The sequence below is a fragment of the Danxiaibacter flavus genome (assembly GCF_041060425.1).
In the GTDB taxonomy this organism is placed as follows: Bacteria; Bacteroidota; Bacteroidia; order Chitinophagales; family Chitinophagaceae; genus Danxiaibacter; species Danxiaibacter flavus.
The window spans coordinates 57,672-115,342 of record NZ_JAULBC010000012.1 but is presented as its reverse complement, the minus strand read 5'-3'; the positions used below and the strand labels follow the sequence as shown (position 1 = coordinate 115,342).

38 protein-coding genes (2 of these 38 cut by a window edge) are annotated in these 57,671 nt (G+C 42.0%); 8 read left to right on the top strand and 30 right to left on the bottom strand.

The genetic code is table 11. The features are described 5' to 3' along the window. The 9 genes from QTN47_RS26415 to QTN47_RS26375 all read right to left on the bottom strand — a co-directional run. Positions 1–720, bottom strand: partial view of a SusC/RagA family TonB-linked outer membrane protein gene (locus tag QTN47_RS26415; RefSeq protein WP_369332462.1) — the 5' end (the start) only. Its footprint begins 2,469 nt before the window's first position; the window shows 720 of its 3,189 coding nt (coding positions 1–720); the start codon lies at positions 718–720; its stop codon lies off the left edge, out of view. A gap of 1,192 nt (positions 721–1,912) precedes the next feature. Next, a complete protein-coding gene (locus tag QTN47_RS26410; RefSeq protein ID WP_369332461.1) occupies positions 1,913–4,993 on the bottom strand; it encodes a SusC/RagA family TonB-linked outer membrane protein in 3,081 nt (1,026 codons plus the stop codon). Between the two features lie 47 nt (positions 4,994–5,040). Further along, positions 5,041–6,702, bottom strand: coding sequence for a RagB/SusD family nutrient uptake outer membrane protein (locus tag QTN47_RS26405; RefSeq protein WP_369332460.1), 1,662 nt, complete (start codon positions 6,700–6,702; stop codon positions 5,041–5,043). 9 nt (positions 6,703–6,711) lie between these two features. Further along, a complete protein-coding gene (locus QTN47_RS26400) occupies positions 6,712–9,738 on the bottom strand; it encodes a SusC/RagA family TonB-linked outer membrane protein (protein WP_369332459.1) in 3,027 nt (1,008 codons plus the stop codon). A gap of 54 nt (positions 9,739–9,792) precedes the next feature. After that, complete coding sequence (locus QTN47_RS26395; protein ID WP_369332458.1) at positions 9,793–10,791, bottom strand: DUF4961 domain-containing protein; 999 nt, start codon at positions 10,789–10,791, stop codon at positions 9,793–9,795. Positions 10,792–10,795: 4 nt separating this feature from the next. Further along, on the bottom strand, positions 10,796–11,230 hold the full coding sequence (locus QTN47_RS26390) for a DUF5004 domain-containing protein (protein WP_369332457.1): 435 nt from the start codon (positions 11,228–11,230) through the stop codon (positions 10,796–10,798). 23 nt (positions 11,231–11,253) lie between these two features. Then, positions 11,254–12,960: a RagB/SusD family nutrient uptake outer membrane protein gene (locus QTN47_RS26385; RefSeq protein WP_369332456.1), complete on the bottom strand. Its 1,707-nt coding sequence runs from the start codon at positions 12,958–12,960 to the stop codon at positions 11,254–11,256. A gap of 351 nt (positions 12,961–13,311) precedes the next feature. After that, positions 13,312–15,588: a GH92 family glycosyl hydrolase gene (locus QTN47_RS26380; RefSeq protein WP_369332455.1), complete on the bottom strand. Its 2,277-nt coding sequence runs from the start codon at positions 15,586–15,588 to the stop codon at positions 13,312–13,314. Between the two features lie 47 nt (positions 15,589–15,635). Further along, the gene (locus QTN47_RS26375; RefSeq protein WP_369332454.1) at positions 15,636–16,202 is read right to left on the bottom strand and encodes an RNA polymerase sigma factor; all 567 of its coding nucleotides are present in this window, start codon (positions 16,200–16,202) and stop codon (positions 15,636–15,638) included. A 431-nt stretch (positions 16,203–16,633) separates the two neighbouring features. Here QTN47_RS26375 and QTN47_RS26370 point away from each other — a divergent pair, with 431 nt between their 5' ends. Continuing rightward, positions 16,634–19,765: a ligand-binding sensor domain-containing protein gene (locus QTN47_RS26370; protein ID WP_369332453.1), complete on the top strand. Its 3,132-nt coding sequence runs from the start codon at positions 16,634–16,636 to the stop codon at positions 19,763–19,765. Positions 19,766–19,771: 6 nt separating this feature from the next. Then, entirely contained in the window at positions 19,772–20,521 is a 750-nt protein-coding gene (locus QTN47_RS26365; RefSeq protein ID WP_369332452.1) for a response regulator transcription factor, read from the top strand. Between the two features lie 231 nt (positions 20,522–20,752). Here QTN47_RS26365 and QTN47_RS26360 read toward each other — a convergent pair whose 3' ends face one another. Further along, entirely contained in the window at positions 20,753–23,677 is a 2,925-nt protein-coding gene (locus tag QTN47_RS26360; protein WP_369332451.1) for a discoidin domain-containing protein, read from the bottom strand. Between the two features lie 263 nt (positions 23,678–23,940). Here QTN47_RS26360 and QTN47_RS26355 point away from each other — a divergent pair, with 263 nt between their 5' ends. Next, entirely contained in the window at positions 23,941–26,478 is a 2,538-nt protein-coding gene (locus QTN47_RS26355) for a glycoside hydrolase family 38 N-terminal domain-containing protein (protein WP_369332450.1), read from the top strand. Between the two features lie 279 nt (positions 26,479–26,757). Here the strand turns inward: QTN47_RS26355 and QTN47_RS26350 are convergent, their stop codons facing one another. Beyond that, positions 26,758–26,883 (bottom strand): hypothetical protein, encoded by a 126-nt coding sequence (locus tag QTN47_RS26350; protein WP_369332449.1) that lies wholly within the window; start codon positions 26,881–26,883, stop codon positions 26,758–26,760. A gap of 569 nt (positions 26,884–27,452) precedes the next feature. Here QTN47_RS26350 and QTN47_RS26345 point away from each other — a divergent pair. From QTN47_RS26345 to cax, 3 genes are all read left to right on the top strand, one after another. Next, positions 27,453–28,562 carry an SGNH/GDSL hydrolase family protein gene (locus QTN47_RS26345; RefSeq protein ID WP_369332448.1) on the top strand — a complete coding sequence of 370 codons (1,110 nt, stop codon included), beginning with the start codon at positions 27,453–27,455 and terminating at the stop codon, positions 28,560–28,562. A 689-nt stretch (positions 28,563–29,251) separates the two neighbouring features. Then, the gene (locus QTN47_RS26340; protein ID WP_369332447.1) at positions 29,252–29,923 is read left to right on the top strand and encodes a potassium channel family protein; all 672 of its coding nucleotides are present in this window, start codon (positions 29,252–29,254) and stop codon (positions 29,921–29,923) included. Positions 29,924–29,975: 52 nt separating this feature from the next. Beyond that, a complete protein-coding gene (gene cax / locus QTN47_RS26335) occupies positions 29,976–31,061 on the top strand; it encodes a calcium/proton exchanger (RefSeq protein WP_369332446.1) in 1,086 nt (361 codons plus the stop codon). 838 nt (positions 31,062–31,899) lie between these two features. Here cax and QTN47_RS26330 read toward each other — a convergent pair. The 12 genes from QTN47_RS26330 to QTN47_RS26275 all read right to left on the bottom strand — a co-directional run bounded on the left by QTN47_RS26330 (position 31,900) and on the right by QTN47_RS26275 (position 45,685). Continuing rightward, positions 31,900–32,829 (bottom strand): hypothetical protein, encoded by a 930-nt coding sequence (locus QTN47_RS26330; protein ID WP_369332445.1) that lies wholly within the window; start codon positions 32,827–32,829, stop codon positions 31,900–31,902. 121 nt (positions 32,830–32,950) lie between these two features. Beyond that, positions 32,951–33,874, bottom strand: coding sequence for a FimB/Mfa2 family fimbrial subunit (locus QTN47_RS26325; RefSeq protein WP_369332444.1), 924 nt, complete (start codon positions 33,872–33,874; stop codon positions 32,951–32,953). An 87-nt stretch (positions 33,875–33,961) separates the two neighbouring features. Then, on the bottom strand, positions 33,962–34,879 hold the full coding sequence (locus QTN47_RS26320; protein ID WP_369332443.1) for a hypothetical protein: 918 nt from the start codon (positions 34,877–34,879) through the stop codon (positions 33,962–33,964). Between the two features lie 12 nt (positions 34,880–34,891). Beyond that, entirely contained in the window at positions 34,892–35,812 is a 921-nt protein-coding gene (locus QTN47_RS26315) for a hypothetical protein (protein ID WP_369332442.1), read from the bottom strand. A 330-nt stretch (positions 35,813–36,142) separates the two neighbouring features. Beyond that, positions 36,143–36,790 (bottom strand): hypothetical protein, encoded by a 648-nt coding sequence (locus QTN47_RS26310; protein WP_369332441.1) that lies wholly within the window; start codon positions 36,788–36,790, stop codon positions 36,143–36,145. 105 nt (positions 36,791–36,895) lie between these two features. Further along, complete coding sequence (locus tag QTN47_RS26305; protein ID WP_369332440.1) at positions 36,896–37,030, bottom strand: hypothetical protein; 135 nt, start codon at positions 37,028–37,030, stop codon at positions 36,896–36,898. A gap of 209 nt (positions 37,031–37,239) precedes the next feature. Beyond that, the gene (locus QTN47_RS26300) at positions 37,240–37,833 is read right to left on the bottom strand and encodes a Crp/Fnr family transcriptional regulator (RefSeq protein WP_369332439.1); all 594 of its coding nucleotides are present in this window, start codon (positions 37,831–37,833) and stop codon (positions 37,240–37,242) included. A gap of 395 nt (positions 37,834–38,228) precedes the next feature. Then, positions 38,229–38,720: a nucleotidyltransferase gene (locus QTN47_RS26295; RefSeq protein WP_369332438.1), complete on the bottom strand. Its 492-nt coding sequence runs from the start codon at positions 38,718–38,720 to the stop codon at positions 38,229–38,231. Next, the gene (locus QTN47_RS26290; RefSeq protein WP_369332437.1) at positions 38,717–39,559 is read right to left on the bottom strand and encodes a hypothetical protein; all 843 of its coding nucleotides are present in this window, start codon (positions 39,557–39,559) and stop codon (positions 38,717–38,719) included. Before QTN47_RS26290 ends, QTN47_RS26295 begins: the two co-directional genes overlap by 4 nt. Beyond that, positions 39,553–41,226, bottom strand: coding sequence for a RagB/SusD family nutrient uptake outer membrane protein (locus QTN47_RS26285; protein WP_369332436.1), 1,674 nt, complete (start codon positions 41,224–41,226; stop codon positions 39,553–39,555). The genes QTN47_RS26290 and QTN47_RS26285 overlap by 7 nt, the downstream gene beginning before the upstream one ends. A gap of 28 nt (positions 41,227–41,254) precedes the next feature. Then, positions 41,255–44,413, bottom strand: coding sequence for a SusC/RagA family TonB-linked outer membrane protein (locus QTN47_RS26280; RefSeq protein WP_369332435.1), 3,159 nt, complete (start codon positions 44,411–44,413; stop codon positions 41,255–41,257). 975 nt (positions 44,414–45,388) lie between these two features. Next, a complete protein-coding gene (locus QTN47_RS26275; RefSeq protein ID WP_369332434.1) occupies positions 45,389–45,685 on the bottom strand; it encodes a hypothetical protein in 297 nt (98 codons plus the stop codon). A 158-nt stretch (positions 45,686–45,843) separates the two neighbouring features. Here QTN47_RS26275 and QTN47_RS26270 point away from each other — a divergent pair, with 158 nt between their 5' ends. Further along, positions 45,844–46,257, top strand: a complete 414-nt coding sequence (locus QTN47_RS26270) for a helix-turn-helix domain-containing protein (protein ID WP_369332433.1) — start codon at positions 45,844–45,846, stop codon at positions 46,255–46,257. A 215-nt stretch (positions 46,258–46,472) separates the two neighbouring features. Further along, positions 46,473–46,892, top strand: a complete 420-nt coding sequence (locus QTN47_RS26265; protein WP_369332432.1) for a very short patch repair endonuclease — start codon at positions 46,473–46,475, stop codon at positions 46,890–46,892. Here the strand turns inward: QTN47_RS26265 and QTN47_RS26260 are convergent. The 7 genes from QTN47_RS26260 to QTN47_RS26230 form a co-directional block, all read right to left on the bottom strand. Beyond that, positions 46,889–47,695 carry an HNH endonuclease gene (locus QTN47_RS26260; protein ID WP_369332431.1) on the bottom strand — a complete coding sequence of 269 codons (807 nt, stop codon included), beginning with the start codon at positions 47,693–47,695 and terminating at the stop codon, positions 46,889–46,891. The genes QTN47_RS26265 and QTN47_RS26260 overlap by 4 nt on opposite strands. 185 nt (positions 47,696–47,880) lie before the next feature. Then, positions 47,881–48,285, bottom strand: coding sequence for a hypothetical protein (locus tag QTN47_RS26255; RefSeq protein ID WP_369332430.1), 405 nt, complete (start codon positions 48,283–48,285; stop codon positions 47,881–47,883). A gap of 10 nt (positions 48,286–48,295) precedes the next feature. Next, positions 48,296–49,933 (bottom strand): response regulator receiver domain, encoded by a 1,638-nt coding sequence (locus tag QTN47_RS26250; protein ID WP_369332429.1) that lies wholly within the window; start codon positions 49,931–49,933, stop codon positions 48,296–48,298. Beyond that, on the bottom strand, positions 49,930–52,848 hold the full coding sequence (locus tag QTN47_RS26245) for an ATP-binding protein (RefSeq protein WP_369332428.1): 2,919 nt from the start codon (positions 52,846–52,848) through the stop codon (positions 49,930–49,932). The genes QTN47_RS26250 and QTN47_RS26245 overlap by 4 nt, the downstream gene beginning before the upstream one ends. Further along, entirely contained in the window at positions 52,814–53,911 is a 1,098-nt protein-coding gene (locus QTN47_RS26240; protein WP_369332427.1) for a DNA cytosine methyltransferase, read from the bottom strand. Before QTN47_RS26240 ends, QTN47_RS26245 begins: the two co-directional genes overlap by 35 nt. Positions 53,912–54,523: 612 nt before the next feature. Further along, entirely contained in the window at positions 54,524–56,845 is a 2,322-nt protein-coding gene (locus QTN47_RS26235; RefSeq protein WP_369332426.1) for a beta-galactosidase, read from the bottom strand. Positions 56,846–57,045: 200 nt separating this feature from the next. Beyond that, a protein-coding gene (locus QTN47_RS26230) for an alpha-N-acetylglucosaminidase (protein ID WP_369332425.1) crosses the window boundary here: on the bottom strand, positions 57,046–57,671 show its 3' end. Its footprint extends 1,534 nt past the window's final position; 626 of the gene's 2,160 nt are visible here — the last part of the coding sequence; its start codon lies beyond the right edge, outside the window; it ends in the stop codon at positions 57,046–57,048.

Here is a 57,671-nt window from a genome sequence, read left to right as displayed (position 1 = left end):
GAGGATAACGCCATAAGGCGCGCTTGAACCATAGATTGCAGAAGCCGCTGCGTCTTTTAAAACGGAAATACTTTCGATATCATCCGGGTTAATAGAATTAATATCTCCGCCCTGTATGCCATCCACTACTACCAGTGGCCCGGCGGCAGTACCGAGGCCGGTATACCCCCTGATATTGATTCCCTGCATGGCATTTGGCGCACCTCCTGCAGAACCTACACTGATGTTCAGATTGGCGACCATGCCCTGAAGTGCCTGCGCCACATTTACCACGGGCCTGTTCTCCAGCGCAGCGCCATCCACGTGCGCAATGGCCGCTGTAAGATCTGTTTTCTTTTGTTTGCCATAGCCCACTACCACAACTTCTTCCAGCTCCTTGTGTTCGTTAAGAAGTGTGAGTTGCAGTGACTTTGTGGACGTTGTAACCTGCACAGTTTGATCGGCAAATCCAACTGCGGAAATAAGCAGTTGCTGACCAGGTTGTACGTTCAATTCAAAGAAGCCATTTTCGTCTGTTGCAGTTCCACGTTGCGTTCCTTTGATGGTAATGCTGACCCCGGCAACTGCTTTTCCTGCGGAGTCGGTTACTGTTCCTGTTAGCTTATGCTCTTGTGAAAAGGCTTTGCTGATCGTTAGACTTAGTGTTATCAGAACAATGAAGGATTTAATTATAACACTTCGTATACAGAATGACGGGAACCATTTGTATTTTTTGTTCATACATTTAGGTGATTTTGCATTAAATAAATTGTTTAGGCAAATCTGCTTTCCGGTACTAGAAGGCGGAAAGCGAATCAGGCGGCGGTGCGGGAACACCGCTGTCTTTTTTTGGGTGTGTTGAGTTTATGTCATGGGCATTCATTTTAGGGTTACAAAATAGGTGTCGGTGGTTTGTATGATTAAGAGAAATGATCTTCACGCTCACCCGGCACAACTTACTTTCGCAAGCTCTCACACACATTGGGCAAAGAGCGTCTAAGGGTTCGGGAAGCCAGGTGTGATATCCGTTTGCTATGTGATTGTATTTTTTTCATATGACAGTTACATGTTTGGTTAAGGGTTGTCAAATGCAATCAATGAGCGTCAAGGTAAGTATTCTGAACATATGAAAACGTGATAATACTCACTCAAACGTTTGCGGAAAATTTAAAGTAAAGTGTTGGTAAACAGAGAGTAATGGAAGAGTAAAGTGAGCCAATATTGGTCAAAAAAGGCAAGATGTGCCGTGGTGTTTCACGTGATTTTTTCCCTGCTGATTTACGAATAATTGGGGTGCATACACGCAACAATTTTTGCAGGAAAAAGGGATGCCGTTCTTTGCTTTCGCCCCTTACAGGGCTTATCCGCCTTTTGCATTTTGTTCATAGGGCGTTGCCCCATGCTAGTGCTTCGAGGCCTTCAGCCTCGGTTGAAAGTGCAGTTGTCTCACTATTTCTGAAGCCGGTCGAACAAGTAAATTATTCTATACATCTAGTGAATAGTGAATGGTCAATGGTGAAGGGCACAAACTGGCTGGGTAAATGTATGCAGCTCTAGCCATAATGGACCTCCGGCGTAACTTCTTGTGCGCTCTTATATACCTTGTACGGTTCAAAAAACTTCGCTTCGGTTAGCTTTGGGTTTTAGGCTTTGGGCTTTAAGCTTTATCAGTTGCTTACAAAGAAATGTTGGTGCGGCCAACACGTTACTTATATGGTTTAAACCCTTCGCTCCGTTCAGTCTGCAACTAAATTATTCTGTTTAATTGCTTGTCTCTATTTATGCTTTATACCAATCGCCACAGGCGATAAAACAAGGCTGCGGAGCCTGGAGGCTCAGCAGAGCGCAAAAAGCAGAGCGCAAACAAAAAAACATTTCTCTGCCCGGTTATACCGTATTCGAGAAATGTTTTCAATAATGTGATAGCCGTCAGTTACAGCCCCAGTTGCAAACCCACATTCAGCACTCGCTGATTCAAATATGCATCACCCACTGTATTAGACGCAACCTCCGGATCTTGTTGATACAGCTTAAAGTTTGTCCATGTTAACAGGTTATATCCACTGAAATAAAACCTCGCGTTGTTTATTCTGAATGGTAATAATTTCTTTGGCAACTGATAACCCAGCTCAACTGTCTTCATACGCACATACATGGCGTTAACTAACCAAAAGCTGGATGGATATGCCGTAGGGCTACTTTCATACGATGCGTCTGTACTCAATCTTGGAAACTTTGCATTTGCCGCATTCGCTTCTGTCCATCTTAATTCGTGGATCGGTTGCCATTGACTTTGGAAAGGCTGGATACCAATTCCCGTTACCTGGAAGCTATAGTCAAATGCACCCTGGAAGAGAATGCTCAAATCAAGTCCTTTGTAATGTACCCCAAGCGTGATACCTGCATTCAGGTTCGGAATATTTGGTTTGCCAATCGGGCCCTGGTCACGCTCATCTATTACACCATCACCATTTAAGTCTGCATATTTAAGATCACCCGGTCTGATGGTTGATGGATCAATATTTGGCTTCGGACTTTTGGTGATATCATCCTGGCTGGTATAAAAACCAACTGCTGTATAACCAAACGGCTGACCGATAGGATGCCCCGTTCTCGCCAACCATGGATAAGCCTGGTTGGGTTCATCCTGGTAAACAATTTTGTTCTTGGCGTAAGAGAATACACCGGTGATATCATATGCCACTTTTCCAACTGTACTTTGGAAACGGACAGAACCTTCGTAACCGTGGTTACGCACCTGCGCAAGATTTTGTCTTGCCAGGCCCACACCAATAATATTCGGTACAGAACCCGGATAAAACAACTGATCATACCTGAACTCGTCAAAATAATCAAAAGAAATTGACAGTTTATCTTTCAACATGTTTATATCTAAACCCACATCTTTCTTTCTTGATTTTTCCCAGGTAATAAAAGGGTTTCCAAGTCCACCTTCATAAATGCCCTGGCTTGAATTGGCGTTCGTGCCGAAGTAATAATAGTTGCCTCTTGCATAAACCTGCTGGTACAGGTAGCGGTTATCAACAACGGCATCAGATCCTACCAATCCGTAAGAAGCGCGGAGCTTAAACAACTGGAAAACAGGAAATGTATTTTTGAAGAAGTCTTCACGCGCCAGGTTCCAACCAACACTTCCCGCAGGGAAGAACCCATAACGGTGACCGCTGCTGAAACGGTCAGACCCATTGTAGGCTGCGTTAAAGTTGACCAGGTATTTCTGTTTGTAATCGTAATCAAGTTTCATGGTAAAACCACGCAATTTCTGCGGCACATCCAGTGACTTGCCATTCTTTGCCACATATGATTCCTGGTTCACCAAAGCCATTGCTGATAAATGATGAACACCAAAGCTTCGGTCGTAGTTAACAAAGCCCTGCAGATTCAGGCGCTTGTCAAAAAGATTGTTGCTGCCTGACAGGGAGAATGGGGCCAGCTGGTACAAATTGTTCTTATCAAGTGTATAGCCACCGGTTGAATCATAGTGATAAGCAGGCGGTGTACTTGTGCGTGACTGTGTTCTGGTGATATCATTCGTTCCTGCATAAGCAACACGGATCTGGGCAGACAACCCTTTGGTGATAAAATCAAAACGCTGGTTTACGTCAAACAATGCATTAAAATCCGTTCTGCTGTTTCTTGTATATCCCAATGTCGCCAGCCTTGCATTAAGCGTGGGTACGTTAGTAAGGTTAGGACCATAGGCATATGCGTAACTTCCATCAGGATTAAGGACAGGTGCAGCATATGGCGTTATGATCTGGTAGTTATAGATTTCAGACATAATGCTGTTGGCAGTAGTATTTGGATAGAACAATGGCTCATTGATCTGTCCAAACCTGCCGGATACATCCAGTCTTAATTTAGTTGTACGGGTAGCCTGTATATCAAGGTTACTTCGGAAATTATAACGGTGATAAAAATAGTTGTTGTACACACCCTGGTTTCTTGGATCTGAAAAATCTTTCAAATTACCATTCTGTGTAAACGCCCCTGCGGAGATAAAATAACGTACGCTTTCTGTTCCTCCGGAAATATCCACGTTCGTATTCGCCTGCAATGAATTTTTCTTGAACACTTCGTTATACCAGTCTACATCAGGATAGATATATGGGTTTGAATGTGATTTGTATTGCTGCAACTGATAGTCCGTAAACATGGGATTCAATCCGTCATTCTTGTAGGCTTCGTTCACAAGTGAAGCAGACTGATAAGCATTTAAAAACTTAGGCACACGCGTTGGTGAGTTGGCACCGCCTTCAACACGCACATTTACCTGCGGAGCACCGGAAGAGCCTCTCCTGGTTTTTACGATAAGCACACCATTCGCACCTTTAATACCATACACTGCAGTAGTTGATGCATCTTTCAAGACCGAAATGCTTTCAATTTCATTCACGTTGATCTGGGCCAATTGCTCATAAGTATATTCAATATCATCCACAATGATCAGTGGTTTATTACCATCAGGATTCAATGAACTTACACCACGGATGAAGAAGTCTGACGCATCTTTACCCGGCTGACCACCACGCTGAACAGAAAATACGCCCGGCACCTTACCCTGCAATGTATTCTGCACGGCGGAAGTAGGTACGCGCCTGATCGCATCACCCGAAATGGAACTAACGGCACCAGTATTGGTTACACGCTTCTTCGTTCCGTAACCAACTACCACGACCTGGTCAAGACCTTGTTCGTTCGCCTGCAAAATGATCTCTACAGATCTTTGCGAGGCAGACAGCTTCACCTCCTGCGCTGCAAAACCAACACTTGTAACCAGTAGCGTTCTGCTATTGCCTTTTAATGTTAAAGAAAAATTGCCTTCTTCGTCAGTGGCTGTTCCGTTTGTCTTCACGCCTTTTTCTATAACGGAAGCACCTGCGAGCGGCCCTGCTGCGTCCTTCACAGTGCCTTTAACGGTCTGCGCATTTGCGAAGGAAGCAAACACCAGGCAAAGAAGTAATATTGATATGTATGAAAAAATTTTTTTCATGTTTATTCTTTTATATGCATTGCAGATATTGATCTGTTTGAAATTTTCTACCATCCCGGATTTTGTCTCATTTTAGCATTGCTCACCACTTCATTATATGGAATTGGGTAGAAATACATTTTAGATTCATCAAATGCTGAGTTTAAGGCCGGAGCAACTTTGTACATTAATCCGGTGGTTGTTTGTGTGATGCTTATGCCATGCAGTCCGCTGTTATAGATCTTTCCGGCAATTTTCCAGCGACGGATATCCCAGTAACGTTGTTCTTCAAAAGCAAACTCTTTATGTCTTTCATTGCGGATAATCGTGCGCAGCGAATCTTTTGAAATGCTATGATCCAATGCATAAGGATTTAAACCGGCACGTTGCCTGATGCTCTCCACTGCGGTAAATACATCAGCCGTTGGTCCCGCGAATTCATTCATTGCTTCTGCGTAGTTCAGCAACACTTCTGCATAGCGGAAATAGATCCAGTCGTGGTAATGATCTTCATAATTGGTGGTGTTCTCAAAACGGCCCATGAATTTGCGCATGTAATAACCGGTTTGCGTTTGAACTGTTGCTCCACCCGGCCTGTTAACACCGCCATTAAAGGTTTGCAGCGCAGTGCTTAACCATTGTGCACCATTGTACAGCACAGTATAACCCAAACGCGGATCCCTGTTTAGATAGGGATTTGTACTGTCGTATCCCGAACCCGGATCGTTGATCTCAAGGCCATTGTTCATACCGAATGCATTCACCAGCTCTTGCGTAGGACTTGTATTCCCGGACGCAGGTGCTGTAGAATAGTTGATAGGTCCGTTCAGCGTTTCAACTGGTTTGCCAAGCGTATTGGTTTTGCCATAGATCACTTCCTGGCTGCGTTGAATAATAAAGATGTCGAGAAACTCTTGCTGCAAACTATATACACCCTGGTCCATGATGGCTTTAGCTGCATCACCAGCCAGCTTCCATCTGTTGGCATCATAGCTTGCATATCCATTCAGTGAATCGCCCACATTGCCGCCGTTGTACAACTGACTTGCAGCATACAACAAAACGTGCGCTTTCAAAGCCATGGCGCCGGCTTTTGTAAAGCGGCCGTAATTACCATCATCAACGGGATCATCGCGCAGACTGTCCTTAGCTCTATCGCATTCTTTTACGATGTAGTTAACGCATGTCTCAAAAGAACTACGCGGAATTTCAATGTTATCATCAAGCGTTTTTAATGAATCGCCAATGATCGGAACGCCGCCATATCTTTTCACCAGCTCCCAATAAAAGAAAGCACGCAACACTCTTGCTTCACCAAACCAGGAGCGTTTCTCATTCGCATTCTTCAGCGGCACTACGCTAAAATTGTTTAGAAAATTAGTTGCCTGCCTGATGCCTGCGTAGCTTCTGGCCCATGCATCATCGGGATTATTAAAAATGGTGATCCCGTTTGTTGCAAGCAATGTAACAGGCGCTGTTGATGTTTGTGAGGTTACTGCATCATCGGAACCTGCATCCAAAAAGTCCCTGCCAATGCGGTTTGCACCATCAGGCAGCGAAGAATAAATAGAAAACAGGTACTGACTGGCATACACGCCATTGGAATCTTTTGTATCCCATATATAATCTTTGGTTACCGTTTCAACCGGAACTGTTTCATATTTTCTGCAGGAGCTAACCACCACAAGGCAACCCGCAAGGAAAAACAATATCGTTAGGTACTTTTTCATATTTGTCTCTTAAAACTTGACGTTAACACCAAAATTTATGATACGCTGATTGGGATAAACCTGTCCGTATACTTCAGGATCAACACGCGAAAAATCTGCGTGCGTCAACAAGTTGAGTCCGTTAGCAAAGAATCGCACTGCATTCAACTTAAGCCTGTTAACCACGCGGTAAGGCAATGAGTAGCCAATCTCAGCATTCTTTAACCTGAAGTAATTACCCGAACGTTGCCACCAGGTGCTGGTTACATCATTGTTGGTATTAATACCCGGCGTAAGTCTTGGGAATGTGGAAGCGGTTCCTGTTTCAGGCGTCCATCTGCCAACAATGTAGCTATAGCCTTGCTGTGTGCCTGAGCCGAACGAATAATCATTTAATATATACCTGCGATTTCCCACGCCTTGCAGCAATACGCTTATATCAAAACCTTTGTAACTGATATTGCCGGTTACACCGTAAAAGATCAATGGTTTTTTCTCTCCGATGGCGGCCTGATCATACTGGTTGATCAAACCATCACCATTCAGGTCGGCATATTTTATATCACCGGGCTGCATAGTATAGCCTGCGGGGTGTGGGCTTGATTCTGCTTCTTTCTGCGTTTGGATCAATCCCTGCGAAATATATCCGAATGTCATTCCCACTGGCTGACCTGTACGCACGTTCCATGGATATTTCTGTTCTATTTCATTGCTGTAGACAACCCTTGATTGCTGGAAGGATACATTACCGGAAATGGCGTAATTGAAATCTTTTACGTGATCCTGGTAAGTAGCAGTCAACTCCACACCTGAATAATTATTGATGCCCAGGTTCTCAAGCGGATAACCGATACCAATCAGCGCTGTTTGTTTTCCGCGATATTGCAACAGATCAGAATACCTGTCGTTATAATAATCTGCTGTGAACAGGAACCTGTTTTTAAAGAAAGCCGCGTCCAATCCAACATTGAACTTGTCGCCTTTTTCCCAGGTAACATTGGGGTTAGCCAGGATATTTTGTTGTGTAACCGCCTGTGAAGCCCTGTTGATCCCAATCGGATAAGTTGGGTTTACAATATTTAACTGGTACGATTCGCGCCAGGTAAAATAACCAACATTATCATTTCCTGTTTTGCCATAAGTGGCGCGTAATTTCAGCCTGTTGATCCAGCTGATATTGTCTTTAATAAAATTCTCGCGTGCAATGTTCCAACCTAATCCGGCTGCGTAGAACAAACCAAATTGTTTGCCCGGCGGATAACGGTCGTTGCCGCTATAGTTAACCGCCGCTTCGGCAAAATATTTTCCGTCGTAATCATAGGAACCGGCAAGGGCAACGTTCTGATTGGTTTCAGGCAGATCGTAGTTGAAAATGCTTTCATACCTGTCGTAAAAAGCTTTTACCGTAAAGTTGTTCTTTTTAATGGAGCGTGTATAACCCAATGCACCCTGCAAATACCAGAATTGGGCGCTGTAAGTAAGATTGAAATTATTCACCTGGTCAGTAAATGCTCCATACCTGTTGTACGTAGTATCATTGCCGCTTACGGAAAATTTAAAGGAAGGCACACCGGCTGACCTGTCTGTTGTGTTAGAACCGAATACAGAAATATTGCTTTGCACTTTCGCCCAAAGACCAGGAACAAATTTGTCGAACTTATAATTCAGGTCAAGGTTGGAAAAGATATCTCTTGAATAGCCCTGCATATAGCCGGACTGCGTTAGTTGTGCATACAGGTTTTTAGGATAAGCCTGTGTACCACCAAATGAACCATCCGGATTGTAAACCGGGTAGGCATTATTTGGTGTAGTGTACATCTGGCTGATGATAGCGTCTGTTGTAGCACCCGGTTGATTATCCTCCTGCACTCTTGCAAACATCTGCAGTTTTACGTTGAACTCCTTTGTAACATCCACATCAATATTTGAGTTGATGGTGTAGCGCTTGATGGTTGCATTGGTTTCGTAAGCGGGATTGCTGCCATTAAACAGTGCATTATCGCCAAGATAGCTGAGGCCAACAGCATATCGTGCAGCGCCACCGCCACCGGTGACGTTCAGACTATACCTGCTGATGGTAGAACTTTTCTTAAGAATTGTATTGAACCAGTTAACATCAGGATGACCATAAGGATCAGTGTGATCCCTGTACGCTTTAAAATCTGCTTCTGTGTACGAAAGTTGCTTGTTCTCATTTGACTGTGCTTCGTTATACAGGTATGCATATTGATAGGCGGCCAGCGGATCGGGCAAACCCAGCGGCGTTTGAACGCCTGTTTGTGCAGTTAATGAAACATGCGGTTTTCCTGAAACCGGTTTCTTTGTCGTTACCAGTACAACACCTCTTGAACTTCTCTGTCCAAGTAAAATTGTTGACAATCCATCTTTCAAAACAGAAACTGATTCAATGTTCTCAGGATCAATTGTATAAATATCTCTTTGTACACCGTCAACAATCGTTACAGGCTGCTGACCGCGCAACGTCATGTTTATTTCAGTATTATCATTAGGACCGCCCAATCCTTTTTTGTTGGGATAGTATAATCCGTCAACATCCTGCTGCACCAGTGCGCCGGAGTTGCTGGACTGCCAGCCTCTTGTCTGTTGCGTGTATAATCCGGGCAATCTTCCTGTTAATGCGTACGCATATAATGATGATGGCGTGGTTGTTAACTGATTGGTGTAAATACTTGCAACAGATCCCAGGATCTTGTCAGTCCTTTTTACTTCATACAAAACATTTACAGAATCGGGCGATTCAAAAACGTTGTGCGTCAGTTTCACTGCAATCACGAAAGATGAATCGTGAACTGTTGCAGTAAAGGCATTATAGTTTGGATAATTGAATTGTAATACATCTCCCGGCTGTGCCTGGATGCTGTATAAGCCACCGTCTCCCGAAACTACGGTAGCAGCAGTTCTTTTGGATTTTATGGTAACACCCTGCAGCGGCCTGCCATACTCATCAACAACACTGCCGGAAGCAGTGAATTGCTGAGCCTTTGTCTGCAAACAAAAGCAGGTTGTGAAGAACAATAAGACCAGTAATTTTTTCATACAACAATATGTTTTAGCGATAACGGCTGTACACAAACCGGGTACCGTTATTATTTATTTGCATTTAAAAGTGTATTTGAATGGGTCGGCTGTATTACCGTATCCGGTTTTGAGCGTGCCGCTTTCATCAGTGAAATAGTATTGGATCTGTTTAAGCGTTACCCCCGGCTTCAGGTTGAAAAATTTCTTCGGCCAGAAATCAATCCGCCACTGCTGCAAGCCGTAATTGGTAAGCTTTGTTTCAGCGGAAGGCTGACATATAACAAGGCTGTCCCCCGTATTGGTGAATGCCTTGGCGCAGAAATAAATATCCTGCTTGTCTTTCAGCGGCGATGTATCCAGGCTGCCGTTGTATTTTACGGTGATGATATCATTCTCTGTGGAGTTGGAAGGTTCGCCAAGACCAATTTGCGGATTACAGAAGTCCTGCACATCTTCGTCACCTGTACCAATTACTTCCATACAGGTTCCAAACTGGCTTTGATAGTAGCCTGAGTTGGCATCAGACAGTCCATCCTCATCTTCACACATTGCATAGCCCGGTTTAAAGCTGAGGTAATCCGTGCCTGTTTTTATGCTGATGTAGATCTTGCCATTTACTGTGGTCTGGTTCGCAGCAAACAGCTTGTTATCACTCCAGAAAACGATCCACTCCATATCATTGATGTAGTTGGGCCCTATACCAAATTTCTTTGACATTGCAGCTGCGTAAGAAAGACCGCTTGCAGGATCAACAATGCCCTCAGGAATCAGCACCATTTTGCCGTTACCCACATCACTTGTATAAGTCATGGTTGTATTTTTTGATGCATTCCACGATTTGGGAACGCATATACCTACAATCTGCCTGTCATTACGGTCATAGTTGATCTGCGTCCATTGCAGACCGATCACCATGTGTGCAGAATCGCCTGGCTTTACTGATGAATCCTGGCTGACAATGGTAAGTGTTGACACGCAGGCGGTGATCACCAATCCCGCGAATGCCACAAACAATAACAGGTAGATATATCTTCTGTACGGCTTTTTATTCTTTGTTTTGACTGGCTGCATACGATTAATAAACTTTTTCAAATGTGTATACATATGTGTTGGAATGACAGCCGGGGCTGAATGTTATGCTAAGTGTCCGAAGTCCGCGTGAAGCAGGGGTAGCAATACTTCCGCTAAAAGCTTTGGAACTGTCAGTTGGCGTAAACATGATGTTATACGGATACTGCGGATCATCAGAAGCCCATTTACCGGCGGCACTGTTTACCAGAAAGGGAATGTTGTTGCCGGTTAAAGTGTAAGTGTTATCTGCTTGTAATGTGAGTCTGAAGCCCGCTGAGTCAATGAACTGTGTAATATCTGTTGAATTGCGGGTTACAGTTTGAATGCGCCACTGGGCATTCAGATCTTTCACCGGCTCGGCCAAAAGATCTTTTTTGGTTACGCAGGATGCCATTGTTGCAATAACAATAACAAGTAGAAGCAATTTTCGCGCAAGCATATAATTATAGTTATGTGGTTATATTAATATCCGGGGTTCTGCCGCAGGTCAGTTGATTTTGCTGTTTCGCTTTGTGGTATTGGCCACAGGTACATAGCGCTTCTGAAGCTGCGTTTACGAACGTTTTCGATTACATAAGTGTAGTTACCGTTATCATCTTTTTTTACACGCATCCCGGTCATGGTTTGGCTGTCAGTCTGATCAGCGATCTTCCATCTTCTTACATCCCAGAAACGTTGCTCTTCAAATGCCAGCTCTACCCTCCTTTCATGCTGAATGACTTTGCGCATTTCATCTTTGGTTAGCCCGGTTTTCAGTTGGTAAGGATCCAGGCCTGCGCGTTGTCTTACCTGCTCCACAGCGTTATATACTTCCTGGTTAGGACCTTCAAACTCATTGGTTGCTTCTGCATACATCAATAGTATGTCTGCATACCTGATCATCGGGTAACAACGGGAACTAACGTTGAAGAAGTAATTAGGCACAACATTATCGTTACACATTTTATTACCGTAATACCCGGTTGGCGTACCTGCACCAAACCCGTTACCATTAGGCTCACCATCGTATGTGTACACTGGCCTTAGCTGATCATAAGCCACATAGATCTGGGAGAGATTGTGTGTAACGGTAAAGTCCAGACGGGGATCCCTGTTTGAGTAAGGATTGGCAGGATCATAGCCTGAACCTGCATCTGTAATCGCCATTCCATTTTTCATTCCGAATGCATCCACAAGATTCTGATAAGGGAATGATCCGCTTGTTGTGCTACCGCCGCTTGATGGTGGGCGCCATAAGTTTTCCAGGTCTTTATTATCGGGTGTCATTTTTGCGAAGATGTATTCGCTGTTCACACGCTTTTGAAACAGTTGATAAAACCCGTATCCTGATTTTGTATTGTTATCTACATACAAATTATAAGCGCCGAGGTTTATTACTGCTTTTGCGGCTTCGGCTGCAAGCGACCAGCGGTTGGCATCATAAGCAGGATAACTTACCAGCGGCTTCAGATCACCGTCAGCATCTGAACCGCCATTAAACAACGGACTCGCTGCATACAACAATACGCGTGCTTTCAAAGCCAGTGCAGCACCCCTGGTCACTCTTCCATAATCAAGTCCAGCATAGCTGGCCGGCAATATGGAAGCGGCGTCGTCACATTGCTGAACGATGTAGTTCACGCATTGTTCGTAAGTACTTCTAACGGTATTTATTTTGTCGCTTTCTTTATAAACAGTATCTCCAATCAACGGAACACCGCCATAGTGTTTCAGCATAGTTGCATAGTACCAGGCACGTAAAAAGAGGGCTTCTCCTCTTGTTCTTCTTTTAAGCATATCGTTAAAAGGCACTGATGGCAAATGTGCCAGGAATTGATTCACAGCCCTTATTTGCGTGTAAGGCGTGTTCCATGCATCAGTTGCAATGTTAAATGCACTTACAGAAGCAGATGCAAACTGATTGTAGGTTGTAACTGTGGTGGACAATGGACCTTCCGCCTCATCACTGGAGGCATCCAGGCCGGCGGCCCCGTTAAACCTGGTAAGGCTAAAACTGAAATCCACATTGGTGTAGATATTCGTAAGAAAATCCATCGAGCGGGCACTATCAGAAAACACTGATGTTTCGCTCAGATCCGTGGTAGTGGTTTTATCAAGAAAGCCTTCTTTTGTGCAGGAAGTAACAATACATATACAAGCTAAAAAGGCACCAAAGAATACTATTTTCATATGATCGTTATTAAAAGTATCGTCACTCATTTTTTTGAGACCTCTACGGTCGCGCGCATTTTTTACTAAAATTGAATAGTGCCTTTTACGGCACTATCAACTGGCAGGTGCTCCTTTTCTAAATCCGCCATCATTGTTTGATGATAACGGACTATACTTTATGTAAAAAATCCGGCGACAGAATGCTGTCAGCAAAAAATTTCATTTGAGTTAGTCAGTAGTTATGGTCTGTTTAAGAAAGTTTTCCTGTTTGGCAGTTGTTACACGCAAGCAATAAAAACGCAGGAAACACTTTTTTATAGGATCATAGCATATCGTCACTTATAAAATGCATAACCTCCATCTGTTTGTCTATTTTTTCAATGAAACAGAGAAAGGTCTGTCCTCATCATTAATTCCTCTTGAGGTATTTGGCTCATCGCTCATTTCCAAATGAAGTGTTCCTCCGTTGATAATGTCGTTATAAGTAATCCAGTTATGGTTGTAATCCACGTTATTCAACTTTGCAGACTTTATGTAAACATTCTTGCTGCTGTTGTTATTCGCTTCAATTACAAACTGCTTTCCATTCTCGAGTGTGATGGTGATCTTGTTAAAAACAGGGCTTCCGAGAACGTACTGATCCGTACCGGGACAAACACCATACAATCCCAATGCACTCAACACATACCAGGAAGAAGTTTCACCCTGGTCTTCATCGCCCGGAAAACCACTTGGTGAAGCATTGTAGATCTTAGCCATTATCCCGCGCAATTGTTTCTGCGCTTTCCATGGCTGGCGGCTGTAATTATACAGATAAGCCGCATGTTGTACCGGCTCGTTGCCATGTGCATACTGGCCAATATTTTGCAGCACCATTTCTTTCATTTCATGAATCTCATGGCCATAGCTGCCATATTTAACTGTATTAGGTGCAGTAAAAAGGCTGTCGAGTTTTGCGTTGAATTTCTGTTCGCCACCCATCATTCCAATCAGACCGTTGATGTCATGAAATACAGACCATGTCCAGTGCCAGGAATTGCCTTCTGTAAAAGGCCCACCCCATTCAACCGGGTCAAAATTGGGAACCCACTCTCCATTCTTTTGCCTTCCTCTCATAAACCCAACGGTTGAATCAAAAAGGTTTTTGTAGTTAAACATTTGCCTTGCAAAAATCTTCTCGTAAAATGTGTTGCCTGTAAGCTTTGCAAGGTTGTAGGCGCAGAAATCATCATACGCATATTCCAATGTTTTCGCTCCGCTTTCGGAAATAGTGGGATAAGGAATGTAGCCCAGCGAGAACCAATATTCGTGTCCTTCCCTTCCGCTTGATCCGCCCCAGAACCCTTTGTTGGTTGCTTCATGTAAATATGCTTCCAGTGCTTTTTTGGGATCGAATGTGCGGATGCCTTTCACCCACGCATCTGTAAGAAGGGAAATGGCATGATTGCCCACCATTACACCCGACATTCCGGGGTTTGACCAGGTAGGATAGAAGCCATACTGTTCCTGCGCATCCAGCAAAGACTTCATATAACGGCCCTCCATTGTCGGATGCAGAATATTGCTCAGGGGAAACTGCGCGCGGAAAGTGTCCCAGAAGCCGTTATCGGTATACATATAACCATCATGAACCTTAGCGTCGTAAGGACTGAAGTAATAAGGACTACCATCTGCTTTTATCTCATAAAATTTATGGCTGAACAAGCTGGCCCTGAACAAGCAGGAATAGAACGTTGCTTTTTCATCTTCTGTTCCGCCTTCTACTTTTACCCGGCCAAGCAATGTGTTCCAGATATTATCGGCCGCAACTTTGGTTTGTTCGAGTTTCTGGAACTTCCCCAATTCCTGCTGCAGCGTAAGCTCCGCTTGGTCCGGACTAATATAGGAAGAGGCAATTTTCGCCTGCACTTTCACGCCTTTCTTAAACTGCACATAAGCGCCGGTTTGCATGCCGGAATCAAACTGGTTTTTATTGTTGATCTTACCGCTTTCATTTTTCCATGTACCGTAATCAGTAAATGGTTGATCAAAAACAATTACAAAATAGTTTTTAAACTCCTTCGGAATGAATGTGCCGTTGGTAACATACCCAACCAGTTTTCTTTCCTCCGGAATAATTTTTACCTCGCTGAATTTGGTATATCCGTCAAGTACGACAAACGATTCTTTTGATGAAGGAAATGAAAAACGCATGTGGCCGCCGCGCTCAGTCGGCGCTATTTCAGCAGTAACACCATTGTCCAGCTTCACTTTATAATAAGATGGCTTCGCTATTTCATTCTCATGTTTGAAGGAGACAGCTCTTTCATTATCCTTCACAACAAGATTGCCAGCCACAGGCATCAATGTAAATACGCCGTAATCGCCCATCCATGGGCTACACTGATGTACTTCCTGAAAGCCCCTGATAGTAGTTGCTTTCCAGGTATATTTCCATCCATCACCATTCTTACCGGTTTGTGGCGACCATGAGTGCACCGGAAAAGGCAGGGCGACTGTGGGATAAGTGTTGCCATAAGACAGATCCCATTCGGAATTAGTTCCCTGAAAGGTGTTTAGATAATCTACTAAATTCTTTTGCGCATTTGCAGCAGATGCTATCAGCAAGCACGCGACCGTGATGTTTTTCTGTAAAAATCTGACCATTGGTTGTAATAAGAATAACGGGTGATGTAAAGCAATCGAAACAGAAACTATTGCAGGTTGAGGTTTCCTTTTAAAAACTTCAATGCCTTTATAATATGTTTTTCAACTGTGCTGACGGATATGCCCAAATGCCCTGAAATATCTTTGTAGGAAAGCTCTTCAGCTCTGCTCAACAAAAATGCTTCCCTGCATTTTTCAGGCAACAGGTTAATGGAACGGCTGATGTTGTGTGCCAGTTCCTTCGTCTCATACACCTGGTAATAATCTGTTCTGTTGCCCTGTGCACTTGAATAATGAACGGCTTTTTGATAAGTATTGCGTATGTTCTGCGACCTGTATTCGTTCATTATTTTAAACTTCAACGCCTGGCATAAATAAGCTCTTAAGGACACTGAAAACTCGATGCTGTTTCGCCTGTTGTAGAAACTTATAAAGATCTCCTGCACCAGGTCCTCTGCCTTTTGCCTTGACTGCAAGTGCTTCGCTGCCGAATTAGTTAAAAAATTAAAGTACCGGCAATAGATCTGATCAAAAGCTTTCTTATCGTCATTTTGAACGAGCTCGAATAATTTTTTGTCGCATAACCGGCAATACGGATGGTCGTTATTAAGCATAGCAATCAGTATTTAAAACGCTTGACACAGGTGCAAGTCTTCCTCTCATAAGTGTGCAATCAATTAACAGGCAAAAAGAGCAAGTAAAATCCGTTAAACGATGATTTTTTGTTTCATGTTTGGATGGATTTGTCTCATTGTTTGGTAACAGGTCTGTTTGTATACGCAATCGTTGTAATTTGACCGCTCAATGTTATTTGCGAAGATGGATGCTGAATGGATCTAATCGGGTTAATGAAAGGTAAGTCATTGCCGTCTGCTTTAGCTGACGGACAGCAATTCGTCTTTTGTTCCTGGCTTTAGCCACAAACTTATTTTTTATGGCTAAAGCCATAGTTAAGAGCTCAATCATTATCCGTCAGCTAAAGCAGACGGCAATGACATTGAATTTGACAATTATAATTTTCCTATTTTCAATGATGCGTTGCGATATGAGAAAGTGTCTTGTGCTGCTTCTGTTCAGCGTTTTAACAATATGCCGTGGTAATGCACAGCCCTATTATTTTACCCATTACCAGGTAGAAGATGGTTTGTCCAACAACGCAGTGCTTTGCATGTTGCAGGATCATCTTGGCTTTATGTGGTTCGGCACACGCGACGGGTTGAACCGCTTTGACGGCCTTTCCTATAAAATCTTCAGAAACGATCCCGGCAACAAGAATAGCATTGGCAGCAATGCCATCATGTGCATCTCGGAAGACAGCGATAAAAAGATCTGGGTTGGTACAGAAAAGGGATTGTTCATATTTGATGAGCTCACAGAAAGCTTCACCCAATTCAAACAGGCAGGCAACGTTTCCGTTCTTTCCGTTAAAGTGGAAGGCGATGATGTATATTATATTACGCTTTACACATTGTACCGCTTCAACAAGAAAACAAAAAAACTAAAGCGTTTTGTTGTTAACAAAGAAGTTACATCCTACAATATATTAAAAGATAAAAGCCTTTGGGTATGTACCTCTGCAGGAGTTGTTGAAAAATACAATGCACAGAAAGATACATTTGATGTTGTTTACGACATGTTCAATAAATCCGGCTATGCGGTGTCCAAATGGATCCAGTCGATTTATGAACTGGATAACGGACAGCTGCTGGTGGGCACATACAACCAGGGCCTAAAACTGCTGGATACAAAGACCGGCATATATAAAGACATCCTGACTTTAAATGCGGACAAAACAGACATCATTGTCCGCGATATACTTGCCATTGACAAAAACACTTACTGGATCGCCACACAATCGGGCATCTATATTTTAAATATTGCAACAGGTACATATTCCAACCTGAGAAAAAATTACAATGATCCATATTCTTTGTCCGATGATATTGTGCACACACTGTGGCGCGATAAGCAGGGAGGCATTTGGGCAGGCACGTATTTCGGCGGCGTAAATTATTATCCAAAACAGGAAATTGTCTTTAAAAAATATTTTCCCAAAACAGACAGCAATTCAATCAGTGGCAATGCGGTTAGCGAAATGCATCGCGATAAATACAATAATTTATGGATAGGAACGGAAGATGGCGGGTTGAACAAATATGATCCTGCAACCGGCATTTTTATCAACTTCAAACCAGAAACAAATAAACAGAGTGTTTCATATTCCAATATACACGGCATGTTGGTTAGTGGCGACACCGTATGGGCGGGAACATACCTACACGGGCTTGACATTCTTGACAAGAACGGAAAGCGCCTGCATAACTACAATACCGTTAATTCTTCCATCGGCAGCAATTTCATCTGCGCGATGTTAAAAGCAAGCAATGGAGATATAATTGTAGCCACCGACAAAGGCGCATACCGTTACCTGCCTGCGAAAAACAATTTTGAAAGAATAACAGCATTACCGAAGGCATTTTTCCGTGCCCTGTGTGAGGATAAGAAAGGCAATATCTGGGGTGGCACTTATGGTGACGGCGTGTATGTTTATAACGTCGCGACCGGCAAGTCCGATCATTTTTACTTTTCAGTAAATAACAATCAGTCCATTGCCAGCAATATTATCAACTACATTTATTGCGATAAGGATTCTGTGATCTGGTTTGCAACGGAAGGCGGACTTTGCCGTTATCGGCCGGAAACGCATGCACTAAAGATCGTTACTTCACGTGATGGTCTACCTGCTGACGTGATCTGCGCTATACTGGAAGACAATAAAAACAATTTGTGGCTGAGCACTTCAAAAGGGCTTGCGCGATTTACGCCAGCCACCAAAGACGTTAAAATATTTACCCAATCGCAAGGTTTGCTAACAGATCAGTTTAATTACAGATCAGCATGCAAAGACGATGCAGGCAACATGTATTTTGGCAGTGTAAAAGGTATGGTGAGTTTTAACCCCGATTCAATCACAAGCAATGCCTTTATTCCGCCCGTGTACATTACAGGATTCCAGGTGTATAATAAAGAACTGGGCATTGCTAAAGACCATTCGCCATTAACACAGTCCATCAGCTTTACAAAAAAGTTAGTGCTCAGGCACAACCAGGCATCATTCAGTATTGATTTTGCCGCACTCAATTTCAGTGCGCCCTCCAGGATGGCTTATGCGTATAAACTGGAAGGACTGGATAAGGGCTGGACCTATTTAACTACCAATCGTAAAGCATACTTCACCGAACTACCACCAGGTAAGTACACATTTATTGTAAAGAGCCTGGATGATAAAAATGCGATGGATAATTACACCACGCTTGAGATTGAAATCCTTCCACAGTTCTGGCAAACATGGTGGGCTTATACCTTATACGTAGTGGCTTCTTTGCTCATTATATTCTTTGTGATAAAATTCTTTATAGACAGGTCGCGCGCAAGAAACAAACGCAGGTTGGAAAAGCTGGCTTATGAAAAGGAAAAGGAAAATTATGAGGATAAGCTGAACTTCTTCACCAATGTGGCACACGAAATTAAAACACCCCTGACGTTGATAAAAGGACCGATGGAAAACATCATGGACCAGATTGACGAGTTGCCTGCAATAAAGAAAAGTGTCGAACTGATGAGTAGAAATACTGAAAGATTAATGCAGCTTGCAAATCAGTTGCTGGACTTTAGAAAGATAGAGCAGAATGGTTTTCATCTGAATTTTGCACGAACAAATGTCTCTGCTTTACTGCATGATCATTATATCCGGTTTAAACCAATCGCTGAGAAGAGAAAAATTACAGTTGAATTTAATTATGTAGACGACTTGTGGGCCGAAGCTGATGAGGAAGCACTCAATAAGATATTCAGCAACCTGATGGATAACGCAATCAAATATGCAGGCAGCAAAGCGGCGATAACACTTGAATATGCCAATCCTCAAAAGGACGCTTACAGCATTATCTTTAGTAACGACGGCTTTCTTATCCCGGATGAGAACAAGGACCTTATCTTCCAAAGCTTTTACCGTATAAAAGAGACTTCCAATAATGCCGGAACGGGGATCGGCCTGACGTTGAGCAGATCGCTTGCAGAAATGCATGGAGGAACACTTATTCTGGACCGTTCGTCAATTGAAATGAATGTATTTATTTTGACGCTGCCTGTACACCAGGGAGATAATCATAAATAGAAAAACATGCAACCGATCATATTGCTGGTAGAGGACAATGAAGAGATCCTGGATTTTATTGAAAGTAACTTAGACGATAGCTACACCATTCTTAAAACCAGGAACGGTAAAGAAGCGCTGGATCTGTTGCGTCATGAAATGGTTGATCTTATTGTGAGTGACGTAATGATGCCGGTAATGGATGGCTTTGAATTTTGTAAACTGATTAAATCTGATGTGGAACTGAGTCATTTGCCCTGCATTTTATTAACGGCAAAAAATACCTTACAGGCAAAGCTGGAAGGATTGGAACTTGGGGCGGATGTATATATCGAAAAGCCCTTTTCTCCTAAGCATTTAAAAATGCAGATAAGCAGCCTGCTGGCTAACCGCAACAAGATCAAAGCCTATTTTGCCAACTCACCGCTGGCCCATTTAAAAACGATTGCACACACTAAGTCTGATGAACGTTTTTTGGATAGAGTCAACCAGGTGATCATTGAGCATTTGCAGGACACCGAACTGGATGTGGATCGCCTGGCAAAGTATATGAACATGAGCCGGCCAACTTTCTATAGAAAGATTAATGCCATCTCAGATCTTACGCCCAATGACCTGATTAATCTTACACGTTTGAAAAAGGCTGCGGAATTAATGAGTGCTGGTCATAATGTGAATGAAGTATCTGAAATAGTAGGCTACAGCTCCCCTAAAATTTTCAGCAAAAATTTTGAGAAGCAATTTGGAATGATGCCTTCGGAGTATTTGCGGGGATAAGATGAAGAAGCCAAAGGATACAGTTACACAGAGTTTCACGGAGAAGGCACTGAGTTACACAGAGCATGCCACCGGATAAATGACTAATTCGCACACAAGCCAGGCGCTCTACCGCTCCGCTAAGCCTCCAGGCTTCGCGGGATTATTTTATCGCTTGCAGCGATTAGTTATATCGCCTGAGGCGATGCAGTAAAACTGCGGAACCTGGAGGTTCCGCAGAGGGTACAACGCCTATTTATTATAAGGTTCTGCAACAATGCTGTATTCTCCATTACCCAATAGCTTCTCGTCAAACTCAATCGTAACGGTTTTACTTTCTCCCTTTAAAAGTGTGAAGTAATTGTCGTTCATCACCGCAGGGAAAATTCTTTCACCATCACTTTTTCTCACTGCCTGTACATGCACTGCAAATGCAACGGCTTTATTTGAATTGGCTACTGTTGCCAATATAACGGCTTTACCGCTTGATTTTAAAATACTTGTCGAGACTTTTACGGTTGCTTTGGGCAAAGCGTTTAAAGCTGTATAATCATTCGGCCTGGTACTGCGCCAGTAGAAATTATCACTTAATAAATGTCCTTTTTTGTTCTTAAGAGAAAGTTTGACAAAATGTACGGCAGACAAACCACTTTCAACTTTTTTGCTGCTAAACACCTGCATTTCATACAAAGAATAACCCCATTGCGTTGCTCTTTTTATGCCAAGCATTTTAATGTACCGCGCAGTTACCGGCTTAATCTTAATTGTCTCTGTTCCGCCCTTGCCATCTGTTGTTGCATAAACATCCTGCCAGTTTGTAGTATCAGTAGCTATCTGTAGTTTATAGACTTTGGCATAAGCCGTCTCCCAATTCAATACAACGCTTCCTACTTCCGTCGGCTGACCAAGATCAACATAAATCCACTCGTTATCATTTGATCTGCTGGCCCAGCGGCTGGAAGTGTTGTTGTCCACAATGCATTCCGCAGGCTCAAAGTCGCCGGGAGAAGATGATGCCACAACAGTCTTTCTGTAAGCCAGGTTATCCATCAAAAAATCTACTTTAAAGCAAGGCGTGGATGCATTTGAGGGAGCGCGTACAGCCAGGCTCTTTGAATACTTTTCCTGCACCGTTCCATCCATATTATATACCCGCGCCTCAGCGGTAAGGTCACTGAGGCTTTCACAAGTCGTATTAATTACATTCACCGCGTTGTCGGCAGGATTCATCTGTATGTGAACCGGCTCACAAGCTTTTTTCACTCCCCAATAAGCGCCATTAAGGTCGTAGTAATAATCGTATGTCTGCCACACAAAGGAAGGATAGGCAGACTGGCTCATCCAGGTCATTACGCCGGAAGCATCGTTCCACATATTGTGCAGCCAGCCTTCAAACAATGCCTTATTCGTTTCAATATTCAGAAGCTGTGCTTTACGGCAGAAATCTTCGATACCGGTAGCTTTGCCATAACGCGCGTTTAACGATCTCTCATAAATATCCGGACCACCATTCGCGGCAGATTTGCCAAAGAAATGTTTGTCCCACATGTCATTTCTCGGCCACCAGTCTTTCTCCGGCATAAATTTCTTAAAGCTTTCAAATGTTGTAAATACCGCTGTGCCTATTTCTGTGCGGAATCCCCAACCCCTGTTTCCTCCAAAGCCACCGGGATATTTTGTGAAATACCAGTCCGCAGGAAAATTCGCCCAGGGCCCACTGCCAGTCAGGGCATCACTATGCGAATTGGGCTGATACCATCTGTCGCCGTTATCAAACGTTTTTACATTTTCACGTAACCAACCGTTTAGCGGCGGCAAGGGATAACCTTCATTGTCGCCGCACCATACGGCTATGCCCGGATGGTTACGCAGTCGCTTGATCTTTTCCACCGCATTCAGGTTAAAAGCCATTATATCATCCGGAAGATTGGGATGAGAGTTTAACCAGAAATCATCCCATACCAGCATGCCATATTTGTCACAGGCATCATAAAATTCTTCATCTGTAACAGAACCGATCCAATTGCGGATCATGTTCATGTTCATTTCTTTGTGCAACTTTACTTTTGTATCATACTCTTCCCCGCGACAACGCAGTAAATATTCACTCATGCCCCAGTTGCCGCCTTTTACATAAATGCGTTCTCCGTTAACATAGATATGAAATACACTTCCGGCTGTATCATAGCTGTATTCTCTTATTCCGAAGTTGATCCGCTTGCTGTCTGAAGTATCGTTTCCGGCAACATATTTTAGATCGCAGGTATACAGGTTGGGTTCGCCATATCCATTCGGCCACCAAAGTTTCGGATGGTTAATAACAAGATCTTTATAATGGGTAGAATCAAAACTCACATTAATTGTCTGTCCTGATTTGATGTCCACTTTTTTATGCAACCGAATGTTGCCAGGATTAATCGTTACAATACATTCGCCTTTTTCATCCTTTGCCCCGGCGTTTGTTAGATCAAATTTCAAATGGATGATCCCCTTATCTTTTGAAGGAACAGTTGTGCGGATCCAGGGATCAACCACGGTAACACCACCTGTAACAGCCAGATATACATCATCTGTAATACCCGATAATAAACCAGGAACAGAGGGCATCCAATCCCAGCCATCACCCGAAATGTAGGTAGGGCTCTGGTGATTCGCTATTGGTAACGGCGGATATTGCACAAGCACAGCCAATATATTTTGTTCATTCTTTTTTACTATGCCGGTTATATTGAATTTGCCGCGATGCATAAAACCATCAAGCAAGCCTAAACGAACACCGTTCAGAAATATTTCGCCCTTGCGGTTAATGCCTTCAAAATTCAGCCAGATCTGCTTATCGCTATTGGCAACGGGGACAGCAAAAGTTGTTCTGTACCAAAAGTTTTTATTGTATTTAGATTTATCGACCTGGTAAATATTATCGCCGTAATTCGGATCTTTTTCAACCCCAACATTTACATAAGAAGTAAACACCGTTCCGGGCACAACCGCATTCACCCAATTGCCATCACTATAACTCGTGGTATACATTTTCACGCTATCAGTTCTTACTTCATCCTGCGGTTTCACCTTCCACTGAACTTCTTTATTATCACTGTTCAGAGAAATCTTCTGCTGTGCGTGCGCATACATTGCTCCGGTCAAAAAGATCAGGAGCATTTCCGTTTTAAATGCCATCACTAAAAAATTGTTTCCAGATAGTCACTTAATTATCCGCAGACCTCAAAACATAAAAAAGAATTTAGCGATGGAGGAAAACGGAGCCTAAGGTTACTATTATAAGCCGGTTTAACAGCGGGCGAACGCATAAGCCAACGATCCTTAACAACACAACATCAGTTCACGAATGTGCAGCTTACCATGAACCTGTTGCTTTCCCACGCGTTAAGCAACCAGGTTCATTAAAAACGGTATCTGCCATTTTTATTTAAAGCAAGTTTGTGAAAAAAATATACAGAGCCTTATTGTCCGTTTTTCTTTTGTCCGGCGTTTGCAAGAATCTTCCTGCACAGACGAGTTATTTTGTTGATGGTTTTCACGGTGGCATTTATGGTCACTATCCTTTGTGGGTCACCAAATTTATGACGGATACCTTGCAGCATTATAAGGATTGGAAGATTAACCTTGAGATCGAACCGGAAACATGGGATACCGTGGCATTGAAGGATCCATCTAACTATGCAGTGTTTCAAAAGTTGCTGGACAACTCAGAAAACCCGGTCGAATATGTTAACCCTGCTTACGGACAAAGCTACCTCTACAATATTTCAGCAGAAAGCATTATCAGGCAATTTCAATATGGCATGCGAAAACTGAAAGAACATTTTCCCGGCATTACTTTCACCACTTATTCCACCGAAGAGCCCTGCTTCACAAGTGCGCTTCCTCAAATATTGAAATCACTGGGTTTTAAATACGCCTCATTAAAAAATCCGAATACCTGCTGGGGCGGTTATGTAAGAGCATATGGCGGGGAATCATTGAACTGGATCGGTCCTGATGGTACTTCCATCCTAACCGTGCCACGTTATGCATCCGAAGAACTTCAGAAAAAATCTACCTGGCAAACAACGGCCTGGAACAATTCGCACGCTTACATTAATGCCTCCATTCAACAGGGCATTACGGATCCGGTTGGCATGTGTTTGCAGGATGCCGGCTGGAAGAACGGTCGGTGGTTGGGGAAAAATACGTCCGCAGCACGTTATACTACCTGGCGCGATTATTTTAACCTGATAGAGAAAAAACAAAACGTAGAAGACTGGCGCCTCTCGCAGGAAGATATACAAGTGAGCCTTGTTTGGGGATCGCAGGTTTTGCAACGAATCGCCCAGCAGGTGCGGCAGGCGGAAAACAAGATCACGATGGCCGAAAAAGCTGCAGCACTTGCAAAGCTGTATGCAAATGTTCCTTATCCTCAAAAGGAGTTTGACGAAGCGTGGCGAACGCTGATGCTTGCACAACATCACGATTGTTGGATTGTTCCCTACAACAAGCAAAAATGGGGCACCTGGACAGACAATGTAAAAGTATGGACCGGCAATACCATCTCCGCTAGTGAAAAAATTATTCAGCATTCACTGCAGGCATTAAACAAAACAACATCAAATCAGCAAAATATTGTTGTATATAACGCAACGGCATTTAACAGGAACGAAATAGTTGAGGTTAAATTACCTGCTGACACAAAACATATTACGGATGGGCTCTTCAACAGTCACAACACGCAGCTTGTTACCGGAAATGATTCATCCAGGTCGCTACTTGTCAGAGCTTCTGCGCCTGCATTGGGATATAGTGTGCTCTCAACAGGTAAGCATGCAGACTCAAGATCCAGCGCAGTTATTCGGCAATTGCCGGATGGCACGATTGCCATGGAAACCGATCTGTATAAGCTGGTCATCAATCCGGCAGAAGGCGGACGCATTCAGCAGCTCATTGCAAAAACATTGGGCAATAAAGACTTTGTAGATGCCAACAACACAAACGGCTTTAATACACTAAGAGGAAATTTCTATACTGACGGCGGTTTTAAAACCAGCAAAACAACAAGCGCAAAGGTTACAATTATTGAAAATGGCCCCTTGAGGATCGGACTGAAAATAGAAAGCACATTAAGTAATGCAAAATTTATCCAAACCATTCGCTTAACACAGGGCGAACGATTAATTGACTGCTCCCTGCACCTGGAATATTCCGGAAGAAACGGCATTGGCGAAGACTTCAAACAACAAGGTGGTTTCAATTTGACAGACCTGCACAAGGCTTTTTACAATGACACTTGTAAACTGATCGCGACATTTCCACTAAATCTTCAACATCAAAAAGTATATAAAGATGCACCGCTGGATGTTACAGAAAGCAAATTGAGCAATACATTTTACAATAGCTGGGACAGCATTAAAAACAACATCATTAACAATTGGGTGGATGTTACAGATGGTGCGACCAATTACGGAATGGCAATCTTTTCTGATCACGTAACAAGCTATTCCCACGGCGCAAATTTTCCGCTGGCACTTACCATGCAATACGCGGGTGTGGGTTTATGGGGACGGGATTATACTGTTGATGGCCCTTCGGACATTCGTTATGCGCTGCTACCGCACAAAGGCAAATGGGATGCTGCCGACTTAAACAATGAAACCATTAAGTGGAATGAACCGCTTACTGCATCATTCAACAATACAGCTAATAATTCATTGGAATTTATTTCGCATCTTGATTCAGGCATTGCAGTTTCGGCGATGTATTATAACGGAGATGATCTTTATGTAAGATTGGTGAACAACGGTAGCAAGCAGCTAACACATAAAATATCTTTTAACTGTTATGCGGATGAAGTGGATTTAGTGGAGTTGAATAATACAGTTGCAAAGAAGGTTAAAAATGAGAAGAATGAAAAGGTGGCGTTTGAATGTGAGATACCGGTGTTTGGGATAAGAACGGTGAGGATGAAGGGAGCGAGGGCTAATTGAAAATTGATAAGGGAAAATTGAAAATGATGGGTGGCGACGCCGCAATTGTAAAACATAGAAGAATTTTTTGAAACATATAAGTAAAGTGTCGGCCGCGCCAACGTTTCCTGGTAAACAACTGATAAAGCTTAAAGCCTAAAGCTGACCGAAGCGAAGTTTTTTAAACCATATAAGTAAGGTGTCGGGCGCCAACGTTTCTTTGTAAACAACTGATAAAGCTTAAAGCCCAAAGCCTAAAGCCTAAAGCTGACCGAAGCGAAGTTTTTTAAACCATATAAGTCATATAAGGGCGTGTAAGACCTTACCACCCCAGGTTAATGCTGACCAGGGTAGTTTATCCCTACTCAGCCAGTTTGTGCCCTTCACCATTGACCATTCACTATTCACCAGTTGTATAGAAGTCATATAAGGGCGTATAAGACCTTACCTCCGAGGTTAATACTGACTAGAATAGTTTATACCTACGCAGCCTGTTTGGGCCCTTCACCAGTGACCATTCACTATTCACTAGTTGGATATAAGGCATGCAAGGGAATATAAGAGGCCTGCCCGGGCCATTTTCCGAAATCTAAGATCATCTTAAACTGAAGCGACAGATGAGGTAATCCCCATAAAAATATAAGGACATATAAGGCCTCACATGATAACTAACTTTCTCCAGGTAATACTCCGTCGTGACCGACCCTGAAAGGGTCGAAGCACTAGCATGGGGCAACGCCCTATGGATGGGGCAACGCCCTATGAAAATAAACAGCAAATACCGATCAAGCCCTGTAAGGGCGCAAGCAATAAAAGGGAGATTAGAAGCTCCATCTATGTACAACCGCTTGCTCTGTGAAAGAACGAAACCTGTTTCATTATTTCGATATGTTGCGTTATTTAACGATCTTGGATGATAAATGATGTGAAAGGTAATACCCAAATAATCATCGCATCTAAACCACATCGGCTAACCTTATCAACCAACATTGCATATGAAATCAACAATAATATTGACACTGCTAATAGTTACAGGCATTTCGTCATTAAACGCCCAGGAAACCATTCGCTGGCAAAATCCGCTCTCAGCTGATTTTCCTGTAGTACAAGGCCGGGCCTGGCAAACTGAGCTTTCCAGGCCCTACGACAGATTGCCTGCAAAAGCAGAAAAAACAGTTCGTACCGAAGTCTGGAATCTTTCCCACAATACTGCGGGAGAATATATTGATTTCACCACCAATGCAAAAGAAATTGTGGTCCGTTATGCTGTAAGCGGCGGATTAAACATGCCACACATGCCATCCACCGGCGTAAGTGGCGTTGATCTTTACGCCAAAGACAAACAGGGAGAATGGCATTGGGCGAGAGGCAAATACAATTTTTCAGACACCATCACTTATCGCTTTACCAATATTCAGTCGGCAACACCACTTACTTTTTTCAGGCTGTATTTACCGCTTTACAATACAGTAAAATGGCTGGAGATCGGCACTCCGGAAAAGGATCCTGTTGTTTTTCCGAAGGTTGGTGACAAGAAACCGCTGGTCTTGTATGGCACTTCAATATTACAGGGCGCATGTGCCAGCAGACCCGGACTTGCATGGACGAATATTCTTGGCCGGAAGCTGGATTTGCCGGTGATCAATCTTGGCTTCTCAGGAAACGGCCGGTTGGAACCGGCAGTAACAGATCTTCTGAATGAAGCGGAGGCTTCTGTTTTTGTGCTTGATTGTTTACCCAATCTTACTGCAAGAGATCAATTTCCTGACGACACCGTTCGGGCCCGCATACAGGCATCGGTTAAAAGCCTGCAGTCAAAACATCCGGCAACACCCATCTTGTTAACAGAGCACAGTTGTGGCATTGCTTCCGTAAGCTTGGATAGTGCAACCCTGGCTGAATGTGAACGGGTGAACAAAGTACTTCAGCGGACTTTTACAGACATGAAATCATCCGGCATAAAAAACATCTATCTGCTAACGGCAAAAGCAATTGGGCTTGGTGCAGAATCTACCGTAGATGGCATTCATCCAAACGATATTGGTATGATGCAGCATGCTACGGCATATGAAAAAGCAATACGACAAATTTTATCGCGGAAATGAGCGTGATACTCGTTTTACAAGCCTCCGTGCAACTCCGTATCTACTTGTGTCTTTCCTGTGTAACTGCATTTTTTAGTTACACAGAGCAACATGGAGAAGGCACAGAGATGCATAGAGAGCAGACCAAGATTCCCAAACAAATTACAATCTGGCAATAATTCTGACCACAGAACTGTCTTTGGTACAGCAGGAGTCTTTTCGAAAAGTGGCGATGCAGGCTTAACTAAACAACATGGCTTAGAATAATATCATCCCTTTGGGCAATGTCATTAAGTTAAGCACAGACATCTTCAACTTTGGAGATATCTCCTATCGTCGATATGACGATCCTGGCTTATCAGAAAAAGTAATCACAACAGCATCAATACCAAGTACAGAATAATGAGCAAGTCTGCAACCTCAACGTCACCTCGACGACAGGAGAGGTCTCCCGAATATAGAACTGATGGTGATATTTTATAAGCGTTTGATATGAAATCTCTTAACTTAATGACATTGCCCGAAGGGATTATGGTAAAAAGTACTCTAAAGCTTGCCTCGCAATATTGGTATTAAATCTCAAATAGTCCACCCGCAATTTTTCCGGTTTAACGGTTAAAGGGTTATCCCATAAACAATCGCCCCTGGTAATCTGTTGTACTATTTCAAATGAATGATTTGGTTGTACATTAATCCCCCTGACACAACAGATGAAACCTATTGGAAAAAATTTCCAGCAGTTTTGGGCACAGGAAACGAGCCTTACCGTTTTACTGGTTGTTCTGGCGGCGCATATTTTCATTATTATCCCGCTTGGTCAAAAAACGGTTTTTGGCCAGGTCATTTTTCTCTTCTTCTATATTTCTTTGCTTGTTGCCGGCATGTTCCTGTTGCTGAAAAATCCACGACTTAAAAGGATCACGCTTATATTGCTGATTTTACTCGCCGCAGGTATAGTATTGCGCTCGGCAGGATTTGCAGTCGCAGATAATCTGACTACCGCATTTTATTGCATTCTCCTGAGCTGGGTGGTGCTGCTGCGTACATTTGGCGAAGGTCCGGTTACTGTACATCGTATTTTTGGGGCCATCGTTGTATACCTGCTTATCAGCTTCATATTCGCGCTTTTATATCATTCTATTTTCCTGTTGAAAGGGGAAATCGCTTTTAAAGGGTTGAGTTCTGCTGACAGAAAGGAATTTATGTACTTCAGTCTTGTTACGCTTACCACCGTTGGTTATGGCGACATTAGCCCGGCATTACCATTCAGCCGGTCACTTGCCAACCTGGAAGCATTGATCGGTCAGTTATACCCTGCCATTTTGATTGCGAGACTCGTGTCTATGGAATTTGAATCGTCAAGAACAAAAAAAGAAAAATGATTATTGGGCTTAGTACGAGCCTTTATTATACAACATGTAATGCCCCTATCTTATGCACCAGTTTTTGAAAGACATCAAATCAACACCCATTTTCTGGATGGGCATATTTATACCGGTTGTGTTGGTACTTGAGTGGACACATGGCGCGTCGCATACCACTATGTTTGTGCTATCACTATTAGCAATTATTCCGCTCGCCGGTTTTTTATCGCACTCAACAGAAGGTATTGCTGCCAAAACCGGTGACACAGTCGGCGGCTTACTTAATGCAACGCTTGGCAATCTTACCGAACTGGTGATTTTTATTGCTGCACTCCGGCAGGGGTTGACAGAGCTTGTAAAAGCATCCATTGCGGGCGCTGTGGTCACCAATTCACTTTTCATGCTGGGAGTTTCTTTTCTTATCGGCGGATTAAAATTCAGGGTGCAAAATTTTAATAAGCTGAATGCATTCATCCAGTCTTCATTGTTGTTCATTGTGTGCATTGCGCTAATGGTACCAACGGTTGTGGCTAAAGTTTCAAAAGAAGAAAACATGCCGGCGATGGGACAGATCAGTCTTGGTATTTCTATTTTGTTAATGGCGATTTACCTGCTGAGTTTGTTGTTCTCCTTAAAAACGCATGCTGACTTTTTCAAATCAGAAGAAACCGGTCATGAAGGAGAGGAACATGTATGGCCGCTGAACATCTCGCTGATTGTACTCGCCATATCCGCCACCTGCATTGCAATTGTGAGTGAAATTTTTGTGGAAGGAGTACAGGATGCAGCTTCTAAAATAGGTTTGTCGCAAGGTTTTATCGGTTTCATCATTATTCCCATTGTTGGTGCTGCTGCAGAAATGATGGCAGCCTTTTCAGCTGCCAAAAAGAACAAGCTGGATATAAGCGTGGGCATTGCTATGGGAAGCTCGGCACAGATTGCGCTTTTTGTTACTCCGTTAATGGTAATACTTAGTTATTTCATCGCGCCCGCCCCCATAGATCTTAGCTTTACAGGCGGCCTCATTTTTATGCTGCTTTTTGGAACGTTAACGGTGGCATTGACTTCCAATCATGGTAAATCAACCTGGTACTTAGGGGTATTGCTTATTGCAGTGTATGCCATCTTTGGGGTTACATTGTTTTTTATGGATTAGGCCAAAACATACCCGGGCAACCTTGTTCCTAATGCATATCATGTTACAAAGTGACACCACATAGAAAAAAGAAATGCCGGGCATTGCTGGCCGGCATTAAATTTCACAAAAGGTATGGGATTTCAAAAAATGTGCAAATGTAGCCTACTTCCCCCGAAAGGGTAGCGCATTTTTTTATTTCTTAAGCGCGAATAAATTTAAAAGTCCTGCACAATCGTCTCTTCAAAACCTGGTCGCCTGTAGAATCTAGGTATTATAAGTCCTCCGCCTTTGTTTTATATTGGACGACATTGACTTTCAGGTCAGGTAAAAAACTGATTAGCAAATAGTTACTTCAATGGGAAAAGAAAACTTGATTCTTTGTAAATGGATCTGATGTGAAGAATTTTCACAGGTTGGATACGGTTACAAGACAAATATATGCTTAACGTTGGAACAAGCAAATTAAAATTTGTGAATTGCAATATTATTTATCACCTTAATATGCGGCAGAAACCAATTTGGAGGGAAAAAGTATTTGTCCTACAACTCGCAGTTGTAGGACAAATACTTTTTATTTCTTATTACGCCAATCGGAAAATCAGATAGCACGCAATGTAGCCTTCGGCTATCGATCTGCATGTTAAAGTGAAGTGGTGACGGATGCATATTTTCATCAGAGTTGAAAACGATGCTGTATAAGAGTGTAGCGGGTGTGCGCACCGGGTATGAGGTTGCAAGATGAGCTAAATGGAGAAGGAGCCGATTTGATTTTAGAATTATGTGGTTTAACCTGAATGTGTCTTCAAACTAAATATGCAGCGACAGGTTGTCCGCCTGCCGCTGCGTTAGGTTGTTATTATTTCTTTTTAAAATTTTGAATAATTGTTTCTGAATAGGTTGTATCAATAGATACTGTCATCGCTCCGCTGAAATCCGTGTTTATTGACCCTTTTAAAAGTGTTCTCTTATTAGGATAAACGTACACATTACGAACCACTTTCTCGCACACAGTCTCGTAATTCTCAGTCAGGCCCTCAATTGTAATGGTATGTGGTTGATTAGAACCAAAGATGCTACTGGAAATGTTAAATAATGGGTTTTCTGCGCGATTATAACGCCATGCCCAACCAAGAGGAACAATATTGCCCACTGAATCTCCTCCTGGATAATAATACAAGGGGAAATTGTCAAGTGTCATTCTTACAAGCTGCGCTTCAGCCGGAAGTGAGTCAGTAAGATTTAACTGTAGCTCCCCGGTAATACGCGAAAGCTTCACGCTCGTTGTTGCTGTATCTTTCACACCCACGACAGCATTGAATTTTTTATAAAATATTTCATCACCCGCAGTCTGCACAAAGAATTTATTCAAAAACGATTCACTGCTATCACCCATATATGGTTTGCCACGACTTCCAATCATAACAATAGTGTAATTGCCGGCAGGAAGTGAATCTCTGATTATTCCAAACTCAGCGCCAAGATGTTGACTGTAACTTGAATCCTGCTCCACCTTGCTCGCCAGATGGCCGGCTGAGTCATAAGCGATATACAACACATAACGCAGATAACTTCTGGCTGCAACTTCCTTGCTTGCGATCCTGCTATTAGACACTTCAATATCGCCAAGACTAAAATTAACCGGATACAATTTGGCGCTTACTGAAGGATTTACCGGCGGCGTAGGGTTGTTACTTGATTCAGGTGACGTGGACGTTTTAGTACATGCCACGCCAATAATGCAAAGACATGCCCATAATAATTTTTTGACGTTAGAGATGTTTGACATTGCAGTTTTGATTTTGAATTTTGTTGAATAATAGTATTGTTAAGATGTTAGTTTGAAGAGCTTGTGAAAAGTAATGCCGGGTGTTGCCAGCCGGCATTAAGTTTAACATTGGGTATATGATTTAGAAATTTTTTATGATTGGTTCGCCAGCATAATCGGGGTCGAAAATAACCGGCTGTCCGGCAACAGTACTATCCTGAGCGGCCAGGTCACCCTGCAGAATAAGCTTCTGGTTTGGTTTAATCACCACATCCTTTATTAATTTTTGATAGATCTTTGCACCATTTTTGTCGTAAGCATGCAAAACGATCTGCTGTTTAGCGTCAGATCCTAAGATGCTGAGTTTTATACTTACCAGAGGATTAACATCACGGCTATACGGAACGCCTTGGCTTGAAGCTCCCCATTGCCCCAATGTGTCCGCCGCCACATAGTAAGCCTGATCCAAATAATTAACTATCACCGATACCCAGGTAATTTCAGATGATAATGTATCAGTCAACCTGAGTTCCAACTCCCCGGTAACTCGCTCAAGTCTGATATTTGAAATGGCTGTATCAGCTTCACCAACCGTGATAGTGATTTTTTTAAAAAATGCTTCCCCTCCCAATGGCTTGAAGTACATACTGGCAAGAGTGGTGTCGCTGTTGTCCGTAGCAAACCAAGACGCTGTACCAATAAGCATGACGGTATATTTGCCGGCTGGCAATGAATCATTGATTACTCCCAATGTTGCACCAAGCTCATTAATTGAAGAATCCTGCTCAATTTTGCTAACTCGACGACCAGTTGAATCGAAGGCTGCATAATATAAGTGTTTTAAATAGTCTTTAAGCGGCATTTCCTTATTTGCATGCCTACCATTTAAAACTTCAAGATTTCCAATCTGAAACTGCACCTTAAAATTTTTAGTTGAAGCCGAAGATTCAATCGGGCTGGCAGCATTGTTATTTGGAGGAACGTCGTTTATCGATTTTGTACATGCTGCTCCCAGCGTTAAGAGACAAATTGATAAAATCATTTTAGTTGGCGAGAAAACCGGCATATAGTTTCTTATTTAGACTGAGGATAAATGCAGTTGATTCGTTGAGTTGTTTCATTACTCACAACCACAACACATAAGATTAAAAGTTTAAAACTTCTGGTTTATGGAACCGGTGCGTTTGTCCACCCACAGAGATCCAGCATTCTTGCCCCCAGTGTCAGACGTGTCAAAAAGTCTTCCCGTTAATATCGTTTTTCTGTTTGGATAGATATATACGCCTGTTATCACCCTTTGAGCAACTGGTTGTTCGTTAATATCACAACCTACAATAGTAACTGTGTGGGTTGTATTCGACCCCAAGTAGCCGATGCTGAAAGAATATGGATAGGCAAGTGAGCCCCATGAGGGAAAAAAATCTGTTATAGAAGACTGAAGCTCACCAGTGGCTATTTGCATGTGTAAATAGGTGCTGTCAACATACACCTTCTCCATTTTCACTTCTGGGTGCAGCGTATCTTTTAGATTTATTTCAAGAACTCCCGTTATTCGTTCCAGTTTTATAGGCGCTGCAATAGAGTCATGTTCTGAAACGGTTATATTAAATTTCTTTAAGCAGACATCTTCATGCCGGGTGAATAAATTGAACCTACTTAACAAGGTATCATCATAAAACTCAACAGAATAGTATTGAGCGCCCACAACCACGATAGTATAATCACCAACCGGTAACGAGTCGTTAATAACTCCAAAGTCAGGTCCGGCATATGCTAAAATGGAGTCCTGCACAATTTTGCTTATCAAACGACCAGTAGAATCATAAGCTCTATAAGACAAGTAATGCAGATAGTTTCTTACAGGCATTTCCCTGTTTGCAGTCCGTCCATCCGAAACATCGATATCTCCAAGGCTGAAACGAACAGCATATTTGCGTATTGCAGCTGATGTGTTCGCAGTTTTATCAGGTTTATCATTTTCATTCGGAGCGGTAGAGGATTTATTGCATGCCACCGCAACAACGCATAGGCATGCACATAATATTTTTTTTATGTAAGAAAGGCCACTCATAAATTATGTGGTTTAGAAGTTGTAAGTAATACTTTCGCTATAATCCGGATCAACTGTAACAACCATGGGATGTTGCCCATATGGTGCATCGGAAAGGGTTCCCTGCAATACAGTTTGTTTGTTGGGATCCAGTTGAACATTTTCAATTGTTTTCTGATACACAGGTTTATTATCAGCCGAATAGCCGGTGATGGTTACCGAGTGTTTGCCGGTAGTAGTAAAACAGTTGAAGTCGATAGACGCCGACGAAACGTTGTAATCGCTGGAAAACAAGACAGAATCAACACCAACTACAGCATCGTTATACGGACTAAAATAGACGGGTTGATTGTCCAGCTTAACGGAGATCTGCGTAACAACTGGTGGCAACGTGTCAGTGATCTTTACTTCAACGGCGCTGGTGATCCTGTTTAAGCGAACGCCGCTGTAAGCAGTATCTTTTGAGCCTACAATAAGGTTGATCTTCTTATAAAATACATCCTGCGAATCACCGCTGTAGAATTTGAGGAGGTTTACCAGGTTGTCAGCATTATTATTTGCATCAAAGATGTTCATGTTGCCTCCACCGAGGATAACAGTGTACTTACCCGGAGCAAGCGAATCCGTTATAGCGCCAAAATCTGCAGCAGAGCCGCCATTGGTAAGGTCCTGCACCTTCTTGCTGGCAAGAGCGCCGGTTGAGTCATACGCCCCATAGAACAAATAGCGCAGATATTCACCCGCAGCCATTTCTTTAAATGCAATGCGGCCATCTTTCTGAACATCTATATTGCCTAAACGAAAACTTACGCCAAACTTGCTGCGCGTGCCAGGCGGATTGGGCGGATCTGGCGGGTTAGGCGGTTGTTGCTGCTCTCCACCACTCGTGGATTTTGTGCACGCAAATAGTATTGACAAGCAACTTGCACAAAACAATAGGGTTATTTTATTCATAATTAGCCTTAGTAAATCTGGTTTACGGTTTATGTCATTTGGAAAATAAGGGGTGTTTCGGAGGATGGATTTAGGTACGATTGCTGTTAGTACGACAAATATAGGAGGAGGAAGGAAAGGGGCAAATTAAAATTTTGGGAAGGACCCAACTAATAGGTTGCCAGCCTGAGTCCTTTATACCTTTAAAAGAAGCTAGTCCGGTTGCGTAAAAAAGCCAACTTTTAGCAAATCAAAATCATAATAGACTTATTCCTATTTGGGCAGGTCGGATTTAGCTCATGACCTTAACTTCAACAGGACTAAGCCTCCATTTAATTTGAAAGATCATTTTCAAAAATCATTTTCTTCATCATTTTCAAAATCATTTTTTTCATCATGATTAAGTCGAAGATCACTTTCGCAAAAACTGCAAAGGCTTTCGGATGGGCTTTTTCGACCTAAACATTTGGGACATCTGTATGCACGTCTTTCACAGTCAAAACAAATCTCTTCGTAACTGTACTTTTTGTTTCCGCACATTGGACAAATCAATGATTGTTGATCTGTTGCTACATCATGTTGAAATTGATAGTGGTTTACATAACTACATTCCCCTTCGTTTTCTAAGGTAATTTGATAATGATATCCCTTGTCACTTATGAAACTGCATTCACCATCTCCTATGTCTTCACTTATAAAATGAGACTCGTCAAGCCATCCCCCGTTTGGCCAGTTAATTCTGATTAATTGACCGTTTTCAACCTCAACATTGAGCTCATAAGTATGTCTTGTTCCCGTGTTTGGATTATAGTACTCAACATCTGCACACCATATACCATCGGCATAATCTGATAGTTTTTCATCGTGTGCCGTACTCTCATCTTCTTGATTAGACCAGACAACAACAGTTTCAATGTGCTTTGCAGAAGTACTTTCTTTACTTTTACATCCGGTAGACACAACAACTACTACTAACAGAAGTCGAAAAAGATGCTTCATTTATTACTTGAATTATTATAGATTCTGAAACTTAAAACCTGCATTTCAGTTTTAACAGAAATTGTGTAGGTGTTCTTCGCTGGTCTATTACTAGCCATAAAACATTTAAATCATTTCTTTACTGGCAAACTCCGCATCTGCCACCGTCCTTACTACAATGCTTGCAATATTTACAATTTTTGCATGCCTTGCAAGTTTTATCACCATTACATGTTGCATATTTTCTTGAAGTGTAGCCATAAACGGTTAACATGGTAACGGCTAAAGCGCTAATAATGAGAACTTTTTTCATTTCGTTGGGTATATAGTTTACGGATGTTCTTTGTCGGATTTGGATATCGGAGTGTTTAAATCGTATTCACACACACATATACATCCATGCACAACACAGACTTGCAAAGGTATTTTTTGTGGGAAAACACTCCTGTGTCAAATTGCACAAAAATTTTTCATTGAAAATTTTTCCGAATACGATTCAGCGTTTCACGACTCATTCCCAAATATGAAGCAAGATGAGTTAGAGGTACTTGTTGAAAATAATTGGGATGATTGTCTAATGTATGTTTATAGCGCTGAGCAGGAGACATTAATTTAAACATGCTTGAATGCTCTTCTTCTTTGAGATATAGCTCTTCAAAAAAACGAAACAGTAAAAAGTGGAGAGAATTATTATTTAGAAATAGCTCAATAGCGTCGGACCTGGAAACGTAAAAGACCTTGCAATTTTCGGCAGCGACCAAATTTAAACTAGAGGGGGACTGGCGAATAAAACTTCTAAAATTACAAGCCAAATCTTCTTCGAAGTAAAAATTAATGTTGATCTCTTTTCCTTCGTGTATTTCAAAACCGCGTATACTCCCATTGTTAATATAATAATAACACTTGCATATTTGCCCCTCTTTTAGTATCACTTCACCCTTTTTTAAATCTCTTTCATGCATTATAGAGCATAACTGGTCAAAATCCTTCTTAGATATTCGTGCCAAAGATTCAAGTTTCTTCTTATACCTGAGTAGCTTTTGGTGTTTATCATAAGCTTGCATCGCGTCAAGATTTAGGTTGGCAACTTGGAAAAAACAGAAAAACGACCCTTATCAAAGATATTCTTTTTGAGCGACATCCATTTCGCGAACACCGTAATGTATGTTTTCGATCGTCGACGATGATCCCTTGTCGAGTAGATCTAATCTCCTATTGACAACCCCAATGTGAAAATCAATACGTTTAGATTCCGCCTCGCCTAAATGTGCGAAATTGATCGAATCCAACTTTTTCGTAAAAAAGCGTTTTTACAGAAATTAGATTAAACCTTTATTAATCGTTTTTACTTTTTACTTTCTCCTCCTCATCATCAAACCACTCTGCAGTCAACCAACAACTTTCTATCTTAGGAAGGGTTTTAAAGCAATCAAACTCCGTTCTGACGCGTCGCTATCAGTTATATTTTCCGCCCTCGCCCTCTCTGTTTATCCTGCACATTTTTGATCGCCTTCTTAATTTCCTGAATATCCACTAAATCCTGGCTTCTGCCCGAAGCTTCTTTGTTTTTTAGAAAATCATTCAATCCGATGTAATTGATTATAACCCCGTCTGCATCCATCTGTTGCATATTTTTGACAGCTTCGTCAAATTCGAGCCCATCAATGTTGTTGAGAATGTCTATGCGCAACGGAGGGTAGCCTATCTGGGTAATATACCCTGGTCTTAAAAAATCTTCTTTCTCAAATCCAAGCGCACCCATGCCAAAGTCTTTCAGCACTTTCAACATCTTTGAAGCGTTCGTGTTAGAAATGTTTATCCAAATATCAAGATCGCCTGTATGGCGTGGTTTACCATGAAATGCAAGCGCATATCCACCCACCACCATATAAGCTACCTTATGCTTATTTAGCAGTTTAATAAAGTCTTCGAAATCCCGCGCAAGTATCATCCTTTTATCTTTTGTTTATTGACAATCTTTTTGTTCATCCGGTCATCTTTACCGAGCGATTGGGATATAATGAAAGTTACGGCAGCAACGCGCTTAGCTGCAGGTTGAGCGAGCCAGTATGCCAGATCATCACTATGCTCATTTGCATCTTTCATGGCAAACCGACGAACAACGGGAACAATTCTGCCCGCGATATTAGCTGTCTCCTTTTCCATTTGTTTCGGGCGTACAATTATATCTTTTCGCTCAATACGCACGTCATCATTTTCGTAGTGAGTTTTTGCTTTACTTAAGTAGTTGTTGAGCGTATTGTAATTGTATTCGGGATAGCTTAAGCATAAGTTTTTAAGATTAGAAAACACTTCGAATGAAAGATCCTTCCGATTTTTCCAATGAATGGTCACTACCCGTTTGTTAGATGCGTTTCCCATGAAAGCAAATATAACCAATAAAGTGATCATATTTGTCATAAACAGCAGATAGGTTTCACGCAAAGGTGCAAAGAACGGTTTCACGCAATCCCCACAGTACTGTGGGGACGCAGCGGAGCAACGGCACGGCGGCGTGCTTATTGTTGCATCATTGCAAACTTTAGATAGTATTGCATCGTATGAATAGTCCGCCGCGTCGCCGCCTCTTTGCGTGCGCTGCGAGAAATGACTAGCAGCCCTCTGCGCCTCTGCTCCTTTGCGTCCTTTGCGTGAAACAATTCCTTTTTTATCGCCGCAAGCGATAGAATAAGGCTGCGAAGCCCCGAGGCTTAGCAGAGCGTGTGTGCCGCCGCGCCGTCCCCACAGTACTGTGCGGGACCGCGTGAAATAACTCCCCTTTACTACCATCCCGGATTTTGCGGCAACAAATTCGGGTTTAATGTTAATTCCTGCGTTGGAATCGGATAGAGATACAATTTATCTTTCCATGTTCTCGATATAATATCCGTATACACACGGATATAGCTATCCTTATCTAACGGCATCCCTGAAACATCATACTTGTACTGCGCTATTGTTTGTGGCAGCAGCTTCATGCCTAAAATGCTTTCAGGATTTTCCAGCAGCTTTCCAGCCTTCCAGCGCAGTATGTCATCTGAGCGGAAACCGTCACCGGCGAGTTCAATCTTCCTTTCGCGTCTTATTTCATCGAGCAATACAGGCAGGGCGGGAAATTCGGAGCCCGGATCTTTTTGCAGTGATGCAATTACCATGTTGGGCATTCCCACTCTTTTGCGAAGCTTGTTGATCGTATTGTCAATTACCGCTTGTGTGCAGGTATTTAATTCTGCTTTTGCTTCGGCCTCAATCAATAAGATCTCCGCATAACGGAATACAAAAAAGTCAAGCACCGATTGGTTAGCGTTCCATGTAGCAATATCGCTGGAGCGCCCCTTGATGGTTTGGTATCCGGTGGATGTAACAGCGGTGCCAATTCTCGGCAGCGAGATCGTGTCTTTGGAACCATCCGTATTTACAAGAAATACAAAGCCTCGTGTGGCGATCGTCTGTTTAAAACGCGGATCACGATTAATGCACTCTGCATCCAGTGAATCATCGCCTTTGTATAAATGGCTGAGCGATATGGGCAGTCCGTCAGTACATAAATAAGATCGTACAAAGCTTTTGCTATAGCCGCAGTTTGTTTCACCCAATGCTCTTGATATATTGTTCATCCGCACGTCCTTCAAATAGCGCATTGGAAAAATCGCTTCTTTGTTGTTCAGCAATTCCTGCTGGATGAATAAGTTGTAATAATCCTTATCGGGATTGCCGGTACTGTACACATCATACAGACCAGCACTGCGGATTGCTTCGGCATTGCTCGCCGCTTCCTGCAGGTATACAACATCATCACCTTCGCCAAAGTATCTTCTGTGTGTTCCTTCCCACAAACAGATCCTTGCCTTGAGGGCCATGGCAGCATATTTGTGCAGACGGCCCGACTCGGCCTTCTCGGGCAACGGCAGGTTGTTTATCGCAAAATTCAGATCACTCAAAACGGAATCCATCACCATTTTTCGCGGATCGCGCTTTGCATACAACAGGTAGGATGTGTCAACAATATAACTTCCCATCCAGGGCACATCACCAAACAGCTTTACCTTTCCCCAATAAGAATGGGCACGGAAAAAACGGGCTTCTGCAGCATATTTGCTTTTGACATCATTAGATGCATCTGCAACCTTGTAACGGCTTAAAAAATAATTGCAGGATCTTATCGTGGCCCAGTCCGAACTGCTCCAAAATCCACCGCTGACGGGCACTACATACTGGTCGGCCCAAAATGCAAATTTCGACTTGGGCACCATGATGTCTGAGTTCACATCGCCGGGAAAGGATTGCTCCGGCAGCGTTGTGTACAAGGTGTTACAAAACAGTTTCAGGTCATTCTCATTTTTAAAATATGTTGGTTCGCTAAGGGCATCCATCGGATACCTGTCTAAGAAAGCTTCTTTTTTGCAGCCCATCAAAAGCAAGATCGATAGTGCTATATACGATATGTTAGATTTCATGTTTAATAAAGTTTAGTTTTTTAAAGCGTTATAATCCCAGTTGCAGGCCAAAGGCAATGGCTCTGTTCAATGGGTATCCCCTGAAGTCCAGTATTTCAGGATCGTATGCTTTAAACAATTTGGTGAATTCAAACAGATTTTGGCCGGTTACATAAACGCGGAGCCTGCTTAATTTGGCCTTGTCGGTCCATTGTTTGGGAAAAGTGTAGCCCACTGACAGTTCCTTCATTCGCAGGTAAGACGCATGTTGCAGGTATTTTGATTGTGTTTCATAATTGCCTCCGCCAAAGCGAATCCTGGGAAAATAGGCATTGTTGTTTTGCGGTGTCCAGTAATCTTTTGCATATACCATGGGAACACTCCATTCGCTGGCGAAAGCTCTGAAAGCATTGTCCGCCATCCACACGTCACGCTTTGCAATGCCCTGCACAAAAATTACCAGGTCAAGCCCTTTATAACTTACAGATGCATTAATGCCATACTGGTAGCGTGGAGTGTTATTACCGATGATCTTTCTATCACCCGGATCAGTCACCGAATTGGCACCGGGAGTTATGCCCGATTTTCCATCCAGGTCCTTGTATTTAATATCGCCGGCAAGCCACCTACCGTTCCAGATCTTTGACTGATCTGCAGCCGCAGCATCTTCATCTGATTTAAAATACCCGTCAGTGACATAGCCCCATATTTCACCCATTTTCTGACCTGTGTAATTGCTGCCGATCACTTTGTTTGGATTCAGGTCATATTTGGTGATCTCAGCCTGGTAATCAGACAATGCAAGACCAACGGAATAGGAAACATCCTTACCCACTTTGTCTTTCCAGCTTAGATTCAGCTCCCATCCACGCGTTTTTAAATCCGCTGCGTTCTGACGTGGCGCAGTCGTTCCAAGCACTGCGGGTAACGGGGAGCCTGCTACAACCATGCCTTTGGTGGCGCGTGTGTACCATTCAAAATAGCCGGTTAACTTCTCATTCAAAAAGCCAAAGTCAAGTCCTATATTATTGCTCGTAACTTTTTCCCATGTAAAGTTGGAGCTTACAAGGCCGGGAGTCGAAACACCCATACCAAGCTGATCTCCATAAATGTAATTCACCGCATTAGCTGTCATTGTTGAAATGTAGGGATAGTTGGATGCCACAGCCTGGTTGGCCAATGTTCCGTAAGATGCCCTGATCTTTAAATTGCTGACGACATTGCTGAACGGTTCAAAAAATGCTTCTTTCGAAATGCGCCATCCTGCGGATACTGAAGGTGAAAAATAATAGCGGTTACCTCTTGCAAATTTGGAACTGCCATCATAGCGGCCATTAACTTCCAGCAGGTACTTATTAGCATAAACATAATTTAACCGGAAGAAGTTACCAGATAATGCCCATTCTGATTGACTGCCACCAACAGATGGCTTGCTATCGTTATTTAAATTGATAGAAGGCAGCTCCTGGTCAATCAGGTTTTTAGCATACTCCGTTCTATACTTTGATTGTTTTAATTCCTGGTTATAACCAACTGTGGCTTTTACGTAATGCTTGCCGGCAAAAGTATTCTCGTAATCAGCGTATGCATTTAAAGCATAATAGTTATCGTTTGAAAAGCTTTCTGTAACACCATTGGGCTTTGTCCAGGCAAATAACCCCAGCGGCATGCCGTTCACACCATATTCCATAAACTCTTTATAGTTCTGCTGGTTAAAATTGGTGTAGTTGTTCCATGTATAATCTGCTGTTACCGTAACGTGTTTAACCGGTTTAAGTATCGCTCTTCCTGTGAGCCATAGATCATTTGCTGTTGTTTTTGAACGACCGTTCTGTTCCATCACTGCAATGGGATTGGTAAAACTGCCTTGCCCGGAATAGTTACCATCGGGATGTTTAACGGGCATAAGGGGTCGCGCATCGCCCGTGATCCAACCACTGCTTGTGCCACCGTTGTTGGTTGGCGCCGGCGTATTGTAATCCCAATGATTGAGTAAAATGCTCGCATTTACGGTAAACCAATCTGTGATCTCCGTTTTTACTTTTAGACTTGGGTTCAACCGGTTATAACGCTGGTCTGCCAATTTTAAAATGCCTCCCTGCGTAAAATATCCCAATGAAGCGGCATAAGATGTTTTTGCATTGCCACCGGACAGGGACAAATTGTGCTGTTGCATAGCTGCCCAACCGGGATATAATTCTTTAATCCAGTCTGTGTTTCCAACATAACGGTATTTGTTGGGATTTCCGGGATCAATATATACCGTTGAATTATTAGCCGGGTCGTTAAAGTAAGCTGTTGTCAGAACCGAATCCTGTTCCGTAAATACAGAACTTGCTTGTGTACCGCCATTCATACCCGTTCGGTTTGCTTCGTTGAATATGCGGATATAGTCAACGGAGTTCAGGTACTTGGCCTGGCGCGTTGGCTTGAAAATCGTGTACGAGCCTGAGTAATTAATTTTAGGAACACCACCCGCAGCTTTTTTTGTAGTAATAAGAATAACGCCATAAGCGGCACGCCCTCCGTAGATGGCCGCAGAGGCCGCATCCTTTAACACAGTTACACTTTCCACATCAGCCGGGTCAATTAAATTGGCATCCATTTGTACGCCATCTACCAATATCAGCGGACTGCCTCCGTTTAAACTTGTAGTTCCACGTATATTAAACGTTGCGCCCATGCCCGGTGCGCCGTTGGCAAATGAAATGTTCAGGTTGGGAACCAATCCCTGCAGGCCTTGTCCAACGTTTGTTATGGGCCTGTCCTGAAGCGTTTTTCCACTTACTGTTGCTACAGCACCCGTAAGGTTCACTTTTTTTTGTGTGCCGTATCCAACCACCACAACATCTTCCAACACGGCATGTGTTGCGGTGAGCCTGATTTCAAGCGGTGTGGATGTTGACGTGATCTTTACTGTTTGATCTGCATAACCCATTGCTGATATAACCAGCTCCTGGCCAACCTGTGCGTTCAATTCGAAAAAGCCATTTTCATTTGAAGCAGTTCCACGCTGTGTTCCTTTGATCATAACGCTGGCGCCGGCGACGGCTTTGCCGGAAGAGTCGGTAATGGTTCCGGAAAGTTTATGATCCTGTGAAAAGGCTTTATTCAATAATGCCAGGTTGAGTGCTATTAAAACAAGGAAGGATTTAACTATAACACTATGGGTACAGCATGACGGGGACCATTTGTATTTTTTGTTCATACAAGCAGGTGATTTTACGTTAAATAAAATTGTTTAGGCGAGCAATGTTGTTTGGTTATGAAGGCTTCGTAAACGTTGGCAGATGTCTGCACTTGTGCGAATGAAAGATTTGATTATAGTGATGTTTTTTTCATTGCCGTCTGCTTTAGCTGACGGAAAATAAAATTTCCTGAATATGGCTTTAGCCATACATTTCTGTTTTTGGCTAAAGCCCACGATAGAAGATCAATCACTATCCGTCAGCTAAAGCAGACGGCAATGAATTTATTGATCCGATCACGCTATTTTTCGAGCATTTATATTGCCAATCATAACCAACCAACATTCTACAGCGAACCGGCTTTCCGGCTTCTTTTACCAGAAAGCATGTGCGGCGGTGCGGGAACACCGCAGTCTTTTTGGGTGATGAATTTTATATCATAAGTGGTTGGTTTTAGGGGTTATTAAATATTATGACCGAAAGAAATAACTGTTTGTGGAAGTATTAATAAACAATTCTGATACAATAGCGAGGCTTACCGTTTTATACGGCTGCGGCGATAATCCTTACAAGTATTGTTGCTTGTTATATGGATTACGCGCAATATGGATTTAGTAGGTAATAGTATTTTTTTCATGAGCTGTTGCAATCTGTTGGTTAAGGGTAATATTGTAAGCGATGCTGTTAACGTTTATATAGCGATGCTATAAACCCGCCACAACGTATAACCGGCAATTATAAACCAGTGAACATTGTGTTATTACAAACTTGTACCGTTGACCGTGTGGGTGCATACACCGATGGATAGCTAGTTGATCTTTCATATGTTTTGGACTTTGGAACGAAGTAAGCGTAATACGCCTGGATAAAAAATCAGCTGGCTGTACTATTTTACCTGATGAGCAGATTTAAAGGTTTCACGCAATCCCGCACAGTACTGTGGGGATTGCGTGAAACCCTTGCGCCTTTGCGTGAAATACCAGGCAACAAGAGGCCTATTCAGCGGGCAGCATTCCCTTGCCATCGCAAACTTCATGTGCCACCTCATACACCGCTTCTACCATTTTTTGAAGATCGTTGTACAGCAAGGCATGTTGCTTAATGTCTGAATTATCCTCTTGCAGTGTATCAAAGAACCAATCGCTTAGTTTTTCCCTTATTTCTGAAAGCGTGTAGTTATTGAAAAAACGAACAATAATATCGCATGGCTCTTTGGTTTCGGGCTTGTTGAGGACATTGTACAGCTTGAGCCATTTTGAAGAAGCAGCGGTTGTGGGCAGAGGATTTTGCATGAAGATTGGGTTTGTACGAAGTAAGTTTATTAACCGCCGCTAAAAAATCAGGTAGATGCGATATTTTACCAATCCTCTTTTTGCCCACAGTAAGACTTAAATACTTTTTACACCAACAGGTAAATATTATATTTGTCGGCACACATATTCTTACAACTATGGCAGAACATACCATCCACCAGGGAGAAAAGATTAAGAGGTTCCGGGAGATGCTTGGCGTAAAACAAGACGCGCTGGCAATGGAGCTTGGAGACGACTGGAACCAAAGAAAAGTATCGATGCTGGAAGCAAAAGCTGAAATAGAACCGGCGTTGTTTGAGAAGGTTGCTAAAGCCTTGAAGGTGCCTAAGGAAGCGATTGAGAATTTTGATACTAAGGAAGCTGTAAATATATTTTCGCACAATAGTTATGACAGCTCCACAATAAATAGCTATAACTGCAGTAACACCCAAATATTTAACCCCATCGAAGAAATATTGAAGATATATAAAGAGAAGGAGGCGCTGTGTGAAAGAATGTTGAAGGATAAGGATGAGATGATCGCGAGGTTGGAGAAGCTGTTGGAGAAATAGCTAACATATAAAGAAATTAATTTTTAGTGTTTCAACTAAAAGATATGCTCATTTTCTTGGCAGATTTTATTGTTTGATGACTATTCAAGTTGTACTAAATATTTGCTGATCAAAATTTAGAAAATAATTCTCCTATCCCTAACGTGGACGCCCTTGCCTGGCCCAACTATCAAACACAGCCTCTGATCTGTAACTTTGTAAAAACAATATTCCGGATGGCCGATATACACAGCAAAACGGTTAGAAGTTACAATATGAGCAAAATTAAAAGTAAAAACACTAAGCCGGAGTTAGTGGTACGGAAATTCCTTTTTTCTCATGGTATTCGTTATCGTCTTCATCAAAATAAACTCGCAGGCAAACCAGACATAGTACTTTCGAAATACAAAACAGTAATTTTTATACATGGTTGCTTTTGGCACGGACATAACGAGTGCGCTTATGCTTCACTGCCGAAAACTCGCACGGAGTGGTGGAAGGAGAAAATCGCTAAAAACATAGCTAACGATGAAAAGGCAGTCAGATACTTAAGGGAAACAGGGTGGCGGGTTATAGTCATTTGGAGCTGCGACTTAAAACCAAAAACGCAAGAAATTGTATTAGCTAAACTTCTCAACGAACTGAAAAATTGTTAATACCACCGTTCATACATTTCTGAAGTTCTTATATGCCTTTTTCCTTTATTTAAATTACACGATAAACACAACAATTGAATATTTGCTACATCATTTAGTCCGCCTTGTGCCAAGGGAATTATATGATCATAGTGTTTTTGATTGTGAATGGATAGAATTCCATTCAGATTCTTGAGACAAAAACAGCATCGTCCCCTATCTCTAAAATAAACAGCTTTTTTACACCACGCAGGGATGCCTACTCGTTTTAAAAAACCATTTTTATTAAAATACTTCGCACTTTCGCCTTTATCGTTATTATTATCGTGAATTTTCTGTGCTATCAGAAGATTGAAACGCAATAGTACTTCTCTGTTATTGAACATAATGTGAAATATTTCATTAGCAATAACTTCATATAATACTTCTAAAATACCTGATTCAACAAGCTCCTCATGATGCCTTTCAATATCTGCATAGTTTTTCACATCGAGCATTAATGAGTAATTTTTTATGCCATACTCTTCTAATACCGAATCCACATAGGGCTTAAATTTTAAATCTCGGTTAAGTTTGCAGTATTCATAATTACGTTGATCGTGACAATGCATATCGTCTTCTAGAAAGTTGCATAAGACATGCTCTATAAACACATGAAAAGCACTTCGTTTTTGAAAAGGTTTTGTGAGTTGATTAATAAATCCTCTTTCCTCAAAGAAATCGCTTACAAATCCGGCCAGTTCAGGATCGTTGTTTAGGACATTATCAACAATATTAGCATAATAATAAGTGTTATAGTATGTGTGTTTAAAGAAACTATTCATTTCTGTATTGTTCTTTTTTCTTCTATAAAAATCGCCCTGAAACAAGTGACAAGATCACGACGAACCTTATTTTATCCGCAATTTCAGCATGCAAACACCTAACAGGAAGAATGAGTTCCATCTTATGCGATGAGCTAAGTTCATCGTAGTGGTTATTTACAAGGATTTTAAACATCAAATCTCTATTATTCAAGGCCGATATCGTTCGGATCAATCTTCCAAACAATTTTTACCGGTGTTGTGTCGAAATATTCCTTGGCAATTATGTTACCCTCAAATGTAAACGGAGAGCGGTCATCTGTTCTGGTAAATAGAAAAATTTTTTGACCAAGCGGCGGATTAATCATTCTTCTAATTTGCGGTTGATTTATATGCGATTGGTGCGTTGCTTCCCAAATGAATAGTTCTCCTTCCCAATAATTGTTATAATCGTGGCCGGTGCGGCCAGGAATACCAATGTTTGAAAAAATAAAAATGTTTCCCTCGTAGCTTCGATAACCTTTATCCCAAGCGCCTCGCTGCTTTTCAGACGGAACATTTAGAACTTTATAAATGTCATGTTTGGTGTAAAATTGGCCTTTAACAAACATTTTAACTGGTTTATAATGAGGCAAAATCAATTCCCACGCGCATGGCATGTGCAAACGAATTATTTGCCATTCTTTGTGTATAATTCTCTTTCAAGGTAGAATGATAAACCAACGTGTACTGGTTTTGTAGTCCATCTTTACCTACTAATTTGTTATCATAAATTTTGGAATCTGGAATATTTATAATAACAGGTTTAGGATTCCAATTAACCGCTGATACGCCCGTGTCATTTTTTATATAAGAACAAAAAACTCCATCCCCTTCTTTAATTAATTTATTTATATCTCCCGTGTTGCCACCAACAAAGAAAAAATTATTCTTAATATTCTCCTTCGGATTTAGACAATCGCAATGGGCTGTCACACATAAAAAAAAGCGTCCATCCCTTTTTCCATTTTGGTCGACGGTGAAAAATATATCTCCGAACCGAAGCGCAGAACCAGAGTATTTCTGAATATGAAGGATGTTATAATAGACGTTGAGTTTTTTTATCTCTGCTAGAATCTGCACCTCATCTTTACTAAACGAATCAATCGACGCTTCTAAATTTTTATCTTTTTTGTATATATTCCAAAAAGCCGCAGTAACACTTTTAAGTTTTCCTTGTTTGTGGTCAAAATAAGATATTGTATGACTTTTAATGATACTCATTAAGAATTCAATAAATGCCTCCTTCTTATCAAGCTGATGGAATAATATTTCATCTTTAATTAAGTCTGCATCTTTACCCACAAATCCAGAGCTTTCTCTTAAAAGTCCTCTCACTTCAAGGCTAATTAGGGTAAGCAGATTTCCTGCAACTTTTTGGATTGCATTCGTGAAAAAATCAAATAAATCTTTCGGTTCCGGATTATTTTTACTCGTTACTTGTATGATGGTGTGATTTACAACAATAAAGTTGTCCGCTATGTAATCAGTCTTAACTTCTGTTGGATAATCAAGATCATCAAAAAGGGGTTCTTCGTGCACATAATATCCGAGAACATCACAAGCCTTAGTCAGATCGATGTTAACCTTTTTCAACCCCTGCATAAAAATCCTGTAATTATTTCCAAGCTCATTTTGAATTTTCGATTTAAGCTCATTTAACTTGGTTTGTTTCAGTTCTCCCGTAGTCAAGGCTAATTGAAAGAAAAATTTATCGTGAGCTCGAAACAGTTTCAGCGTGTCAATACCCAACTCAGCTTCCAATGCTTCCAGCATCACTTCGCAGGCATTTTGACTTTCCTTATTAAAGGAGTTATCAAAGTACGCTTTAATAGAATAAAGTATTTCATCAAGATTTTTACTTTCTGTATAGATTGACACAAAGTGTAGATTATCTGTTTGTACAGCCTTTTTCAGAATCTTCAAAGTTTCCGGTTGTTTTAGAGCTTGCGTGTCATCTAGTTGCCAATCCAGAATTAACAGGTCTCTGTTTTTAAAGATATAGTCGACATCATCATTCCAATTTTTATTGTACCGATAGAAGTCTATTGTTTTTTTTGCGCCTCTGAAGGAATTAAAAAGTCCCTGGGATACGTTATAATATTGTTCGTTTGTTGCATTTTTTTCCGTGAAAGGCTCAACTATTTTGTCATCAATATAAACTGATGATAAAATAGAATTCTGAATAATGGCAGTCGGAGTCAGTTCTATCGCATTCATAAGGTTGAAATGGGTTTTATTATAAAGCAAGCACCGTTTAGACGGTTGTATTTCGGCTCATTACTGGCTTCTATATCAAATCCTATCCCGTTAAGGCTTTGCTTGGCTAAGTATAATCCAATGCCCCGGCCTTTCGGACGCTCGGAGTAGAATAGTTTAAAAATATCTTCTAACAAATGATCTTCAATAGGCATACCAGAGTTCATGATTAAGAGATTATTGCCATCAACATCTATTCTTATTTCCTTGTCGTCTACGCGTTGAAGCCAATAAATTGCATTGTTGACTATATTAATCAACACGGGTTTGAAAATCGACTCGTACGATTTTACTGTCCATTTTTTGGCTTGATCAGTAATTGTAAATTTGATATTATGTTCGTTCAGCCTAGATTCAAAAAACTCTTCTGTGTATTCTTTCAGTTCTTTGCCTGTAATGTCTTTTTGAACTCGTCCCGTTGTTCTGTATATAGGTTGCAGTAGTTTGTAATTATCTTGCAGGTGCTCAAAGGCATTTGACAGGTGTCTATAAAATTTGTGTGGGTCTTTCCCCGCTTTCAAATAGGGCTGAATATTCTTAATGCTCTCGGCCATTTGCGCGTAGATCGTATTGAATTGGTGGTCGATTATCTCCACGGCGATGCCCAATTGTGCCAGCTCGTAAGTTTTGTTCCATTCCTCCTTCATTTCCTCAAACTGATCTTTATAATACCCAACAAGGTTATCCTCGTTTACATCAAAGCTCAATCTGCGTAAGTGGTTTAAATAAGGTTCTACACGATTCCGTATGCGTTCTTGCGATTCTTTGAAGATAGTTTCTAAGATTTTAAGACTTCTACCTATTTCCGTTGCATTATTACGTGCGGGGATAATTGCCGTATGTTTTTCACCAAACTCAGCCAGAAATATAGCTTTTTCGGAATTGAATTCGCTTCTTATTTTATCAAATACTTTCGCTAAATCGCCCTCATAATCCTGATAATAGCGAGATAAGGTATTTTCGTAATAAATGGCTTTTTCTTCAAATTCTTTAAAGAGTTCATGTACTTTCAATTTATCTCTTACGGGGCGCAGTACCTCTTCCGACTGCTCAAACGCTTTAACAACCGAGGCATATATCTTATTGTAGGCATGAAATTTTTTGGATTGCAGCTCTGTGGGTTTGAACCTTGCAGGTTTGGCAACTTTGTATTGCGTTAGGCGCGTTTTACAATCCTCAACTTTGCCCATTAACTGCTGTATTTGTTCATAAGCAAGATTCTCTTGTAACGACTTTTGTTTAAGACTGGCTATGTGCTGCTGAAATTCAGCTTGTAAATTTTCTAATTCTTGAGGTTTATCTTTAAGTTCCTTGGCAAAGTTTTTACGCGCTTCATTATCACGTTCATGTTCTTGCTTTTCCGCGACAGCCCTTTTTATTAAGTCATCTTGTTGGTCTTCTTTATAGCTATATTCAGCGCGAGTAGCGAAATATTTTTTAGCTAAATCACGAAAGAATGCAATCAGGTCCGTTTTGAAATCTCTGTATGCTTGGTTATTAATGAAGCCTTCACGACTCGATTTGTCTTTTAGCTTTTCATTATGTTTACGAGTTATTTCGATGTAGCCGAACATGTTTCGTTTAGCAAAAAAGTTTTCACCAGCATGTTTTCCTCTTCGTTCTTCAAATTCTAAAAAGTCGGTGTCTTGTCGACCGTAAGGCAGTACCCTAAATCCATCACGATAAATAAATAATCCACTGTATAAATCTAGCTTAATGTCAAATGCTCGTTTATTTTCACCTTTAACTAAACTTTGGTTTTCAAGAGGGTTTACATATCCCATTTTAATCTTGAACGAACCATAAGTAGTGTTCCCTTTTTTCTTTTGGGGAACAAATTTGTGTGGTACAGTTTTGTTATAAATCCTGACTTTACCTACAAATTCTCCTTGACCGTCAAACTCTCCCTCTATTAAGTGATCACAATTTGTAAAATCATTGGGATTAAAAAAGGCGCGATGAGTTAGCAAATCATATCGCCCGGTTTCATCGCTCTCGTATATCCAGAAATAAGTTTTATGTTCAGGCTCTTCATTTTTAAACAGGTTAAATAATCCAACAAGAGTAGAGACTGTATGGTTAATGGTCGTATCGTCCTTATCTACTTTAGCTTCTCGCTTAGTAAAATCCGTTAATTGGACAAGTTGTTCATCAGACTGGAAAATAACAAAACGAGTAGAATGTGTAGTTACGGGCTTTTGTAGCATATCAGCAATCCAATCTTCCGTAATAAATTCCGGAACGCTCAATTGCTCACATTCTGAAATAATCTTTACTTTCAGTTCTTGCTGATCTTTCCAAGGATCGGATTGTCCTGCACGTATTTCAGGAAAATTGAGTAGAAACTCTTCTTTCAATTGGAGAAAAGCTTCTTCAAACGCATCAACAGAGGTGATAGAACGAATAGGAATATTAACATCAGAAAGAAACAGGTCGTAATTTTCCAAAATGCGCCAATCAAAAAATACCATTTCCAACGGGCATTTCTTCTTCTTTGTCAGCATCAGCATTTGCGGGCCAAGGTAAGCTACGGCCAAGCGGCCGATTCCTTTTTCCCCCATTTTTACGCGGGGCCTCTTATTCAATGTGGTGTCGGGTCCCTCAACATCAGCTTCTCCACGCGTTTTCGAGTCTGTACCCAACACAAACCATTTATTTAACACATCTTCCTTATCCATTCCCTTGCCGTCATCCGAAAGCACGAAAACGGGATCGGGATATTGCTGATAGCCAGGCATGTATAATGCCGCCTCTAATTTATCTCCATAGGCATCATATCCGTTCTTCCATAGCTCTGAAATGGCCGTGGGCAAATCGGCAATCTGGCCTTTTCCCAGCAGCTCAACTGCTCTGGCCTTGGTTCTGAATTGAGCCATAGTGTTTATAACATTGTAGTAAACATTCTGCAATAGCTTGCGCCAATTTAGGAGGTACAGCATTGCCTATCATGCGGGCAGCTACCACCATACTGTTGGAATAGAAGTGATAGTTGGCCGGGAAGGATTGTAATATAGCACCTTCTTTTATAGACAAACCCCTATCTTGTTCCGGGTGACCAAAACGTCCGTTAGAAATGCTGTAGAACTTAGTAGTAATTGTTGGAGATGGCAAATCCCAAAATATCCGGCTGTACACATCTATAAAAGTTTTGTCTTTTCCTTTATAGCATTTTAATTGCAGATCATCATCGTCTTTCCAAGCCAACCGTGTGCCTCCGTCATGTGGGGTCTTGCGTATGCGTTTCAGGTTTATTGTTTCCAAGCGGCCAGTCCAATGCTTGTCAATACCATCATCTTTATGCCCCGCTTCAATTTCTGGCAAATGACCGATTGCATGTCTAACAGTTACTTGAGTCCTATTTTTAGGAATAGGAATCTTAATTTGCTTGCCCAGACGTGTTGCAACTAATACATATCGTTTCCTGTTTTGAGGCACTTTATAATCAGAAGCATTTACTATATCGTCGTCAAACACATATCCCAATGATTCAATGTAATTTTTAAATCGTGCAAGTGGACTTCCTGCCTTCGTTTCAAGGCCCGGAACATTTTCGACAAACAGAAATCCTGGACGGAAATAATCGACAAATCGTTTGAACTCTTCTAAAAGCAACTTACCCCCAGAGGATTTCGTTTTATCGGTTTGCATGGTAGTGTAATATTGACATGGACTACATCCGACAAAAACCATATCGTCCATATTTGGAACAATGTTCAGGTCAGCAGCAAGTTGCTCCGGTTGATATGAAGCAATGTCCGCTTGAATGAAAGCTGCACCCTTATTGTTTTTTTCGTATGTCTCTTTATAACTGTCATCTATATCAATTCCACCGAGCACGGTAATACCAGCTTTCCTAAAGCCACAGGTAACCCCTCCGGAACAGCAAAAGAAGTCCACAGCCTTGAGTTTAGGTTTATCTTGTTGACTCAATTTTTTCATTAGATTTTCAAAAAGGTCAGTAACAGAATCTTTAATAGTATAAGTTTATATTTAAAAAATCACACTAATCACCTCTGCGTTCCTTATGCAAGGTTGCTCATAAGGTATACAAATATAATAATTGATAATTGGTATTGCTTATTTTTTGCTTTGAATAACTTAACAGGAGTTGTTAATAGATAAAAATTAAGGCTGTCTCCATGTGAATTCAACATTGCCTATCTGCTAAAATTGGTGACTATGACTTACACTCTTGGTCTTGGCTATGTCGTTCAAAACAGTCAGTCGGGTTAGTAACCCGCGTATATGTGCCGTGTAAACTGAAATTCGCCTTCTGAAAACAAGTAAAGTGCCAGACTATGGACCCATTTAGAAAAAGTTAATTGCTCTGCCAACAGGGCCACCGAGACAGTTTGTTTATTTTCGTCTCGAAATCTAAATTCTCTTTAATAAGTATCGGAAGCATTAAATATCATTAGCAATAATTGGTCGTTCCAAAAAGGAAATTAACTTCTCCATATTTTCTGCTCACCACTCCCAACAGCTAATTCCAGTGAACATCAACAAATGATCCAGTTTCTTTCCTCCCACCATTTCCCTCACATCCCCCCCTCAAATCCCTCCAAACTCCCTCTCCCCAAAAAACAACCTGTACTCCTTAATCCGCCCATTAGAGCTATCCTGCCGGGGAAGTACTTTTATCCCGCTTATTTTGTAATTCCCGCCAAGGTCAATAACAACCTGGTGTGGCAGTGGTGCTGTTTTATCCTGCCACTCGGTGTGCCAGATACTGGTGAATTGAAGGTCAAAAATATTTGCAGCATTACCATCGTTGCCGGACAATTCTTCACTGTCTGCATACAGGATCTTCCATTGGTTGCGCGGTATCTCTTTTCCGTTTTCATCAAGCAGTTCAAGTTCTGCGATGGATGTGTAAGGCAGGTTATTTACTTCGCTTAAAGCTTCGAGACAAAAATACCTGGCGACTACTGGTTTAAATCGTTGTGACTGCCATTCTTTGCTATTGACAAATGAGCCCTGGTACCAGGCATCTTTTTCATCCAGTGTCCACTTCTGCGATGGCTTTTTGTGCGCCTGTTCTTTCTTTTCGGTGAGGCTATCCAGTATTGGTTTGTCCAGTCCCTGCAATGAAGGATCCTCCATTCCAAACAGGTCAAAGACCACCACTTCATTGGCGCCCTTTTTTAGCCAGCAGCCGGGGAGGTACATCGTTTGTGTAGGTCCAATGTTCCAGAACCTACCCAGGCAAATGCCGTTTACCCAAACCAGTCCCTTGTGCCATTTACGCAGATCCAGGTAAGTGTCGGCTTGTTCCGCGACATTAAATGTGGCGCGATAAAAACCGGGGGAACTCATGCGTTGAGGCGCCAGTTTTTTGAAAGTAAGCGGGATGTTTTTTTCTCCTAACAGAATTGGATAATGCGTCCATTGTTTTAATTCTTTACTGAGGGTGCCTTCAGACAAAATCACTTTTCCATGAATCCCTTTGCGGTCCTGCATAAGGGCGCCATAATTCACCCGGCCCATGGCTTCTACCAGGATCTTTAACGCTGCATTCTTTTTATGCGCAGGCAATGCAATGCGATAAGGCGTCTTTCTTCTGTCGATGGTACCGATGAGTGAATCGTTGAGGTATACCAGTGCGTAATCATGTATGTCTTCAAATGTGAGCGTGCCTTTATCTCCACTGGCTAGCGTGGTTTGATACAAAACAGCGCCATACCCCTGGTTGAGGTCTTCCATCAACAAAGTAGTGTCTGATAAAACCGGTTGCGGCAATTGTTTCCAAAGGGGTGCCATTCCCGTGAACTGAATGTTTTCTATCTTTTGAGAAGGCTTTGATTCGGGTACATCAGGAAGTGTTTCGCCATCCTGCAGGTATTGATTCAAAAGATTCCTGATGGCATAATATTTCGGTGTAGCTGCACCTGATTCGTTGATGGGCGCATCATAATCATAGCTGCTGGTTTGCGGAAGATAGGGATTGGCATTGGCACCTGTGTAGGTACCAAATGTGGTACCTCCGTGCACCATATAAATACTGAAGGAAGCTTTATGCTCCAGCATCCACTTTAGTTCATCCACCACTTTTTGGGTTTCTCCGCTGTGGTGCGGTCTGCCCCAACTATCGAACCAGCCGGGATAATATTCTGCGCACATCAGCGGGCCGTTGGGCTGTACTTCACGCAAAGCTTTAAAAGCCGCTTCCGGGTTTCCCCCGAAATTTACAGCGGCAAAAATATCGGAGCGTGTATCATTCTTTAACTGCGCCGCACCATCACAGGTAAACAAGGGCACTTCAAAACCTGCCTCTTTTAAATAATCACGAATGATGCCTATATAGTTCGTGTCGTTACCATAACTACCATATTCATTTTCTACCTGTACCATCAGTATATTGCCTCCCCTGGTAATTTGGAGGGGCGCTAGTTTCTTTCCTACTTCCATAAGGTATTTCCTGCTGGTTTCGAGATAGTACGGTTCCTGCGTGCGCAGGCGGAGATCTTTATTTTTTAGTAACCACCAGGGAAAACCTCCGAACTCCCATTCGGCGCAGGAGTATGGCCCGGGACGCAATATCACATACAAACCTTCCTGCCGGGCAATCTCGCAGAATTCAACCGCATCTGACTGGCCTGTCCAGGTAAATTTACCGGGCTCTTTTTCGATGATGTTCCAGAACAGGTAAGCGCATACCGTATTCAGCCCCATCGCTTTCGCCATCTTTAAGCGGTGGCGCCAGTATTCACGGGGTATACGCGCGTAATGCAACTCTCCGCAACGTATCACGTAAGGCTTGCCATTTAGTAAAAAGGCATCTTCACCAATGGAAAATGTTTGTGACGAATTTTGGGAAAAAACAGTCAGCGAAACAAAAAGAAGGGCAACAGAATAAAGAGTTTTTAAACGCATATCGATCTATCAACTTTTTTGAATAGTTATTAATAAAAAAATACAGTTACACGGAGAAACACTGAGCAGACACAGAGGTTCACAGAGAGTCCGCCATGCAAATCTGTCATTGGCACGATAGGAGACATCTCCCAACGTTGATGATACTCACACTTAACTAAACGACATTGAAATGTCAATCATCGTTAAGGAAACGACTTTTATTTATATATAGCAGCTATTACCCTGGCTAATGAATTTTCTTTTGGTACCGCTATGTTACCAATAACTGCAGTATGCTGCTCCTGTACCCATTTACGCTCCCAATGAAAAAAATCAATCGGCGCAAATTGCTGTCCGTTAAGTTGATTGCGCAATTGTTCGAAGTAAAGCTGCCAGCGCTTTTTGTAGTATTTACTCATCAGGCCGCCCCATTCTTTATAAGCGTAGTCGTGCAGATTATCTTCTTTCGGGTCGTCGCCGCCCCAAAAGGTAACCAACATAAGTGCATTCAACAAATTATTCTTTCTTTCTTCGTTACCTGTTGCGGCTATTGCCGCCTGTTGTAAATATGTATTGAAGCTGAAATAAGCATTTGTGTTTAATAGTTCTTCAGTACGGTCAATTAATCCGAGAAAGATGCGGGATTGTTCTTCAAAAGAAGTTGCATCTTTCTGCTCATAAGCTTTAACAAGCCTGCTGAAAACGGTATCCGCATCATCAGCAATATCCTGTTTTACAAAGTTCACCAGGTCCAGCTTATAGGTGGCGCTGTGCTCAAAACCGGGTAATGCTTTTGCAAACAGTTTCACCGCTTCCTTATATTTAGCCACATCAAATTTCTTTT

What these genes read in the sequence shown, in the direction of transcription:
- QTN47_RS26410 (WP_369332461.1), bottom strand. Translation starts at nt 4,993, where the DNA reads ATGAAAAAAATTTTTTCATACATATCAATATTACTTCTTTGCCTGGTG.
- QTN47_RS26405 (WP_369332460.1), bottom strand. Translation starts at nt 6,702, where the DNA reads ATGAAAAAGTACCTAACGATATTGTTTTTCCTTGCGGGTTGCCTTGTG.
- QTN47_RS26400 (WP_369332459.1), bottom strand. Translation starts at nt 9,738, where the DNA reads ATGAAAAAATTACTGGTCTTATTGTTCTTCACAACCTGCTTTTGTTTG.
- QTN47_RS26395 (WP_369332458.1), bottom strand. Translation starts at nt 10,791, where the DNA reads ATGCAGCCAGTCAAAACAAAGAATAAAAAGCCGTACAGAAGATATATC.
- QTN47_RS26390 (WP_369332457.1), bottom strand. Translation starts at nt 11,230, where the DNA reads ATGCTTGCGCGAAAATTGCTTCTACTTGTTATTGTTATTGCAACAATG.
- QTN47_RS26385 (WP_369332456.1), bottom strand. Translation starts at nt 12,960, where the DNA reads ATGAAAATAGTATTCTTTGGTGCCTTTTTAGCTTGTATATGTATTGTT.
- QTN47_RS26380 (WP_369332455.1), bottom strand. Translation starts at nt 15,588, where the DNA reads ATGGTCAGATTTTTACAGAAAAACATCACGGTCGCGTGCTTGCTGATA.
- QTN47_RS26375 (WP_369332454.1), bottom strand. Translation starts at nt 16,202, where the DNA reads ATGCTTAATAACGACCATCCGTATTGCCGGTTATGCGACAAAAAATTA.
- QTN47_RS26370 (WP_369332453.1), top strand. Translation starts at nt 16,634, where the DNA reads ATGAGAAAGTGTCTTGTGCTGCTTCTGTTCAGCGTTTTAACAATATGC.
- QTN47_RS26365 (WP_369332452.1), top strand. Translation starts at nt 19,772, where the DNA reads ATGCAACCGATCATATTGCTGGTAGAGGACAATGAAGAGATCCTGGAT.
- QTN47_RS26360 (WP_369332451.1), bottom strand. Translation starts at nt 23,677, where the DNA reads ATGGCATTTAAAACGGAAATGCTCCTGATCTTTTTGACCGGAGCAATG.
- QTN47_RS26350 (WP_369332449.1), bottom strand. Translation starts at nt 26,883, where the DNA reads ATGACTTCTATACAACTGGTGAATAGTGAATGGTCAATGGTGAAGGGC.
- QTN47_RS26345 (WP_369332448.1), top strand. Translation starts at nt 27,453, where the DNA reads ATGAAATCAACAATAATATTGACACTGCTAATAGTTACAGGCATTTCG.
- QTN47_RS26340 (WP_369332447.1), top strand. Translation starts at nt 29,252, where the DNA reads ATGAAACCTATTGGAAAAAATTTCCAGCAGTTTTGGGCACAGGAAACG.
- cax (WP_369332446.1), top strand. Translation starts at nt 29,976, where the DNA reads ATGCACCAGTTTTTGAAAGACATCAAATCAACACCCATTTTCTGGATG.
- QTN47_RS26330 (WP_369332445.1), bottom strand. Translation starts at nt 32,829, where the DNA reads ATGTCAAACATCTCTAACGTCAAAAAATTATTATGGGCATGTCTTTGC.
- QTN47_RS26325 (WP_369332444.1), bottom strand. Translation starts at nt 33,874, where the DNA reads ATGCCGGTTTTCTCGCCAACTAAAATGATTTTATCAATTTGTCTCTTA.
- QTN47_RS26320 (WP_369332443.1), bottom strand. Translation starts at nt 34,879, where the DNA reads ATGAGTGGCCTTTCTTACATAAAAAAAATATTATGTGCATGCCTATGC.
- QTN47_RS26315 (WP_369332442.1), bottom strand. Translation starts at nt 35,812, where the DNA reads ATGAATAAAATAACCCTATTGTTTTGTGCAAGTTGCTTGTCAATACTA.
- QTN47_RS26310 (WP_369332441.1), bottom strand. Translation starts at nt 36,790, where the DNA reads ATGAAGCATCTTTTTCGACTTCTGTTAGTAGTAGTTGTTGTGTCTACC.
- QTN47_RS26305 (WP_369332440.1), bottom strand. Translation starts at nt 37,030, where the DNA reads ATGGCTACACTTCAAGAAAATATGCAACATGTAATGGTGATAAAACTT.
- QTN47_RS26300 (WP_369332439.1), bottom strand. Translation starts at nt 37,833, where the DNA reads ATGCAAGCTTATGATAAACACCAAAAGCTACTCAGGTATAAGAAGAAA.
- QTN47_RS26295 (WP_369332438.1), bottom strand. Translation starts at nt 38,720, where the DNA reads ATGATACTTGCGCGGGATTTCGAAGACTTTATTAAACTGCTAAATAAG.
- QTN47_RS26290 (WP_369332437.1), bottom strand. Translation starts at nt 39,559, where the DNA reads ATGGTAGTAAAGGGGAGTTATTTCACGCGGTCCCGCACAGTACTGTGG.
- QTN47_RS26285 (WP_369332436.1), bottom strand. Translation starts at nt 41,226, where the DNA reads ATGAAATCTAACATATCGTATATAGCACTATCGATCTTGCTTTTGATG.
- QTN47_RS26280 (WP_369332435.1), bottom strand. Translation starts at nt 44,413, where the DNA reads ATGAACAAAAAATACAAATGGTCCCCGTCATGCTGTACCCATAGTGTT.
- QTN47_RS26275 (WP_369332434.1), bottom strand. Translation starts at nt 45,685, where the DNA reads ATGCAAAATCCTCTGCCCACAACCGCTGCTTCTTCAAAATGGCTCAAG.
- QTN47_RS26270 (WP_369332433.1), top strand. Translation starts at nt 45,844, where the DNA reads ATGGCAGAACATACCATCCACCAGGGAGAAAAGATTAAGAGGTTCCGG.
- QTN47_RS26265 (WP_369332432.1), top strand. Translation starts at nt 46,473, where the DNA reads ATGGCCGATATACACAGCAAAACGGTTAGAAGTTACAATATGAGCAAA.
- QTN47_RS26260 (WP_369332431.1), bottom strand. Translation starts at nt 47,695, where the DNA reads ATGAATAGTTTCTTTAAACACACATACTATAACACTTATTATTATGCT.
- QTN47_RS26255 (WP_369332430.1), bottom strand. Translation starts at nt 48,285, where the DNA reads ATGTTTGTTAAAGGCCAATTTTACACCAAACATGACATTTATAAAGTT.
- QTN47_RS26250 (WP_369332429.1), bottom strand. Translation starts at nt 49,933, where the DNA reads ATGAATGCGATAGAACTGACTCCGACTGCCATTATTCAGAATTCTATT.
- QTN47_RS26245 (WP_369332428.1), bottom strand. Translation starts at nt 52,848, where the DNA reads ATGGCTCAATTCAGAACCAAGGCCAGAGCAGTTGAGCTGCTGGGAAAA.
- QTN47_RS26240 (WP_369332427.1), bottom strand. Translation starts at nt 53,911, where the DNA reads ATGAAAAAATTGAGTCAACAAGATAAACCTAAACTCAAGGCTGTGGAC.
- QTN47_RS26235 (WP_369332426.1), bottom strand. Translation starts at nt 56,845, where the DNA reads ATGCGTTTAAAAACTCTTTATTCTGTTGCCCTTCTTTTTGTTTCGCTG.